The sequence below is a fragment of the Lysinibacillus antri genome (assembly GCF_003977595.1).
GTDB classification, from domain to species: Bacteria; Bacillota; Bacilli; order Bacillales_A; family Planococcaceae; genus Ureibacillus; species Ureibacillus antri.
In genome coordinates this window covers 173,015-213,906 of the sequence record NZ_RYYR01000003.1, presented here as the reverse complement: position 1 = coordinate 213,906, position 40,892 = coordinate 173,015, and the positions used below count along the sequence as shown (strand labels likewise).

At 34.5% G+C, this 40,892-nt stretch carries 40 protein-coding genes and 1 pseudogene (1 of these 41 cut by a window edge); 32 read left to right on the top strand and 9 right to left on the bottom strand.

From position 1 onward, the window contains the following. The first annotated feature begins 90 nt into the window (after positions 1 to 90). Together EK386_RS03795 and EK386_RS03790 are read left to right on the top strand one after the other, a co-directional pair. The gene (locus EK386_RS03795; protein WP_126657699.1) at positions 91 to 1,590 is read left to right on the top strand and encodes a hypothetical protein; all 1,500 of its coding nucleotides are present in this window, start codon (positions 91 to 93) and stop codon (positions 1,588 to 1,590) included. A gap of 15 nt (positions 1,591 to 1,605) precedes the next feature. Continuing rightward, positions 1,606 to 2,379, top strand: coding sequence for a zinc ribbon domain-containing protein (locus EK386_RS03790; RefSeq protein ID WP_126657698.1), 774 nt, complete (start codon positions 1,606 to 1,608; stop codon positions 2,377 to 2,379). 592 nt (positions 2,380 to 2,971) lie between these two features. Here EK386_RS03790 and EK386_RS03785 read toward each other — a convergent pair. Beyond that, entirely contained in the window at positions 2,972 to 3,220 is a 249-nt protein-coding gene (locus tag EK386_RS03785; protein ID WP_126657697.1) for a hypothetical protein, read from the bottom strand. 479 nt (positions 3,221 to 3,699) lie between these two features. Here EK386_RS03785 and EK386_RS03780 point away from each other — a divergent pair, with 479 nt between their 5' ends. The 5 genes and pseudogenes from EK386_RS03780 to EK386_RS03760 all read left to right on the top strand — a co-directional run bounded on the left by EK386_RS03780 (position 3,700) and on the right by EK386_RS03760 (position 8,687). After that, positions 3,700 to 4,872, top strand: a complete 1,173-nt coding sequence (locus EK386_RS03780) for a zinc ribbon domain-containing protein (protein WP_126657696.1) — start codon at positions 3,700 to 3,702, stop codon at positions 4,870 to 4,872. A gap of 117 nt (positions 4,873 to 4,989) precedes the next feature. After that, positions 4,990 to 5,991, top strand: a complete 1,002-nt coding sequence (locus EK386_RS03775) for a PDDEXK family nuclease (protein WP_126657695.1) — start codon at positions 4,990 to 4,992, stop codon at positions 5,989 to 5,991. Between the two features lie 682 nt (positions 5,992 to 6,673). Then, positions 6,674 to 7,135: pseudogene (locus EK386_RS03770) on the top strand (ABC transporter substrate-binding protein); the annotation flags it as partial. Continuing rightward, positions 7,136 to 7,906, top strand: coding sequence for an ABC transporter ATP-binding protein (locus EK386_RS03765; RefSeq protein WP_126657693.1), 771 nt, complete (start codon positions 7,136 to 7,138; stop codon positions 7,904 to 7,906). It begins immediately after the preceding pseudogene. Then, a complete protein-coding gene (locus EK386_RS03760) occupies positions 7,893 to 8,687 on the top strand; it encodes an ABC transporter permease (RefSeq protein WP_126657692.1) in 795 nt (264 codons plus the stop codon). Before EK386_RS03765 ends, EK386_RS03760 begins: the two co-directional genes overlap by 14 nt. A 53-nt stretch (positions 8,688 to 8,740) precedes the next feature. Here EK386_RS03760 and EK386_RS03755 read toward each other — a convergent pair whose 3' ends face one another. Together EK386_RS03755 and EK386_RS03750 are read right to left on the bottom strand one after the other, a co-directional pair. Next, the gene (locus tag EK386_RS03755) at positions 8,741 to 8,944 is read right to left on the bottom strand and encodes a YlaI family protein (protein WP_126657691.1); all 204 of its coding nucleotides are present in this window, start codon (positions 8,942 to 8,944) and stop codon (positions 8,741 to 8,743) included. Between the two features lie 16 nt (positions 8,945 to 8,960). Continuing rightward, on the bottom strand, positions 8,961 to 9,461 hold the full coding sequence (locus tag EK386_RS03750; RefSeq protein ID WP_126657690.1) for a peptidyl-prolyl cis-trans isomerase: 501 nt from the start codon (positions 9,459 to 9,461) through the stop codon (positions 8,961 to 8,963). Between the two features lie 173 nt (positions 9,462 to 9,634). Between EK386_RS03750 and EK386_RS03745 the strand changes: the two genes are divergently transcribed. Genes EK386_RS03745 through pyc form a run of 3 tightly spaced genes read left to right on the top strand, consistent with a single transcriptional unit; the run spans position 9,635 to position 14,594 of the window. Beyond that, positions 9,635 to 9,916, top strand: coding sequence for an Fpa/YlaN family protein (locus EK386_RS03745; protein WP_126657689.1), 282 nt, complete (start codon positions 9,635 to 9,637; stop codon positions 9,914 to 9,916). A 58-nt stretch (positions 9,917 to 9,974) separates the two neighbouring features. Continuing rightward, positions 9,975 to 11,147 (top strand): FtsW/RodA/SpoVE family cell cycle protein, encoded by a 1,173-nt coding sequence (locus EK386_RS03740; protein WP_126657688.1) that lies wholly within the window; start codon positions 9,975 to 9,977, stop codon positions 11,145 to 11,147. A gap of 12 nt (positions 11,148 to 11,159) precedes the next feature. Further along, the gene (gene pyc, locus EK386_RS03735; protein WP_126657687.1) at positions 11,160 to 14,594 is read left to right on the top strand and encodes a pyruvate carboxylase; all 3,435 of its coding nucleotides are present in this window, start codon (positions 11,160 to 11,162) and stop codon (positions 14,592 to 14,594) included. A 172-nt stretch (positions 14,595 to 14,766) separates the two neighbouring features. Here the strand turns inward: pyc and EK386_RS03730 are convergent, their stop codons facing one another. Beyond that, entirely contained in the window at positions 14,767 to 15,693 is a 927-nt protein-coding gene (locus EK386_RS03730) for a COX15/CtaA family protein (RefSeq protein WP_126657686.1), read from the bottom strand. A 1,147-nt stretch (positions 15,694 to 16,840) separates the two neighbouring features. Between EK386_RS03730 and coxB the strand changes: the two genes are divergently transcribed. The 5 genes from coxB to ctaG all read left to right on the top strand — a co-directional run bounded on the left by coxB (position 16,841) and on the right by ctaG (position 21,903). Next, positions 16,841 to 17,911, top strand: coding sequence for a cytochrome c oxidase subunit II (gene coxB, locus EK386_RS03725; protein WP_126657685.1), 1,071 nt, complete (start codon positions 16,841 to 16,843; stop codon positions 17,909 to 17,911). Between the two features lie 38 nt (positions 17,912 to 17,949). Next, positions 17,950 to 19,842, top strand: a complete 1,893-nt coding sequence (locus EK386_RS03720; protein WP_126657684.1) for a cytochrome c oxidase subunit I — start codon at positions 17,950 to 17,952, stop codon at positions 19,840 to 19,842. Further along, a complete protein-coding gene (locus EK386_RS03715) occupies positions 19,842 to 20,465 on the top strand; it encodes a cytochrome (ubi)quinol oxidase subunit III (RefSeq protein ID WP_126657683.1) in 624 nt (207 codons plus the stop codon). Before EK386_RS03720 ends, EK386_RS03715 begins: the two co-directional genes overlap by 1 nt. A gap of 1 nt (position 20,466) precedes the next feature. Continuing rightward, complete coding sequence (locus EK386_RS03710) at positions 20,467 to 20,808, top strand: cytochrome C oxidase subunit IV family protein (RefSeq protein ID WP_126657682.1); 342 nt, start codon at positions 20,467 to 20,469, stop codon at positions 20,806 to 20,808. A gap of 171 nt (positions 20,809 to 20,979) precedes the next feature. Next, positions 20,980 to 21,903: a cytochrome c oxidase assembly factor CtaG gene (gene ctaG / locus EK386_RS03705; protein ID WP_126657681.1), complete on the top strand. Its 924-nt coding sequence runs from the start codon at positions 20,980 to 20,982 to the stop codon at positions 21,901 to 21,903. Between the two features lie 200 nt (positions 21,904 to 22,103). Here the strand turns inward: ctaG and EK386_RS03700 are convergent, their stop codons facing one another. Next, on the bottom strand, positions 22,104 to 22,517 hold the full coding sequence (locus EK386_RS03700) for a YugN family protein (RefSeq protein WP_126657680.1): 414 nt from the start codon (positions 22,515 to 22,517) through the stop codon (positions 22,104 to 22,106). A gap of 147 nt (positions 22,518 to 22,664) precedes the next feature. Here EK386_RS03700 and EK386_RS03695 point away from each other — a divergent pair, with 147 nt between their 5' ends. The 3 genes from EK386_RS03695 (at position 22,665) to EK386_RS03685 (ending at position 25,899) form a co-directional block, all read left to right on the top strand. Continuing rightward, positions 22,665 to 23,747, top strand: a complete 1,083-nt coding sequence (locus tag EK386_RS03695; protein WP_126657679.1) for a CAP domain-containing protein — start codon at positions 22,665 to 22,667, stop codon at positions 23,745 to 23,747. Positions 23,748 to 23,870: 123 nt separating this feature from the next. Then, positions 23,871 to 25,349 (top strand): UDP-N-acetylmuramoyl-L-alanyl-D-glutamate--2,6-diaminopimelate ligase, encoded by a 1,479-nt coding sequence (locus EK386_RS03690; protein ID WP_126657678.1) that lies wholly within the window; start codon positions 23,871 to 23,873, stop codon positions 25,347 to 25,349. 103 nt (positions 25,350 to 25,452) lie between these two features. Continuing rightward, a complete protein-coding gene (locus tag EK386_RS03685) occupies positions 25,453 to 25,899 on the top strand; it encodes a YlbF/YmcA family competence regulator (protein WP_126657677.1) in 447 nt (148 codons plus the stop codon). A 52-nt stretch (positions 25,900 to 25,951) separates the two neighbouring features. Here EK386_RS03685 and EK386_RS03680 read toward each other — a convergent pair whose 3' ends face one another. Next, positions 25,952 to 26,881 carry a glycerophosphodiester phosphodiesterase family protein gene (locus tag EK386_RS03680; RefSeq protein WP_126657676.1) on the bottom strand — a complete coding sequence of 310 codons (930 nt, stop codon included), beginning with the start codon at positions 26,879 to 26,881 and terminating at the stop codon, positions 25,952 to 25,954. A 319-nt stretch (positions 26,882 to 27,200) separates the two neighbouring features. Between EK386_RS03680 and EK386_RS03675 the strand changes: the two genes are divergently transcribed. Continuing rightward, positions 27,201 to 27,479 (top strand): YlbG family protein, encoded by a 279-nt coding sequence (locus EK386_RS03675; protein ID WP_126657675.1) that lies wholly within the window; start codon positions 27,201 to 27,203, stop codon positions 27,477 to 27,479. A gap of 8 nt (positions 27,480 to 27,487) precedes the next feature. On the opposite strand, the gene EK386_RS03670 is transcribed toward EK386_RS03675, so the two are convergent. Further along, positions 27,488 to 27,877, bottom strand: a complete 390-nt coding sequence (locus EK386_RS03670) for a DUF7147 family protein (protein ID WP_126657674.1) — start codon at positions 27,875 to 27,877, stop codon at positions 27,488 to 27,490. Positions 27,878 to 28,037: 160 nt separating this feature from the next. On the opposite strand from EK386_RS03670, the gene EK386_RS03665 reads away from it, so the two are divergent. From EK386_RS03665 to coaD, 3 genes are read left to right on the top strand one after another with little or no spacing between them, the layout of a single operon-like run. Beyond that, complete coding sequence (locus EK386_RS03665) at positions 28,038 to 29,459, top strand: RNA polymerase II (RefSeq protein ID WP_126657673.1); 1,422 nt, start codon at positions 28,038 to 28,040, stop codon at positions 29,457 to 29,459. A gap of 18 nt (positions 29,460 to 29,477) precedes the next feature. Then, on the top strand, positions 29,478 to 30,026 hold the full coding sequence (rsmD, locus tag EK386_RS03660) for a 16S rRNA (guanine(966)-N(2))-methyltransferase RsmD (protein ID WP_126657672.1): 549 nt from the start codon (positions 29,478 to 29,480) through the stop codon (positions 30,024 to 30,026). A gap of 36 nt (positions 30,027 to 30,062) precedes the next feature. Then, positions 30,063 to 30,548 (top strand): pantetheine-phosphate adenylyltransferase, encoded by a 486-nt coding sequence (gene coaD, locus EK386_RS03655; protein ID WP_126657671.1) that lies wholly within the window; start codon positions 30,063 to 30,065, stop codon positions 30,546 to 30,548. 41 nt (positions 30,549 to 30,589) lie between these two features. Here the strand turns inward: coaD and EK386_RS03650 are convergent, their stop codons facing one another. Beyond that, positions 30,590 to 31,501, bottom strand: a complete 912-nt coding sequence (locus tag EK386_RS03650) for a hypothetical protein (RefSeq protein ID WP_246027565.1) — start codon at positions 31,499 to 31,501, stop codon at positions 30,590 to 30,592. A 105-nt stretch (positions 31,502 to 31,606) separates the two neighbouring features. Here EK386_RS03650 and EK386_RS03645 point away from each other — a divergent pair, with 105 nt between their 5' ends. Beyond that, positions 31,607 to 32,668 carry a SepM family pheromone-processing serine protease gene (locus EK386_RS03645; RefSeq protein WP_246027564.1) on the top strand — a complete coding sequence of 354 codons (1,062 nt, stop codon included), beginning with the start codon at positions 31,607 to 31,609 and terminating at the stop codon, positions 32,666 to 32,668. 114 nt (positions 32,669 to 32,782) lie between these two features. On the opposite strand, the gene EK386_RS03640 is transcribed toward EK386_RS03645, so the two are convergent. Beyond that, positions 32,783 to 33,991, bottom strand: a complete 1,209-nt coding sequence (locus tag EK386_RS03640) for a nucleotidyltransferase (protein ID WP_126657669.1) — start codon at positions 33,989 to 33,991, stop codon at positions 32,783 to 32,785. Between the two features lie 239 nt (positions 33,992 to 34,230). Here EK386_RS03640 and EK386_RS03635 point away from each other — a divergent pair, with 239 nt between their 5' ends. From EK386_RS03635 to bshC, 9 genes are all read left to right on the top strand, one after another. Further along, entirely contained in the window at positions 34,231 to 34,764 is a 534-nt protein-coding gene (locus EK386_RS03635) for a YceD family protein (RefSeq protein ID WP_126657668.1), read from the top strand. A 24-nt stretch (positions 34,765 to 34,788) separates the two neighbouring features. Continuing rightward, positions 34,789 to 34,962, top strand: a complete 174-nt coding sequence (rpmF, locus tag EK386_RS03630) for a 50S ribosomal protein L32 (protein ID WP_126657667.1) — start codon at positions 34,789 to 34,791, stop codon at positions 34,960 to 34,962. Between the two features lie 246 nt (positions 34,963 to 35,208). Further along, positions 35,209 to 35,979 carry an enoyl-CoA hydratase/isomerase family protein gene (locus EK386_RS03625; RefSeq protein ID WP_126657666.1) on the top strand — a complete coding sequence of 257 codons (771 nt, stop codon included), beginning with the start codon at positions 35,209 to 35,211 and terminating at the stop codon, positions 35,977 to 35,979. A gap of 215 nt (positions 35,980 to 36,194) precedes the next feature. Next, positions 36,195 to 36,578: a transcriptional regulator gene (locus EK386_RS03620; protein ID WP_126657665.1), complete on the top strand. Its 384-nt coding sequence runs from the start codon at positions 36,195 to 36,197 to the stop codon at positions 36,576 to 36,578. A gap of 39 nt (positions 36,579 to 36,617) precedes the next feature. Next, entirely contained in the window at positions 36,618 to 36,830 is a 213-nt protein-coding gene (locus EK386_RS03615; RefSeq protein WP_126657664.1) for an acetyl-CoA carboxylase biotin carboxyl carrier protein subunit, read from the top strand. 34 nt (positions 36,831 to 36,864) lie between these two features. Continuing rightward, positions 36,865 to 38,397 carry an acyl-CoA carboxylase subunit beta gene (locus tag EK386_RS03610; RefSeq protein WP_126657663.1) on the top strand — a complete coding sequence of 511 codons (1,533 nt, stop codon included), beginning with the start codon at positions 36,865 to 36,867 and terminating at the stop codon, positions 38,395 to 38,397. Between the two features lie 135 nt (positions 38,398 to 38,532). Next, positions 38,533 to 39,435 (top strand): ketopantoate reductase family protein, encoded by a 903-nt coding sequence (locus EK386_RS03605; protein WP_126657662.1) that lies wholly within the window; start codon positions 38,533 to 38,535, stop codon positions 39,433 to 39,435. Continuing rightward, positions 39,432 to 39,824, top strand: coding sequence for a DUF3397 domain-containing protein (locus EK386_RS03600; RefSeq protein ID WP_126657661.1), 393 nt, complete (start codon positions 39,432 to 39,434; stop codon positions 39,822 to 39,824). Before EK386_RS03605 ends, EK386_RS03600 begins: the two co-directional genes overlap by 4 nt. A 139-nt stretch (positions 39,825 to 39,963) precedes the next feature. After that, a protein-coding gene (gene bshC / locus EK386_RS03595) for a bacillithiol biosynthesis cysteine-adding enzyme BshC (RefSeq protein WP_126657660.1) crosses the window boundary here: on the top strand, positions 39,964 to 40,892 show its 5' portion. It continues 688 nt past the right edge of the window; the window shows 929 of its 1,617 coding nt (coding positions 1–929); the start codon lies at positions 39,964 to 39,966; its stop codon lies beyond the right edge, outside the window.

Genomic DNA, 40,892 nt, shown 5'->3' with positions numbered 1-40,892 from the left:
CCGTAATTCTAGTATTCGAAAATAAGTAAAAATAGTGTTGGCAAGTGGTCGCAAAATTAATGACCATTTATTACATTTTTTGATTGCCAAATGCAATTAGTAAAGGAAGGCCAACTATTAGAAGCATTAACATCTTTAGAAAAGTTAAAATCAGAACTTGAATCTATACCAGAAGCGAAAGTAATTTTAGCAGAAACGGAGCAACAAATTACAAGTATTCAAGAACAACTAGAAGCAATCGAAATGGAATGGAAAACTCAATATATGTCGGTTCTATCCGATTTAATTGATTCTTCGGGAGTTGTAGCACCTAATCATGAATTTAATACATGGGATACTTCGAATACTCGTGGTTTAGTTTATGCAGATTTAATTGATTTCAGCGGAGACGGACAACCTGAATTATATACGCTTTTCATGCCAGTTGAAGATGGACAATCTGAGCAATACAACCATCGTTCGGCTGAAGAATACAATCAGGAAATTTGGGGCATGCAGGATGATGGGGAATTGGTTTTATTAAATCATGAATTATTTTATCAAGGTGGATTAGTAGACGATTTAAGTGTAGCGATTACTCAAGGTTTAGATGGATTATATTATTTAAATTATTCATCTACATACATGAAAGATAACATTTCAATGACTTATGAAGAATTTCAACAACTTACAGATAATGAGTTCGAAAAGATTATTGACTTCAGTACAACAGAGGACTTGAACGAAGAAAGTAGCAAGATTGTTTATTCTATTGACGATCAGACAGTAGAACAAAATTTATATGATGATAAAGTAAAATCATTCAAAAATAGGAGTATTAGGATTATAGATAGTGGTCTTGGTTCTAAATCATTCGCATTAGATTTATCCTCGCCAACAACAAAAATAATGGAAGTAGTAAATAAATTAGCGATTGATCCGAGTAAAGTTGCATTTACAACAGAAGTTAGTGATGAAGAAAAATCAACTATTCAAAAAATACTATCTGACTTCTATTGGTTAGAGGATTTTGATAATCGCAATATAGAATCATATTCTGACTTTTTGTTAAGCCTAAGTGCCTTTGTAAAAATCCCATTTAACTATCCAGATATTGATTTTGAAAATAATAGCGATAGTTACTACTTATTTCAAGAAAAAACGGTAGTTGATTATTTCACTAAAAGATATTTCGATATGGTATTTGATGAGAAGGGATTTTCTAGTACTACTGGTGATGAAAGCGTTTATTACGAAGATGGAATATATTACGTAGCTAGTGGACTAGATGGTTGGTCAATGCAGGCACTTCTAATACACGAGATACAGGAAATCACTAAATACACTAATAATATCTATCTAGTTGAATATGGTATTAAAACATTTAATTCTATTGAGTATAGTCATGCTGGAGGTGGATCTGTTGAGCGTTATGAGTATCTAGAGGATTATTTGGATGTTCCAACAAATGAATGGCCACAAGATCTACAATCTTATTTAAGCAGCACATCTAGAACAGAATATGCAGTGATAAAGAAAAATGAATATGGTTTAGCGTTAGTGTATCAATCGGATAAAGAAATTTCAGAAACTGAATTGTTGGAATTTTAAGATATCGGAGGGGTTATGGTGCAATGTACAAATTGTCAAGAAACATTGAAAGAAGAATCAAAATTTTGTCATCAGTGTGGAACAAAAGTTATTTTAAATGAGAGATGCGAATGTGGGAATATCTTGGAAAAAACAGATCACTTTTGTTCGCAATGTGGTAAAGCTAAAAAGAAAAAAACACTTAAAAGTATCCAGAAAAAGGCTAAAGATGTAATAGTAGATGAACGTAAAGAGGTTAAGATAACTAGTTATGATGAAGTAAAAGAATTGAGGGGGTTGGTTAATGCTTTGTCAGTTGTATCTAAAAAGGAAGAAAAGTTACTTGCATACAATAGGATAGAGAAAATCCTTGAATTTTGGTTATCAGCACTTAATGACAAGTTTATATTGGTGATGCACTCTCTGGACTTTCTATTTTTTGAAGTAAATCCGAGCTTTAAACTTGTAAAAGAAGAGATTGAAAGGACTTTAAGTTGGGGGGATAATACATTAATTACCTTTAGCAAGGATTCAGACAGTTTATATATAGATTGTCGTATAAACGAAAAAAATCAAAAAGAAAAGTTAGAATATATATATACATTTTCTTTTATGGAAATAGAATATTATAAAAAATTTAAAGAACAATCTAAAGGACTAGAAAATAATTCAGAAGAACTGAGTCGAATATTATGGAATCTAACGACTCAAGCGGAGGAAGAAGGTAAACTTAGGTATATTTGTCATGTTCTCATGCCTTATAGAGAATTTATAAATTTACTACAATCTCCAAGTGACGATGATGATTAGGATAATGACGTTATAATTAACTTTGGATAGTTTTTCAATCTTATTTATTTGTTAACAAAAAATTAATATAGAAGTCTTTTTAAATATTTCACTGTAATTCTGAATTATAAAAAGTGCAACTTCACAGTGGTACCATAAAAAGCCGTATATTATTACAATACATTTAGATATACGGCTTAGTTGGTATTACCTAAATATTTTTAAGTAGATTTAGGTTTTTCAAAAATCAGGGGTTTTAAGAATGTAGATGTTATCTACACTTGTATTGTCAGTTTCTGATATGTTCAAACTATATAATTCTATTTTTTAGTGGATGTTTTTTTTAGATACATTCCACAATATATTTTGATTAAGATGGTATGGATTTCATGACGTTCAACTAAGGATTATACCATGTATCTCGATGTGAAGATACATTTAAATAATCTCACACGGGTGATGTACTAGTATGTTGGTTTGCAAGAGAACACATGGTACCCAAGCATATGTGATATTCTTTCAATAAGGATAACGAACTAATCACCCTAAAAACTAATATTACAGTGAGCGTTAACGATTGAAATCTAACATTTCATTAAATTGTATTTAGTACTTAGATATTGCTTAACCATTTATTTAAATGGTTAAGCATATGCTTTGTAACATCTTCCGGAACTTTATTTGTTAACATATACATTTCCATTTTTTTAAATATGGTACTTTTATTCGCTTTTATCCATTTAGCTTCTGAATATTGATTACCTCCAGCATGATAAAGAGCTTTAAAATATTTATCACGGTATTTATTATGCGAACCACTGGTCACATTAACATAGTAATCCCAAAATCGCCTTGCTTGCATTAAATCGCCTCCATTTTTATCAATAATATAACACAGAATATTAATATTGGAAATAAATGGTTTTAAATAGGGGTTGGGGAAGACAAAACAAGTTTACTGACTCGTTGATTGGAGCGGTGGTCGCGCCTTCAGGAAAGCGTCTAGCCAGAGCGGAAATTAATCTCAAGTTATGATAAAGAACCGGAAAATAAGTAAATTCCCTAATAGTACCTGTTTAATTAAATATGACAGTAAAGTATTTAATTCTATTGAGTATAGAAATGATGGAGAGGGATCTGTTGAGCGTTATGAGTATCTAGAGGATTATTTGGATGTTCCAACAAATGATTAGCCACAAGACATGCAACCTTATTTAACCACACTAGAAACCATATATGCAGTGATGAAGAAAAATGAATATGGTTTAGCGTTAGTGTATCAATCAGATAAAGAAATTTTAGAAGTTGAATTACCAGAATTTTAAGATATCGGAGGGGATTATGGTGCAATGTACAAATTGTCAAGAAACATTGAAAGAAGAATCAAAATTTTGTCATCAGTGTGGAACAAAAGTTATTTTAAATGAGAGATGCGAATGTGGAAATATTTTGGAAAAAGCAGATCGCTTTTGTTCGCAATGTGGCTTATCAAAAAAGCAGAAAAAATCAACAGGGGATATTAAGAAGGGAAAAGTTGAGAGATTAGTTGGAACAGATATTACTAGCATGGCGACAAGATATATTCAGAAGTTTAATGATCGTATCTATATGGTCTATGGAAAGTCGATTTGGAGTATGACCTATGGTGATAACATAGCCTATAAACTTAATTCTCAATTTAATGATATATGTGAATACTCATTAAATATTAATAAACACGGTCTATTTTTTATAAATGATAGAAGCATAGTTCACTTAGACTTTGAAGGATGTCTAATTAATGCATACACTATCCGTTTAAAAGATGAAATTGTTGGACTTTCTATATATGATAAATTTATTTATTTTTCTACACATAATCAATCTAGTAAATTTGGGCATTATTCAAAAGTATACAAATTTGAAATGGAAGATATAGAATTATCTTCATTAGTTCAATTAGTCAAAATTAAATTAGATGAATATGATAATTACTTAAGTAGAATTTACGCCTTAGAGGATAAATTAATTTATGTTCCTGGTACTGGTCCCAAATTTATAGACTTGAATAATAACAAAACATACTCATTATTTCACGGAAATGAAAATGTATCTAAAGATAGACGTGTTTTTGAATTTAACCTAGAAAAACAAGTGTATTATATTACAGAATGGAACTCCTTGATGGAATATAAAATTTGCTCCAATGATTTAAGAAAGGCTATGGATGTAAATCCTGAAACCTATTCATCGGAAAAGTTTGCAGGTTTTTATGGTGATTGCGTGTATAAAAATAATTTTGCATATGGTTTTACGTATGGACATAGAAACGGAAGTTCTGAATATATAGATTACTATTACAATTTATATCGATTAGATGCAAAAGGTGAAGCAGAATTTTTACAAACTGGTAGTAGAGGGGGAATAGAAAACCTAAATATCTTAGGAGATTATGCTTTTATTATATATGATGGTTTGAAAATGTTTCCATTAGGGTCAAATGGAGAATTTAAAAATATAACTTTTGTAAGATAGTGGATATAAGCTTGTATGCTAAAACTATTTATCTTATCGATTAATTAAATTTTTTGTACTTTATTTGATTCTTATTTACGTCTAGTTTACCATCTACTAAAATTAAGGAGTGTTGGCATGTTAATGAATATTGAACTAAATGAAACTAATTTAGTACCTTCTAAAACATCTTTTGAAGAAAAATCATTTTCAGAACTAAATATAACAGAAAATCAAATCGAGGAATTTATTCGTGTAAATATAGGTGAAATATTAGAAGATGAAACGTTACTGATGGTAGGTCAGCAGGTACGTAATTTAGAGCGTGGTAGAAATGATTTAGTAGCAATTGATGAAAATGGTTCATTAGTTTTAATAGAAATTAAACGGGATGCAGAAGATATGGCAAGAAGAAGTGAACCATTAGAATTTCAGAGCATTCGATATGCAGCTAGTTGCGCTACAATTAAAGCTCCAGAAGAATTAGTAGAGTTAATGTTTGAAAAGTATATAACTACTCATACGAAGGAAATACCAGAACACCACACACAGTCTAGCTATGCCCTTGAACAATTAATCACATTTTTAGAAAGCAACAACGCTGTAGAAACATTCAACCAAAAACAGCGTATCATGCTTTTTGCTTCAAGTTATGATAAACAAGCTCTATCTGCATTTGCATGGTTAATTAATGCAGGAGTAGATATCACTCTTTATACAATTACACCATATTTGAAAGAGGAACAGTTATTAGTTGACATCAAAAGAATCCTCCCTTTAGATAACATTGAAGATTATTATGTACAACTACAAAGATCTACGGGGACATATAAGAAATCAAGTACTCAACGTAGCCCAAAAACATTACCTAGAATGGGGAAGTTAATGGAATGGGGAATAATTAAGGAAAAAGATAAAGTGCAGATTAAAGGTAAACCTAATTCAGCAGCAATCGTTCATTCAGAAAAAGAAGTCAAATACAACAATGAAATTCTCACATTTAATCAATGGGGACAAAAAATAACAGGTTGGAATACTATTAATATCTATGATTGGGCTGAACTAGTCAAAGAAGATTCGGCAATTTTATTATCCGAATTGAGAAAGCAGAAAATGGCTGAACTTGAGGGATTGAAATAAGAAAAGAGTGCTACAGGAAGCAATTGCTCAAGGAAAGCAGTTATATTTTAAGAATTTAAATTTAAAAAAGTATTGTTACTAAATCTTTAACTAGACTTTTGTTAATGTTAACGTCACGTTAACTCAACACTATAAAAAACGGTAAATCCCCGTTAAAGATGTTACACACTTTCATCCTACGGACGGCATGATGTAATAAAACCGTCAAATCCTTATGAGTGGGCTTGTATATAAGGTAAAAGTGCTTTGCTAACATAATGAATTGTAATTAATGCTTCTCATAAGTTGAGTAAACTTTTGGGAAGCCCATTTTCCTCTTTTTAGGTTAATTGGTTTAAATATACATTAATAATACTAATCAAAACGTATCGTACCCTATTTCCAATGTTTCCCCCGTGTCAATATAGAAAGCTGAGCCGACCAAAATTGCTTTGGCTTTTGCTCTTCGGTGACAAGTACCACAATATACACTCTTTTTCAATCTACAAGTCCGCTAAAACAACTTTAAGGAATTTATTCCTCATCTGTCACCATGCACGACAAATCTACTTTATTCATCAATATTTCGTCATAAAGATTTTTAAGAATCAGTGTTCGTTGAAGATGCGTAATGAACAAGTAGGTTATACTTCATTTCGTAACATCTCCAGTCAGTATATAGTAGTGTTTTTTATACCCTTATGCCTTTGCTTCAGGGACAGGTGATTATGTTCAATTATTCGAACCGACAGCGAGTATTTTTGAAAAAGAAGGAATCGGCCATATTATTGCATCCTTTGGAACAGAATCTGGGCATTTACCATATACGGTATTTATGGCAAAAGATAGTTTCATGAGTGACAATCCAGAAGTAATTGAAAAATTTACAAGAGCGATTCATAAAGCACAAGACTTTGTATATGAAAAATCGCCAGAAGAAGTAGCAGAAGCGATTTCACCATTCTTTGAAGATACAGACCTAGAATTAATTGCAACAGTAGTAGAGCGTTATCGTTCACAAGAATCTTTTGCAAAAGATCCAATTTTAGATGAAGCAGAATGGAACAATCTACAAGACATTATGGATGAAGCAGGGGAATTACCAAAACGTATGGATTATAACGAATTAGTTGATACAACGTTTGCAGAGAAGGTTTCGAAATAAATGGACTTTTTAACTGTTAGCAACGTTCACCATACGTATTTCTCAAAAAAAGCAGTAACAGAAGCGCTCTCTAATATCCATCTTTCTATTGAGAAAGGGGAATTTGTATCCTTTATCGGGCCGAGTGGTTGTGGGAAAACAACATTACTTTCAATTATCGCTGGCTTATTTGAGCCGACTGTTGGTTCTGTAAAAATCGAAGGGCAAGAAGTGTTTGGAAACGATTCCCTTTCAATTGGTTATATGCTTCAACAAGACTATTTGTTTCCTTGGAAAACGATTGAGGAGAACATCACGCTTGGTTTGAAGCTTCAAAATAAAGAAAAAGAGGATCAATTATTAGCCTCAAAATTGTTAAATGATGTGGGTTTACCTACTATAGAAAAGAAATATCCAAGAGAGTTATCAGGTGGAATGAGGCAAAGGGTAGCCCTTGCGCGGACGTTAGCGGTGGATCCAAAAATTTTACTATTAGATGAACCATTTTCAGCGCTTGATTATCAATCGAAACTGAAATTAGAAGATTTAGTATCGAAAATGTTAAAAGAATATGGGAAAACGGCAATTCTCGTGACTCATGATATCGGAGAAGCTATTGCTATGAGCGATCGTATTTTTCTATTTTCCCCGCGCCCTGGACGGTTATATCGAACTTTCGAGGTACCAGAGGAAATTAGAAAGTTAACCCCTTTTGAAGCAAGAGGCCATTCAAGTTACTCTTCGCTTTTCCAAATTATTTGGAAGGAGCTTGAGAGTCTTGAACAACAATAAATTACATGAACAATTTATTCAATCCCTCGTAAAAGAAAAGAGGTGGGTAAAATTTTATCAATTACTCATTCTCGTAGCCTTCTTTGCAATGTGGGAGATTGCTTCAAATCTACGGTGGATTGACCCATTAATCTTTAGTTCGCCTTCCAAGGTATATACATTGTTTATTAACAATGTGGCAGATGGTACATTATTTGTCCATATTAGCTATACGCTATTTGAAACAGTATTAGGGTTTATTATAGGAACGTTACTTGGAACAATTTTAGCGGCCGTTCTGTGGTGGTCACCATTTTTATCGAAAGTACTGGATCCATATTTAGTTATATTAAATGCCATGCCAAAAGTTGCGCTCGGGCCAATATTAATTGTAGCGATGGGACCAGGAATGGGTTCTATTATAACTATGGGTGCCATCATCTCAGTTATTATATCAACAATTGTCATCTATACATCGTTTAGAAATGTAGATGCCAATTATTTAAAAGTGCTGCAAACCTTTAACGCTAGCCGTGCCCAAATGTTTAAAGAAGCTGTGTTACCTGCATCTTTTCCTACAATCATTTCAACATTAAAAGTGAATGTTGGCTTATCCTGGGTTGGGGTAATCGTCGGGGAGTTTCTCGTATCTTCCAAAGGGCTTGGATATTTAATTATTTACGGTTTCCAAGTATTTAACTTTAATTTAGTGTTGATGTCGTTAGTAATCATTGCTGTATTTGCAACGATAATGTATCAGCTTGTAGAATTGCTGGAGAAGAAATTAATTAAAAATGGATAAAGTAAAAAGCCCCTTGAACCTCGTTAAATAAGGTTCAAGGGGTTTAATTATTATTAGAAGTCTTCATCAATGGGTGAAGATGTTCTAAAAAGTCTAAAGTTTCCTGTTGCTAAACGTTTTTCTGTATTTTCTTTTACACGATCATGGCATTGTTCGCACATGTACGTATGGATTGGGCGATTTCGTAATTTTTTTGCTAATGGAGAATCGTCGTCTAAGTTGTTGATTGAATCGCAAATGACACATTTAACACGCATTCAAACACACTTCCTTCTAGTCAACACGAATGGCTGCAACGTTTTTAATGGGATTATCTACATTTGATCCATCAGCATAAAGCACGTGAACAGGTCCACCATCTGTAATGGGTTTACCATCTTGACTATATTTAAAAATTAGCGTATTTGCTTCTTCAACTGAAAATGCTTGTTCATTCCCGTCTTTCAACTCTAATACGACACGAGTAGCCTGTTCATCTAGTTCAGCATTTTTTAAGAAATGTTTAATTTCCATACCAAACGTACCTGTTTTCATTCCTTGACGATCAAATTTTCGTTCCGTCTTTAAAGTTGGTGGGAATGTAGCGCCCTCCATTATTTCTCTCGACCAATGTGAACCAGTATTTTTTAAATACGCTAGGTCTTGGTCTTCTTCTTCCTTACCATTAATAAAATATGTGTTTAAATCTAATCTTCTGTCATCAAAAATCCAGACAGTAGGATCGATTGTAATAGAATATTTAACTGCTCCTTTAATTGGTATAATATTTTCCATTGAATGGTCCCCCTCATTTCTATATCAAGTACAGTATACCGCTTCTACTTATATTTAATAAAGAAATATAATCAGTTTCGTTGTTTTCCTATGTAGACACTTGCATTTTTATCTGCTAGAAGATAAACTTTAAAGATAGAATAGAAGAAATATCAAATGATGGGGGCGTCCTCATGGATACGAAACGTCAGGCTTCCTTCCAGGAAAAGGCTTTAGAATTACTATTAAATGATGCCGAAAAAATTGGTCATTTAATAAAAGTTCAAATGAATCATTTAACAATGCCTTCATGTCCATTATATGAAGAGGTATTAGATACACAAATGTTTGGATTATCACGTGAAATAGACTTTGCTGTGAAGTTAGGCTTAATTGAGCGTGAGCGTGGAAAAGAAATTCTTGATACGTTAGAAAAAGAACTTTCTTTGTTGCACGAGGCATATACAAACAAATAATAAAAAACTCAAACGCGTCTGGCGATTTGAGTTTTTTTTCTAAGATGGAGTTTTGACAATGAGAAAATATTTGGCCTATTATGTGAGAAATTTTGATTATCCGCTTTTTTTCACGTATGTATTTTTATGTTTATTCGGTCTTGTGATGATTTATAGCTCAAGTATGATGGTCAGTATTGTCTATGAAGATGGCACACCGGATTATTTTTATCGAAAACAATTGCTTAATCTATTTGTGGCTGCGTTAGCTTTTCTTGTAGGAGCTTTTTTCCCCTATAAACATTTTAGTAGCAAAAGATTAATGCAAATTTTATTATTCACCACATTTATATTTTTTATTTGGTTAAAAATTGGTGGCTATGAAGCAGGTGGTTCGAAAAGTTGGATTAATGTATTTAATCTAACGATGTTTCAACCTTCTGAATTTGCTAAACTATTTATTATTTTATATTTTGCCGGTGCCTTTTATCGGAAAAGTTTAAATAACCCAATGGAAAATTTGGAACCAAATAATATCGTTTATCCAATTTTGGTTTGGTTAGCCATTATTTTCTTTGTCGGTACGGAAACAGATTTTGGTGCCGTGTTAATTATTTCTGGAATTGCCGTTGCCGTAATATTAGCAAGTGGAATTGAATTTAAGAAATTCTTAAAGTTTTTTGCAGTGATTACAATTTTTGGTTCAGCTTTAATTGGTTTCATCTTATTAATAAATGGGAATGAGATATTAACGAAAAACCGAATTGGTCGAATTAAGGCATTTTTAAATCCTTTTGAATACGAGGGTGGATCTAGTTATCAAATTATTAATGGTTATATCGCAATTGGTTCAGGGGGCTTAGAGGGAGTCGGATTAGGACAATCTGTTCAAAAGCTCGGCTATTTACCAGAACCACAAAATGACTTTATTATGGCCATTATTGCAGAAGAACTAGGTATTCTAGGGGTTATCATTGTACTTGGCGGACTCGGTTTTATCGTCTTTAGAGGCTTAATGATTGCTTTAACAACGAAAGATCCTCTTGCTCGAATGATTGCTGCAGGCATTGCAAGTTGGATTGCTATTCAAACTTTTATTAATCTAGGGGGCTTATCGGGACTTATCCCGTTAACCGGTGTAACGCTACCATTCATTAGCTATGGCGGAACATCTATATTATTGCTTTCTTTAGCAATGGGAATACTAATCAATGTTTCAATGTATGTAAAACTTGAAAGAAAGAAGACTTAGGAGGATTTTGAGTTGAAAAAAATTGAAAAGATTTTAGTAGCAAACCGAGGAGAAATAGCAATTCGAATTTTCCGTGCTTGTAATGAATTGAAACTAAAAACAGTTGCAATTTATTCACGAGAGGACAATGCATCATTCCACCGTTACAAAGCGGATGAAGCATACATTGTGGGCGTTGGTAAGAAACCAATTGATGCTTATTTAGATATAGAAGGGATTATTGATATTGCAAAGCATGCTGAGGTAGATGCCATTCACCCTGGTTACGGTTTTCTATCTGAAAATGTTGAGTTTGCTAGACGTTGTGAAGAAGAAGGCATCATCTTTGTCGGTCCAACTTCAGCCCATTTAGACATGTTCGGTGACAAAGTAAAAGCAAGAGAACAAGCAATCGCTGCCAATATTCCAGTTATTCCTGGTAGTGATGGTCCTGTAGCAACTGTTGAGGAGGTAGCTGCTTTTGGTGAAAAAGTAGGTTATCCATTAATGATTAAAGCTGCTCTTGGTGGTGGCGGTCGTGGAATGCGTTTAGTTCATTCACAAGAAGAATTAGCATCTGCTTTTGAGCGAGCTAAATCAGAAGCAAAAGCTGCTTTTGGTTCTGATGAGGTATATGTAGAAAAAGCAATCATTAAACCAAAACATATTGAAGTGCAAATTTTAGGAGATACAACAGGCAACATTGTTCACCTTTATGAGCGTGATTGTTCAATCCAAAGAAGACACCAAAAAGTCGTAGAAATTGCGCCATCGAATTCAATTTCACAAGATTTACGGAACCGTATTTGCGATGCAGCGGTGCAATTAATGGAAAACGTGAACTATATTAATGCTGGTACGGTTGAGTTTTTAGTAGCCGATGACGAGTTTTACTTTATCGAAGTAAATCCTCGAATTCAGGTAGAACATACAATTACAGAAATGATTACAGGTATTGATATTGTCCATGCGCAAATTAAAATTGCGGAAGGTCATCAAATTCATTCAGGAGAAGTTGGCATTCCAGAACAAAGTAAAATTCCTTTATTCGGCTATGCAATTCAATCTCGTGTGACAACGGAAGATCCTGCAAATAACTTTATGCCGGATACAGGAAAATTAATGGTTTACCGTTCAAGTGGTGGTTTTGGCGTACGTTTAGATGCTGGAAATGGCTACCAAGGTGCAATTGTTACACCTCACTATGATTCTTTACTTGTAAAAATTTCAACATGGGGTATGACATTCCGTGAAGCGGCCGATAAAATGGACCGTAACTTACGTGAATTCCGTATTCGTGGTGTTAAAACGAATATTCCATTTTTAGAAAATGTCGTATTACATGAAAAGTTTATTACAGGAGCATTTGATACGAGCTTTATTGATACAACACCGGAATTATTTGAATTCCCAGTGCGAAAAGATAGAGGGACAAAGTTATTAAACTATATTGGAAATGTTACGTTAAACGGTTTCCCAAGCATCGAGAAAAAGGAAAAACCAATATTAGTGCAACCGAATAAACCGAAAATTGATCTAAAGTCTGAAATTCCTGCAGGGACAAAGCAAATCTTAGACGCGCGTGGTGCTGATGGATTAGTAGAATGGGTGAAACAACAACAGGATGTGCTACTAACAGATACAACTTTCCGTGATGCCCACCAATCGTTACTAGCAACTCGTGTCCGTTCACAAGATATGTTCCAAATTGCCGATTACAATGCACGCATGTTAAATAACTTCTTCTCATTTGAGTTATGGGGAGGGGCAACATTCGACGTTGCGTATCGTTTCTTAAAAGAAGATCCATGGGCACGATTACAAACATTACGTAAACAAATGCCAAACGTTTTATTCCAGATGCTTTTACGTGGTGCCAATGCGGTTGGTTATACAAACTATCCGGACAATTTAATTCGAGAGTTTATTCAAGAATCGGCTCAAACTGGCATTGATGTTTTCAGAATATTCGATAGTCTTAACTGGATTAAAGGTATGGAAGTGGCCATTGACGAAGTTCGCCAAACAGGGAAAATTGCAGAAGCGGCAATCTGTTATACAGGTGATATTTTAGATGATTCACGTGCAAAATACACAGTCCAATATTACAAAGATATGGCAAAAGAATTAGAAGCAACGGGTGCTCATATTTTAGCCATTAAAGATATGGCTGGTCTATTAAAGCCTGAAGCAGCTTATCGTTTAGTTTCAGAGTTAAAGGAATCTACTAATCTACCAATTCATCTGCATACACATGATACAAGTGGCAATGGTATTTATACTTATGCAAAAGCAATTGAAGCCGGGGTAGATATTATTGATACTGCTTTAGGCTCAATGTCAGGTTTAACATCACAACCAAGTGCCAATTCCTTATACTACGCAATGAAAGGTAGTAAACGCGAACTAATTGCAGATATCGATGCATTAGAAAATCTATCTTATTACTGGGAAGATGTACGTAAATTCTACAGTGATTTTGAAAGTGGTATGAAGAGCCCTCATTCAGAAATCTATGTTCATGAAATGCCAGGGGGACAATATAGTAATTTACAACAACAAGCAAAAGCAGTGGGTCTCGGCGATCGCTGGGATGAAGTGAAGAAAATGTATTCTACAGTGAACATGTTGTTTGGCGATATTGTCAAAGTAACACCATCATCCAAAGTCGTTGGAGATATGGCGCTATTTATGGTACAAAACGACTTAAATGAGGAAAATATCTTTACGCGTGGAGAAGCGCTTGATTTCCCAGATTCTGTCGTTGAACTTTTCCAAGGCTATTTAGGTCAAATTCCAGGTGGCTTCCCGCAAGAACTGCAAAAGGTGATTTTAAAAGACCGTGAAGCTATTACTGTTCGACCTGGGGAATTATTAGAACCAGTAAACTTTGAACAGCTTGAAGCGACACTAACAGAAAAATTTGGCCGCGCGGTGTCAAAACAAGATGTACTTGCCTATGCACTATATCCGAAAGTATTTGAAGAGTATATGCAAGCGAAAGATACATTTGGCGACATTTCGGTTTTAGATACACCAACTTTCCTTTATGGATTAAAACTGGGTGAAGAAATTGAAGTGGAGATCGAAAAAGGAAAAACATTAATCATTAAACTAGTGTCTATTGGGGAACCTCAGCATGATGGAACACGTGTCATTTACTTTGATTTTAATGGACAGTCTCGTGAAGTGGTGATCCAAGATTTAACAGTAGATGTCGATGGAAGTATTGCGTTAAAAGCAGATCCATCAAATCCGGACCAAATTGGTGCTACAATGCCAGGAACTGTATTAAAAGTAGTAGTCTCAAAAGGAAGTTCGGTAAAACGTGGAGATTATTTATTAATTACAGAGGCAATGAAAATGGAAACAACAGTACAAGCGCCAAAAGATGGAATTGTAAAAGAAGTGTATGCGCAAGCGGGCGATGCAATTTCTACTGGGGATTTATTAATTGAATTAGAATAAAAAATAGGGAAGGGGACGTCCGAAGTTATTTGGACGTCCCCTTTGCGACGAGGATAGTGACAATTTATTGTTACTACCGCAGGAGTACAGATTTTAGCGATATTATACCATTAGAAGCATAACGGCCCAGAAATTGTACTACTTTCTGGACCGTCTTTTCCCTTATTTCATGTTATTTTTTCGCGTTTTGTTTACTTCTATAAATAAGCATGATCATATAGCAGAATAAACCAAACAGTAAAGTGATAAATAATGAATGGAATAATGAAACGATTAAGTTAAGCTGAGTAAAGATGCTCAGCATACCTGTAAGTGATTGTAAGATTACAATAACAAGGGAGATAATCCATCCCCAATAAATAACACGTTGATTTTTATAATGCTTAATTGCATGCATCATTATGTATATAATCCACACAACAATTAACAATACAGCAAATCGATGTCCCATTTGAACCCATTCATACATATTAGCTGGTAATGCAAAAGGTTCAGTATTGCTACATAGAGGCCAATCTGTACAAACTAAACTTGATTGTGTATGTCTTACTAATGCCCCTGTATAAACAACAATATAAGAATACAAGGTAACGCCAATTGTATGCCATGCCAATTTTTTATCAATAAATACGCGATCGGCATCAAATTTATTGTCAACTTCAAATACAATCATTGCGAGTAACAGTACTGAGGCAAATGAAATTAATGAAATCCCAAAATGTAGTGCAAGGATAAAGTCACCTTGACCCCATAAAACTTGAGCTGCACCAATTAAGGCTTGTGCCACTAAGAAAAAGATTGCTAAAAATCCTAAAAATTTCACTTCGCGCATATGCCCTAAAGTGCGCCATGTCCATATTACTAATATAAGGACAAGAATGGAAACTGACCCAGTAACAAAACGATGTGAAAATTCAATTAATACTTCAGTAGTAATTTCTTTTGGAATGAGGGAACCATTACAATCTGGCCAGTTACGACCACACCCCATACCACTATCTGTTTTAGTAACTAAAGCGCCACCTAAAAGAATAAACAACATCCCCAAGGTTGTAGCTAAAGCAACCAATTTTAATATAATACTTTGCTTTTGTTGCATTATTCTAAGCCACCTACTTTTTGTCTATCAAATAATATTTATTACGCTTTAACTTTTATAATGATAGCGAATAAAAAGTTAAAAGACAACTTCAATCGATTCATGGGTGAAAGGTGCTAGAGGCTTTTCACAAATTGTTCATAAATTCGTACGTTTACTTTCACAAAAAATCTCTGAAAATGTTTTACTATATATATGTTCTTCTATAATTAGCTAACAGTGGCAAGTTCGCCAAACTTCATCGAAATTTTACTTAATGTCTAGAAATCATAGACAAATTTCGATATAGTTATTGTTAGCGGAATATGCTTACAAAAATGAAAGGGTCGAATAACAACTGGACGAGCTATAAACATTGTATAGTAAATCAATTTTCTACTTCGTTTATGAAAGTCTTTCTTGCACTTATAAAGATTGGGATTGTAAACACGAACTAATTAATAAGGACGTTTACGACAAATACTTTTGATCAAAATAATACATTGCATAAAAACGTGTTATTCAGCGAGTTGTTATGTAGTGAATAATTGATCAAGACGTCAATCCAATTTATGTAAATAGCGAAGTGAAGCAGATTTTAGTCTTACAGGTTTATAGAACGATTCCTACTGGTAATTTCTTTTTCATTCAAATTGTAAGTGAAATTTTGTCATTAACGGCAACATGAACTGCCGGCATGTGAGGACTTTTGGATAATAGTGTTTTAATTCTATATTCAATACGGTGTAAAAGAAGAAGTGCTAGTCAGATGGTAGTTCGAATTCAAATGCAGTATTCACTGATAGGTTAGGTAGAAGGAATTTTGTTGTATTGTTCCAAAGTAGTTTATAAAAACTAGCATATTAAATTGCCTTTAGTTTTCAAGCGTTTTTTGGAATATAGTGCAGCAAAAATACCTATGCTACTTATGTTAAAGTTTAAGTTAGAAAGTTAATCACCTTCTATACGATTAATTTACCCATTGACTTAAACTTTCCTTTTGGGCCAAATCAGCACAATCTTTACTGTATTGAATGTAGGGTGGCTGCAAAATGCAGTTTGGATTATGGAATGCTTCTTTTAAAAGAGAAGAACTCCATAGAACTAAACACAAAGAGTCCTAGTTACACATGAAAATACAACAAAGAAAGAGGGGTTTAATTAAGCTATGATGAAAGGGCTAAAAAAATGGCGTCTGTTTTCGCTTTTAGCGGTAATGACAGTTTTCCTTTCTGCCTGTGGTGAAGAATACATTTCTACATTAACACCAGCGGGTAAAGTCGGGGAACATCAGTACGATTTATTGATGTTATCTATTATAATTATGTCGATAGTTGTAATTGTAGTTTCATTCCTTTATTTATATGCTTTTGCTAAGTTCCGCCGTTCAAGACTAGGCGAAAATTACATGCCAAAACAAGTAGAAGGAAGTCACACTTTAGAAGTAATTTGGGCAGTAATTCCAATCGTATTATTATTAATCCTTGCTGTTCCAACACTTATGGCTACTTATGAATTCGGTGATGTAAAAGCAATGGATGAAGTAGATGAGGACGGAAACAAAACTGCTTTAACAGTAAATGTTACTGCAAAATTATATTGGTGGGAATTTGAATATCCAGAACAAGGTATTGTAACGGCTCAAGAGCTTGTTGTTCCTACTAATGAAAAAGTTTACTTTAACCTAAAGGCTGCAGATGTGAAACACTCATTCTGGATTCCAGCTATTGGTGGTAAAATCGATAACAACGTGGACAACGTAAACAAATTCTGGTTAGAATTTGGTAAAGAATCTGAAGGGTTAAAAGACGGCGTATTCTATGGTAAATGTGCTGAGTTATGTGGTCCTTCACATGCTTTAATGGATTTCAAAGTAAAAACTGTAGATCGTGCAGAATTTGATCAATGGGTTGCTTCTATGCAAGCGACTGAAGGCAATACTGCTTCTGTAGATTCAACTGATTTAGGTGAAGCTACATTTGCTCAAAGCTGTTTAGGCTGTCACGCAGTTTCAGGTGTGGGTGTTACTGGAGCTATGGGTCCAAACTTAACAACTTTTGGTGACCGTAATCGTGTAGCTGGTTTTTTAGAACATAACAAAGAAAACTTAGAAAACTGGATTACAAATCCTGAAGAATACAAACCAGGAAACTTAATGACTGGTAAGTATGCTGAATTATCTCCTGAAGAGATTAGTGCAGTTGCAGACTATATTATGAGTTTATCTGTCGAAAAATAATTAGAACTTTATAGAAACACTTGAAGGAGGTTAAAGTTGTGAGCTCTGTCGCAGTCTCAAATAAAAAGGGCTTTGGAGCAGTTTTATGGGATTATTTAACAACTGTTGACCATAAAAAACTAGGGATAATGTATTTATTTGCAGGGGTATTATTCTTTGCTATCGCTGGTGTTGAAGCGCTATTAATGCGTATTCAATTAATGGTTCCAAACAATGATTTTATATCTGCTGGCCTTTTTAATGAATTATTAACAATGCATGGTACGACAATGCTTTTCCTAGCAGCAACACCATTGCTATTTGGATTTATGAACGCGATTGTACCATTACAAATTGGTGCACGTGACGTTGCTTTCCCATTCCTAAACTCTTTAGGATTTTGGTTGTTCTTCCTAGGTGCGATCTTTTTACACTTATCATTCTTTATGGGTGGCGCACCTGATGCTGGTTGGACTTCTTATGCATCATTATCTTTATACTCACCAGGTCATGGTATTGACTTCTATGTATTAGGTTTACAAATTTCTGGTGCTGGTACATTAATTTCAGGTATTAACTTCATTGTAACAATCATTACAATGCGTGCACCTGGTATGACGTTCATGCGTATGCCATTATTTACTTGGACTACTTTAATTTCAAGTACATTAATTTTATTCGCATTTCCTCCACTAACTGTAGGTTTATTCTTCATGTTAGTTGACCGTATGTTTGGAGCAAACTTCTTCGATCATACAATGGGTGGTAACACAATTATTTGGGAACACTTATTCTGGATCTTCGGACATCCAGAAGTTTATATCCTAGTATTACCTGCATTCGGTTTATTCTCTGAAATTATTCCGGTATTTGCTCGTAAACGCTTATTCGGATACTCTTCAATGGTATTCGCGACAATTTTAATTGGTTTCTTAGGATTCATGGTTTGGGCTCACCACATGTTTACTGTAGGTATGGGACCAACTGCTAACGCAATTTTCGCAATCGCTACAATGGCGATTGGTGTACCAACAGGTATGAAAGTATTCAACTGGATCCTTACGATCTGGGGCGGTTCAATTAAAGTTACTGTTCCAATGCTTTACGCACTTGGATTCATTCCATCGTTCGTAGCTGGTGGGGTAACAGGGGTTATGATGGCAATGGCGCCACTTGATTACCAATTACACGATTCTTACTTTATCGTAGCCCACTTCCACTACGTAATCGTTGGTGGTATCGTAACAGCTATTTTCGGTTCAATGCACTACTATTGGCCAATTATGTTCAACCGTACTTTAAGTGAGAAATTAGGAGTTTGGACTTTCTGGGTATTCTTCATTGGATTCCATTTAACATTCTTCTTACAACATTTCTTAGGTTTAATGGGTATGCCACGTCGTGTATTCACGTTCCAAGCAGACCAAGGTTGGGATTTATATAACTATATCTCATCAATCGGTGCTATCATGATGGCAGTCGGTGTAGTATTATTAGTAATTAATGTTTTATTATCTATTAAAACTCCACCAGTTAATAGACGCGACTACTGGGGCGATGGACGTTCTTTAGAATGGTCTATTCAAACACCAGTACCATTCTATAACTTTAAACAAACTCCACTTGTACGTGGATTTGACCCTTGTTGGTTAGAAAAACAAGAAGGTAACAAAGAAATGATGACATATGCAGAGCCATTAGGTGATATCCATATGCCAAACAACTCAATCTTACCTTTAATTATGTCAATTGGTTTATTTGTTGCAGCATTTGGTGCACTATATCATCCAGACGGTGTTTCATGGTCAGTACCTGTAATCGTTATTGGTTTAGGTATTACGGTTTTAGCTATGATTACACGTTCTGTAAAAGACGATCATGGTTTCCATGTTCATGTTGAAGAAGTAATCGCTGAAGAGCAACGTCTTTATGGAAAAGGGGGTAACAAATAATGGAAGAAACTAAATTCACCCCACAATCTTGGCCAAATCACCCTGAACAGGCAACTGCTGAAGGGAAAAATAAGTTCGTAGGTATTTGGATTTTCATCTGTAGTGATATTGTATTATTCGCAAGTGTATTTGCTACGTACCTTTCTTTACGAAACAAAGGTCCAGCTGGTATGGAATTCACTACACAATCGTTATTTGAATTACCACTAGCATTCGTTATGACGATGTTACTTTTAACATCATCATTAACTTCTGTTTATGCGATGTACCATATGAAAAACTATAATATAAAAGGCGTTATTACTTGGATGTCAATTACTGTATTATTAGGTCTTGGCTTCCTTGGTCTTGAAATTTATGAGTTCTATCACTATGTACACATCGGTTTTGGTTATACACAATCTGCATTCTCTTCTGCGTTCTTTACTTTAGTTGGTACGCACGGATTGCACGTTATCATTGGTTTAGTTTGGATTACAGCGTTAATCGTTCGTAACGCGAAACGTGGACTAAACTTATACAATGCTCCAAAATTCTACGCAGCGTCAATTTATTGGCATTTCATCGACGTAGTATGGGTATTCATCTTTACTGTAGTATACTTAATGGGGGTGTTAGGATAATATGGGACATCATACTGAAGTACAAGCAAAATCGAAAGCACAATATGAATATGACCGTCATCACAATGCGGTGCATATGCGTAAGCAAGTAATTAATTTTGCGATTATGATCTTCTTAACATTTCTAGCATTTGCAGTTGTAGTAGCAGGTTTTTCACCAATGTTTATTAAGCCATTTATTTTGTTACTAGCTGGAATTCAAGTAGTATTACAACTTTATTCTTTCATGCACATGGATGACAAAAATGGTCACCATATCGGCGTAATTTCAACTTACGTATGGTCAGGTGCAATGATTATCTTCCCAGTATTCTTAGCATTTGTAACTGTAGTTTGGTGGTAAGAATTACGAAACACGCTTCTGAAGAAATTCAGAAGCGTGTTTTTTTAAGCATTGGGAGTTTTTTACTTTTGTCTTTCCTCGAAAAATTGTTTTATTTGTCATAGTTCGTCCATTGATGTTACTATTTAGGCGTTCTATAATGAGACTATTGATGTAAAGGAGCGCATGACAATGTCGTTAAGTATATTTGGTTTTCAAGCATTGTGGAGCCCATATTTCCTTGGGGTAATAATTATTCTTACTGGTCTATATTTTTTCGTCACTGTAGCTAGGAGAGATCGTTTCAAAGTAAGTGAACCATTGCAGAGAAGTGAAGCGATTTACTTCATATTAGCAATGATTCTTATTTATGTGATAAAAGGTTCACCCATTGATTTAATGGCTCATATTATGTTTACATATCATATGGTGCAAATGGCGTTTCTTCTATTATTAGTGCCAATGCTATTGATTAAAGGAATACCTTGGTGGGTTTGGAAAGCCGTTTTGGAAATACCTGTTGTCCGTTCAATTTTTAAAGTTTTTGGACAACCAGTAATCGCACTTTTTGTATTTGCATTAATGTTCTCTGTTTATCATTTACCAGTCTTATTTGATACGATTAAACTCAATGAAACATACCATGGAATCTTCACATTTATTTTATTTATGTCGGCATTCTTTATGAACTGGCCTTTAATTCACGATGTAGAAGGTCAACCAAAGATGAAAAATTTATATAAAATTGGTTATATTATTGCAAATGCGGTTCTTATTACACCTGCTTGTGCATTGATCATCTTTAATCCAGAGCCACTGTATGCTACATATACAGATGGCGAAACTTGGTTAAAAGCAATGGAGCTATGTGTTCCAATATCTACTCTTGCAGGTCTTTCACTTTCAGGTCCTGAATTATTCAACAACATGACGCCAATAGCAGATCAACAAATGGGCGGAGTTCTTATGAAGATTTTGCAAGAAATTATATTTATTGTGGTGTTAGTAAGAGTATTCGTACGTTGGTGGAGAGAAGAGAAGAAGAACGAGGCTGATATTACTGAAAAGGCGTTAAGAGAATTCCAAGCAGCTAAAAAACAAAGTGAACAATATTAGGTTATTGTTATGCAAGCTGTTCTGAAGGCAATTTTAGGTGATTAAATAAATCGTTTGTTTGCTGTCTCTAGGTATTGCTTAGAGGCAGCTTTTTTATCGTTATAATTAACCTCTTATAAGTCATTAAAGTCTATGTATCAAAAAGACTTTTAAAAATAAAAAAGTATGACATGATTAATATGTCATACTCAAATAATATATTAAACTCCAACAGTTTGTTTAGCTGCTTGTTTTTTACTAGTGTTTGAAGATTCGTCAATTAGACCGAATTCAGCTAGTTGTTTTTTAACGTTTGCTAAAATTTGTTCGCACTCTTTAACTAAATGTGTTGGGAATACTTCGTTTTCATATTCAACACCATGTGGGTAATAATATTTACCAAGAGCAGGTTTGCTAATCTTTAAAACTGCACTTCTATTACCAACATCGCCAGAGATCGCTGCACAGAACACACGTAAATAGAAACGACCTTCTTTTAAATCAAAACGTTTGTCGAAAGTCATGCGGTCATAATCCCAAGTTCCATGACATTCTAAACCATTTTTCTCCATAATGCTAGCAAGTAATTGTTGTTCAACTACTACATTTTCAATTGTTTTATTTTCGAAATACATTTAAAAATCCTCCTTTAACAAAATCGTACATAAAGATACGCTCAAGATTTATAATAGAGCAAAATAACTTTTGTTGCAATGGCAACATTGTGTCAAGAAGGATATAATTGATACATAAATCCATATTAGCGAAAGGATAGAAATGACATGAAAACGCTTTTCCGAATTTTAATTGTCCTTTCATTTCTAGCAATCATCTTTTTTTATTCGTCCAATTCTAATAATAATTATGAGCCATTAGAAGGACCTAACTCATCTTCTCCTATAATACCAAAGTCAGAGAATGACCTAGAAATTTTACAAGAAGCGTTACCTCGTCCAGAACAAGGTGTATCCACACTTATTGGCAACAATAGTAAAGTATTGTTAGAACAATATGGAGAGCCGAAGCGGATTGATGCTTCTGCATATGGTTATGAGTGGTGGGTATATAATGATCACCCTGGTCAGTTTATTATGTTTGCAGTAGATGAAGAGGTTATTACGCAAGTTTATACAAGTGGGCCTTCAATTGATATATCTCCCTATAAGATTGGTCAATCATTATCTGATATTTATAGAATGACAATCATTAGTTCAGAAGTAGTTGCGAAAATTAATGATAATATTTATACATTCACCATGAGTGAGGACGATATGAACACTCGAATTTTAACGAAATTTGATGATATTTTTGCCCAATTATATATTGATAGCGAACAAGGTATTTTAAGTGGGATTCGATACACGGATAGTAAATCGCTCGTGATGCTTAGACCCTATGAAATGTCCTTTGTTGGGGAACTTTTATCACCGCCAAATCCAACTTCTTATTTAATTGAAGAAAGTAACAAAGCAAGTGCATATCAATTGCATGATTTACTGAATGAATTTCGTTTTCAAAATAATATTCCTTCAATCGAAAACGATCAGGAAGTTTCCACATTAGCGATGCAACATAGTGAAGATATGTATAGCCAGAGTTATTTGTCTCATGAATCACCTACAAAAGGATCATTAAAGGATCGATTAGATGAAGTGAATATTTTGTATAAGGATGCAGAAGAAAATATTGCAACGGCCTATAATGATTCAATCGAAGCCGTTCATGGATGGTTAAATTCAAGTGCTCACCGTGAGTATATGATGGACAATCGCTTTACACATGTAGGTTCAGGCGTTTTTATAAATTATTATACACATATCTTTATTCAAAAGCCTGAAGAAGAGGAAAAGGAACAAATTGAATGATAGATGAAAAGGCATCTTCAAATTATAAATTTTGGAGATGTCTTTATTTTTTCAAAAAATTGCGGATCCATTTTAGTGTCACAAACTGAACCTGGGCATAAAATAGGGAAAAGGAGTGACAACTTGCAACTTGCAGAACTTTTAAAAGATTGGCCATGTACTGTGAAGGGTGGATCAATCCGAGTTGAAGTGCTCGGAATAGAAGATTATGCTCAAGGTGTAAAAAAGGGCGATTTATTTGTTGTACGAAAAGGTAAAAAATCAGATGGTACAAAATATATAGATATGGCAATAAAAAACGGTGCAATAGGCGTTGTAATAGAGGATGAAAAATTACTGGACTCGTTAAAATTATCCGTACCGGTAATATGGGTGCCGAATTGCCTGAAGTTTATGTCTTTTTCTTCAGCAAAATTAAATCGTTACCCTGCCGATGCGATGCAAGTCATTGCAATTACAGGGACAAATGGTAAAACGACAGTAAGTCATTTTATCGGTCAACTACTACATGCACTACATAAAAATGTAATTGTGATCGGAACAAATGGAATTTATATTAATGGAGTAGAAGTAAAATTAGACTATGAAAATTTAACGACGTTACAACCAAAACATTTACACAGAATACTAAAAATTGCTGTGGATAGAGGAGTTCAATATGTCGTATTAGAAGCTTCGTCGATGGGGCTTGCAAAACATCGTTTGGATGATTGCTCAATTAATGTAGGAGTATTTTTAAATTTAGCAGAAGATCATATTGAAGATCATGGTTCTTATGAAAAATATAAATCTGCCAAACAAATACTCGCTACATTATCTGATCAACTTGTTTTAAATGGTGATGATTCATTTTGTCGAACAGTAGGCTTACAGGCGAAGAAGAAAAAGGCTTACTTTGGGTTAGGAAATCGGGTGGACTATCAATTACAAATGTTAGCAGAAGGTCTGACTACTTCAACGTGTTGTTTGCAAAGTAATAAAGGGCAAAAAGTATTTTCTGTGCCTTTTGTTGGAAACCACCATTTGCAAAATACAATTGCTGCAATTTCAACATTAAGTGAACTAGGTTTTGCGATTGAAGATATTTGTAATGCTGCTGAAAATCTATATTTACCTAAAGGCAGATTAGAAGAAATCGAAAATCAGTTAGGCTTATCTATTTACATTGATTATGCCCATACAGAAGCGGCATTAAGAGCAGTTCTTCAAACGTTAAAGAAAACAGTTAAAGGTGATTTAATTGTTGTATTTAGCTGCGGTGGAGATCGTGATAAACATAAGCGGATAAAAATGGGGGCCGTTGCTTCAAAATTTGCTGATAACATTTATTTAACGATGGATAATCCAAGAAGTGAAGATCCAGAAGTTATTAATACACAAATAGCGGCTGGATTTATTCCGAATCAACAATATGAAATGATTCTTGATCGAGCCCAAGCAATTGAAACGGCTATTCGTTCAGCAAAAGAAGGCGATACAATATTAATTGCAGGAAAAGGGCACGAAAAAACACAAACAATAGGGTCGAAACAATTTGAGTTCTCTGACTTTGACTGTGTGAAAGAAGTGCTAGAAAAATATACAAAGGATCGTGTCGAGTGACGAAAAAATGTTTAAAAGCAATGGACTTTTAAATTCATAAGTATTCCCAATACAAACATGGTACATTTTCTGCTATGATAATAATAGATTGGAGGAAATAATGATGATTATGACATCAGAATGGGCCTTCATTATAGATGAAGCAGATGAACTAAGTGCAATGATCCTTGCTTCTGAACAAGCTGAGAAACTGCGAAATGCTTATAAAGAAGTATATAGTGATGGGAAATTAGTGCAACAAATTCACTCATTCGCAAAAATGAAAGAACAATATGAGGATGTACAGCGTTTTGGCAAATACCATCCTGATTACAATACAATAATGAAAAAAATCCGTGAGCAAAAACGCGCATTAGATACTGATGAACGTGTAGCGAATTTAAAAATAGCTGAAAACGATTATCAAGATTTACTCGATGAACTTAGCTTAATCATCGGAAAATCGGTTTCTGAAGCCGTGAAAGTCCCTGTAAGCAATCCGTTTTTTGCAACAGGTTCTTCATGTGGAAGTGGTTGCGGTAGTGGTGGCAGCTGTTCCTGTTCAGCTTAAAAAAAGGGCGTCTTAGAGTAATTTCTAGACGTCCTTTTTATTTTTTCCTTTATTAGAAAAGATCTTCCATGTTTTGGTCTTGTAAATGTTCAATAAACGCAATTGCAATATCTGGTCGATCTGTTACTATTCCCTTTGCCCCAATTTCAATGAGATGTCTCATTGTATCTGTATCATTAATTGTCCAATAGTGCACGGGTATGTTGAGCTTGGATAAAAAATTTATAAATTTAGGTGAATCCAATGAAACAACCCCTGATTTCGGTGGAATTTGGAATACGTCAACTTTAGGATGATATAGATGACCAAATTGACTCGAAAATGCAGTAAATGCTTTTCGTACATCGTTTTCACCGGCACCTAATGCAACACGATTTTGTGCGTATAAATTAAATCGGTCCACCTGCTCGCTAAAGAAACTCGTTACGACAATTCGATTTTCTACTTCAAACTCTTCAATCAATCGCCAAAGTTTAGATGGCATTAAACTTCCTTCATATGTGTCTGGACCATCTTTTATATCTATATTAATATACGTATTTGGAAATGTTTCAAAAAGTTCTCGTAATGTTACGACTTCTATTTTCTCTTCTCTATATGGAAAATTGCCTTCTAAATCTTGAAAATGGTATCCGAAGTTTAATTGTTTTAGTTCTTCTAAAGTAAAGTCTTTTACAAATCCTACACCATCACTTGTTCGGTCTACTGAATCATCATGAAACAAAATGATCTCTTCATCTTTTGTTAATCGAATGTCTACTTCAAACCCATCTACACCAAGATTATAAGATTTTTCAAATGCAATCATCGTATGTTCAGGTGCTAAATGAGCTCCACCACGATGAGCTAAGACAATTGGTTTAGTGGCTTGTAAAACTTCTTTTTCATCTCGTTTTTGTGGTTTTGATACAGCTTTACTTCCTGCCCATGCCGCAGCACTAGCAGCAGCTATTGCAAGAGCTACTTTTGTTTTTTTTCCCATTAAGATCCTCCTTAAAAATGGAACAATTCAATTTAAAACTCCGGTATTTCTTTTTTTAATATTCATTCTGATGTTGGAGAGAAAAATGTGTTTGAACAGTGTTTAGCGTATGTTTCCTTAGCTTCTGGATCGTTTTGATTGCTACTAAGAACACAATGAGCGGCCACTAGTTGGAATCGAGAGCTTTTTACAGAGCTCGCGTAATGGTGCTTTCGCTTTTCTTAGATTATAACGGAAAATCTTACCTTCTGTCAGCTAAACTCTGTTGCTATCAAAATTAACTCTATGGTATGCTTTTATAAAGAAATGAGGGAGCCAAATGCAAGAACGACAAGGTCTAATTGTTTACGTTCATCAAATAAAACACGCAAAAAGTTTAAGAAAATACGGACATGTACATTATATTTCAAGAAAATTAAAATATGTTGTAATTTATTGTAATCGTGAAGAAATTGAGTCGACACTAAATAAAATACAACGCCTTCCATTTGTGAAAGACGTTGTAGAATCGTTTCGTCCATTTCTTAAAACTGAATTTGAAAATGCGAAACCTGACAAGGCTAAAGAGTATGATTATGACTATAAAGTAGGCTTATAGTAATCTTTCTATTGCTTTGGTGGAATAAAGTGATTCATTCGTAAAATACCGATTAAATGTTGATAATATAAAACCGTTTCGGAATAGATTGACGAATGTTTAACCTCCATTGGAATTGCTTTTCTACCAATTTCGGATAATGTTTCTTCAAATATAGCAATTCTTTGAGAAGGTTTTTCAGAATTATAAGGAATTCCTTCACGGCATATATAAATAGGCATAAATTTACCTTCGCCAGCCGCTTTAAAAGTTGCGGCAATTGAAGCTACTTTTTTATCCTCTTTTGTCGATATAAATATAAAGGCATTATGAAATCTTTTTTCGTTTGTTTTAATGAGTTCACAAAGTTCATAAACATCACCATAACCTTGTCCTAGTTCGATAAATTGTTGTATCAATTATTCACACGTCCTTTCTTAAAGATTAAGAATAGTATAAAATTCAAAGTTTGAAAAGAGTCTAGCTACGAACGGAACTTCGAAAAAGTCGACACGGAGCTGGACAACTGTTCTTCGATTTATTCTTAACAATAGTATCATGATGCAGGAGGTTAGGCACATGAAATATGCAGTAAGTTTCTTTGGCGTACTCGTACTAATCATTGGTGGCATGCTATTTTTCCAGTATCAAGTTTATTCAGATAAAATTGAAACTGGAGACGGGGGTGATTTTTCATTTTCTCAGGAAATCGAAATCACTTATCGTAGCGAAAGTTTAGATATTCGTCAGCATTTTAAAAATTTACCAAACCAGAAAATTAACATTGTTTGGCCAAAACTTGCGACAAATCCAGATTGCTTCATTGAAACAGAAAACACTTGTAAACGTTTAAGTGAAGATAAGTTAAGTTTTGAGCCAGGTGAAAATCGTACCCAATCTATTTCATACATAATTCCATTAAACGGAGGGTTACAATCTAACCAATTGTTAAAAGATATTTTCGTTACGTTAACTGGTGGAGAAGTAACCTATTCTACAGTTCATATATCAACTGATCATAATGTGTCTGGTCAATGGGTAACTGGACTGCCAATTATAGGTCAACAATCCTTATCTCTCGTGAACTATTCTATGTTTAGCGGGCTAGGTTCGGTATCGGAATTGTACTGGAGAGCAAATAATTTAAATGTTCACGAAACGTCAAATATTTTATCGTTATATTCAGAACAGCCTTTAACAGAAGAGTTTAAAAAACAATTAAAAAATTTAAAGTTCTTAAATGAAGAACATATCGCTATTGTGCAAGGCGATAATTTATCAAAACTTCAAGGGAATCGCATTTTATTTTTAAAGGATTTATCAATCGATTCTTTAAATAATAATGTCATTCTCTCGCAAGTAAAAGCACAATATAAGTTTAAAGATAGTCCATCGTGGTTGAGTGAGGTTGTCGCATCATTTTTAACTGAATCAACAATTGGTAGTAGTAAAGCAACAGAAATCGTCAATACTTTAACACATCAAATGACAGACTCACAACTTGCGAACTGGATCCAAAAGTTAGATGAATTAAAAGGAAAAGAAATCTCAACAACCGTATTAGATGAAATATTATCGGATGTATTTGGTCTTCATACCGAGTATTTAAGTTTAAACGAATCATCAAAAGAAATGTTTCCATTCTTATTTAATGATGAACGAGAAGTATACATTGGAGACTATCCAAAAGAAGATGTTCAGGTGATTTTTAAAAATGGTTTAATTTTATATTCCGCAGATACATTATTAAGTCATTTAGGGTATGAAACATCAAATGGGGAAAATGGTTATTATGTAACAAATAATGTACGTAATTTCCGCTTCCCACAAGATTACGGCTTTTATGTTTTTAACGAACGTAGATATAATACCGTATCAGAACCGATTATAGAAGTTGCTGGAAATCAGTATATTGAAGAATCATGGTTACAAAAATTATTTACAGTGGAAATAAAAAAATCAAATAAATCTATAACGATTAGAGCTACAGCACAACAATAAAAAAGGTATGGTGATCTTATGAGAGTTGTAGCGGGTGAACGAAAAGGAATGCCATTAAAAGCAGTATCCGGAACAACAACTAGACCTACGACAGATAAAGTAAAAGAATCAATATTTAATATGATCGGCCCCTTCTTTGATGGGGGAGTCGTGTTAGATTTATTTGCAGGTAGTGGAGGATTGGGCATCGAAACTTTAAGTAGAGGTGCGCATAAGGGGATTTTTGTAGAAAAAGATCCAAAAGCCTATCAAACATTGCTTGAAAATATAAAAAAATGCCGCTATGAAGACATAGTTGAAACATATAGAACCGATGCAAATCGAGCCGTTAAGGGGTTATTAAAACGGGATATTCAAATTGACTATGTATTTATGGACCCTCCATATTTAAAAAAAGAATATTACGATCTTGTGGAGACATTAGTGGATGGGGGAAAATTGGCGGCGAACGCAATTATTGTTTGTGAACATGCAAAAGAAATTGACCTACCAAACAATTATGGAATCTTTACATTAGCAAGACAGGAAACTTATGGGGGCACAATAATATCAATATACCGCAAATGAATGAGTGGATAGTGATGAAGGAAGAGGGAGAAATGGTTGTCTGAAAAAATTGCAGTAGTACCAGGAAGTTTTGATCCAATTACAAATGGTCATTTAGATATTATTAAACGAGCAGCAGATGTGTTCGATGTTGTTTATGTTGCTGTATTGAATAATTCATCAAAAAAACCACTATTTTCAATTGAAGAACGGATGGAGTTAATTGGAGAAGTAACAAAAGAACTTCCTAATATTCGAATCGAATGTTCCACGGGTCTTTTAATTGATTACGCAAGGTCAAAAAATGCACAGGCAATTGTGCGGGGGTTAAGGGCGATCTCTGATTTTGAGTATGAAATGCAAATTACGTCAATGAATAGATTTTTAGATGAATCAATTGAAACATTTTTTATCATGACAAAAAATCAGTATTCTTTCTTAAGTTCAAGCATCGTAAAAGAAGTTGCGCAATACGGTGGCAGTGTAACTGGACTTGTACCGAGTATTGTTGAACAAGCGTTAAGTGGTAAGTTTTCTAAATAAAAGGAAGAGGACAAAATCAGATAGTTGATTTTGTCCTTTTTTTATAGAAAAATAAGGAAATAAAGTGATGGTATTAGAAGGGTGTAAAATACTCGCATTAGTATATATGGTTTTAAGGATAGTTGTTCACTTTTCGCAATGACCGCAACCTGCATATGAATACTTAAACTTTGACTTGTTAAAAACAGCGCTAATATGACTAATAAGAGAGTAGGTTGTCCTGTAAACAATTCTTGTCCAATTTTTAAACCATTTGTCATCTCGAGCATTGCTGCAATTGAAAGCATAACGCCGCTATGTATGTCTGGGAAGAAACTTTTAACTGAGTGCATGACAACAGTATAGATTGTTGTAAAGAAGATGATTGTTGATCCGACAACGAGTACAGTGGGAATACTATCTTTAATACTGCTTGTAAATGGATTTTGATTTTTTGGTGGTTGAACGTCAGAAAAACTGAAACTATCTATTTTGCCTTTACCATAATAAAAATAAAAGCCAGTTAAAATAATCATGGATACGACATGATATAAAATTAAATATTGCCAACTAAACGTCGTATCGTTCAATAAGTCATTTCCAACAAATCCTAAAACAAATAGAGGGCTTGGACTATGACAAATACTCAGAAGGATATTGGCTTCCTTTAAAGAAATTTGTTTACTTTTTTTTAAATAAGTAATTGTGGCAGCGCCTGTAGGAAAGCCTCCTAATGCGCTAATACCATATGTTTTAAAATATAATTTAAATCGGGATAAGGAATTACTCTTTTGGGGTGTTAGTCGGATAAACCATTGTGTAAGAATTAAATAAGGTAATAAATATGGGAATAATGCTTCCATAAATAACTCTACACCTAAGTCCGTCCCTTCATGAGCAACACCAGGGAACAATAATAGTAAGCAAATTAATGTGATACAAATCAATAAGTATAGTAGTGGAATAAGCATCATCTCTTTTCAAATTTTTGTTTTCCATAACCTCTAATGCTAAACTAATATATGCGATGCTTTAAAATTTTAGTCTACCAATTCTAATATAAGGAGGTGCCATCCATTTTGAAAAAGACGCTACTAACAGTAATACTTCCACTAGCTTTTATTTTTTTTCTAGCCTTTTACAAACTTGATTATTATGTGATGAAGCCTGGTAGTGCCTATGCGGTGAACCAGTTTGTTACCGTTGAGAATGGGGACCAAAATGACGAAGGTTCTCTAAGTTTAATGACAGTTTCGATGGCACCTGCAACACCTCTTACATATGTTATTGCATATTTTAAAGAGTTTGAAGAAATTATCGAAGTTGAGGATGTACGACAAGAAGAAGAGGACGAAGAAGAATATAGTATTCGTCAATTGAAATTAATGAGTGACTCACAATTTAATGCTCTTTATGTAGCATTTCAAAAGGCAGATTTACCTTATACGGTGGATTACCATGGGATTATGGTTTTGAATGTACTAGAGGATGGGGCAGCAGATGAATTACTACAACCTGGTGACGAAATAGTAGAAATCGATGGGCACATATTAAATAGATCAGAAGAACTTAGTAATGTTTTAAATTCAAAAAAAGTAAATGAAGAAGTACAGTTAGTTATTAAACGAAATGATGAGTTGCTGGACAGAACGATTGCTCTAAAGGAAATTCCAGGAGACAAACAACATCGAATTGGAATTGGAATTACTTATTCGCAAAGTAAGTCAATTAAAACAGACCCAACTGTAAAAGTGGATGCTGAAAAAATTGGAGGGCCCTCTGCTGGACTAATGTTTACACTAGAAATTTTAAATCAGCTTCTAGATGAGGATATTACGAAAGGATATACGATTGCTGGTACAGGTGAGATGAATGAGGATGGTACCGTGGGACGAATCGGGGGAATTGAAAAGAAAGTCGTTGCTGCTCATGAAGATGGAATGGAGATTTTCTTTGCGCCTGACGATCCCATTACGGATGCAATGAAAAAAGCCAACCCTAACATTCGCACGAATTATGAAGCAGCTGTAGAAACAGCGAAAAAAATTAATACGGATATGAAAATTGTTCCGGTAAAAACGGTTGATGATGCAATCAACTATTTAAATCAATTACCACCAAAAGACGCCTCGAAAGATTGAGACGTCTTTTTCTATTTATGGGGTTACGAGCGACTTTTAGGGAAATACGAGCGGTTTTTCAAGGATTACGAGCGACTTTAGAAAAATTACGTGCGACTTCCCAAAGTATCGATTCTATAACCTTATCGGTGGTGTTTGATAATCCATCTCTAGTTTTTGTTTACTGATTAAGTTTACTCCTTGTGCGTACATTTCGGATGCGCGGATATCAAGTGCGAGCATGGGGTCTTTTGTTGATGCAACACGACTTATTAAAGGTAAAGTAAAGCTTTTTTTATGTTCTGATAAATATTTTTGTCCTTTACCGGTCATACCTAAAAGGCGAATGTAAGTTGGCTCATCAAATTGATGCAGTGCCTCTTTTGTAATCCCTGTAAAAATATGCGTAATCATTCGTTGTAATCTTGTCCACGTATAGCGTTTTGATTTAATATTGCTCATAAACTCGGCAAAGGAATCGCTTTTTCTAGCTGCTTTAATGAGAGCATGTTCAATACCTTCTGAAACATCTGCAAACAAAGAGAGTTGTTCAGGGGTATTTCTTAAAATCGCATAGCGTAAAAGAGACCAAAAAGAGTCCCAATTAGTAAACTGTGTATGTTTATGCTTCCATGATTCAAGTTCTTTAAAAGTTGCTTTAGGAACATAACTTTCGACTTCATGGATCGATTTTGTTTCAAATATTGATTTACGAATACCTGTTGCACTGGCAATTGTTAAATTAGTATTAATATCATCATGGTAGCCTGCTTGTACTCTTTGGATGGTTAAAGGTTGAATGGAAAGATTGAAACGATTTACTGCTTCTATATAATGATAACCTAAAATATTATTTGGCTGTGATAAGTCGATATACGTATTCGGGTGTTCGTTTTTTAGTTTTTCGTATGCCAAATATAAACTTTGGGGATAACTAATGCCAGTTGAAATAAACTGTTTAATTAAAGCGTTGTATTCTTCCTCTTCGGATCGTAATAAAGATAATGTATTTAAAAAAGGTTCAATTGTTCCTTGTTCACTACCGAAAGCGAAGGATTCACAACCTATTGCATTTAAGAGCTTTGTTGCCCCTTCAGCAAAAATTGTGGCATTACCAGTTGAAAAGACGTATGGTAGTTCGATCACGAGGTCTACACCGCCTAATAGAGCCATTTTCGCTCGGTGCCATTTGTCAACTAATGCAGGCTCTCCTCGTTGTAAAAATTGCCCACTCATGACAGCAATGACAACATCAGCTGAAGACGCGTTTCTTGTTTGTTCTACATGATAAAAATGGCCATTATGGAAAGGATTATATTCAACGATGACACCAACTGCTTTCATTGTTACACCCCTTAGGTTATAATTGGAATATCTGCTTTAGAAGGATAGGTAAATGCATATTTCAACAAATTGTAATAAGTCATAAGGATCATTGTCATCCAATCGAATCATTACTGTATTTAAATGATTCATCTATTATTAAAATTATAGTACTCTATTCGTACTGTGACAAGAAAATATCTTGACATCTAAAAATACACATTATATAATCAACATTGTTGTCTCGAGGTGATTAATGAATGAAATGGTCAATTCATCAATTATCGAAGTATCGCCAAAATGGGATGCCGATAGATGCAGAAGTACAATTGGATGAAGTAAAAAAGCGAAATAAAGATATTCGTCAAATCTCACCTGTTCATGTAAAAGGACACTGTACTTTCGGTGCATCGCAAATGACTTGTCAGTTTACGCTGACTGCAACACTGACACTTCCTTGTGCACGCACATGGGAAGACGTTGAATATCCAATTGAAGTCGATGCAGTTGAAATTTTCAGCTGGATAGATCCAGAACTTCGAAATAAAGAAGATGACGATATACATTATATCGATGGTGAAGTGATCGACTTAAAACCAGTTTTAGAGGAACTTGTACTGTTAGAAATTCCGATGCAAGTGTTTAAAGAAAACACGGAAGGACAAGTGCAAGGAGGCAAAAACTGGAGTTATTCAACTGAAGATGAGGTTGCACGTCAAAACGAAAATGACGAACCAAAAGTGGATCCAAGACTTGCTGATTTAGCTAAGTATTTTGATCAATCAGATGAATAGATAATCTGTAAGGAGGTGCCAATAATGGCTGTACCATTTAGAAGAACTTCTAAAACTGCAAAAAGAAAGCGTCGTACGCATTTTAAATTATCTGTACCTGGTATGGTAGCTTGCCCAAACTGTGGAGAAGCAACTTTATCTCACCACGTATGTAAAGCATGTGGACACTACAAAGGTAAAGAAGTAGCTAGTAAATAATTCAGTATTTACTAGTGCTCGAGGCTATTAGAGAGGCCATGGCTCTCTAATAGCCTTTTATTTTTTATTTAAAAAGGAAAAAACAATTTAACGAATTTTAGCGCAAGTACTCTAATGACTTGTGTTTTTTTATATTTTTCAAGTATTTTCCTGAATTAATTACCATTCCCTTGCCAAACACATTGAGGTCATTTACTATTTAATTTAAAGCATTACATTATGTTGAAATAGCAAACGTTAAAGGGGATGTTAAGTTTGGCTTATCAAATTAGTGAGAAGGATGGAATATTAACCTTTACCATTGACAGAGAAGAAAAAAGAAATGCCGTCAATGATGAGGTAATGGAAGGTCTAAAAAAAGTTATTACATATATTAAAGAACACGACGAGATCCGATTTTTAGTCGTGACAGGTGCTGGGGAAAAAGCTTTTTGTTCAGGTGGAGATCTTTCGGAATTTCATAGTTTACATACGGAAGAACAAGCTTTTGGCATGCTAAGTAAAATGGGGAATATTTTATATGATTTAGCAACGCTTCGTGTACCAACTATTGCGCTTATTAACGGTGCCGCAGTAGGAGGCGGGTGTGAAATTGCTACTGCCTGTGATTTTAGATTGGTTGCGTCAAATGCAAAATGTGGGTTCATCCAAGGAACTCTTGCTATCACGAGCGGATGGGGAGGGGGAACCTATCTGTTTGAAAGAGGTTTAAGACACGACCGAGCTTTAAAAATGTTAGTTGATGCACAAGTGTATGATGCGAAGCTTTTATATGAAATTGGCTGGGCAATGCGTGTTTTTGAAGGATCAAAAGAAGAGGCTTTAGAAGAATTTATTTCACAGATGCGTAAAATTCATCCATCCGTTCACCAAGCATATAAAGAAATTGAGCTCCGTAAATGGAAAGAACGGAATATGTATGAGCGAGTAATGGAAGAAATTCGAGTGTGTGCAAAGCTTTGGGAAAGTGAAGCCCATGCAGAAGCCGTACAACAGTTTTTAAATAAATCAAAATAATACTTGATAGAACGTCTCATATATAGAGGCGTTTTTATTTTTTTAAATACCCTGTTTTATGAATTTAAGTGGATTTTCAGGTATTAAGAAATAGCTTTATCCTGTTTTCTAAAGATTAAGTGTTTCTATTTATGTTACAACCTATTTTTCTAGCGTTACGATTCTATTTATTCTATTGATTTGCATATAGTAGTAAAAAATGTGAGGTGATAGATATGGATGGAAAAAGACGTAAAGATCAATGGACGGCTGATGATGATGAAAAATTAGCGGAAATCGTCATACAGGCGGTGCAAAATGGTAAAACCCAATTAGAAGCTTTTGCGGAAGCAGCAAGTATTTTAAACCGTACAAAACAAGCATGTGGTTTTCGTTGGAATAAAACGTTACGACAACAATATGGTCAAATGTTAAACAGTGTAAGAAAACGTCCTAAGCAATTAATGCGAAGCCATCTGAAGCTTGCACTTAATAGTTTTGATGAACTAACGGAAGCGTATAACGAGCTAGAAGTAAAATATAGAGAATTACAATCTGAGCATGAAAAAATTTTAAAGTGGCTACAACAAGGTTCAAGCTTTATCGAACAACAAAAATGAATGCATTGAAAAACTGGTTTAAAAAAAGGGGAATAAAAGATGGTGGAATTACGTGCACAGATGGCTGGTACTGTTTTTGAAGTCCTTGTAAAAGAGGGTCAACAAGTTAGTGCAGGGCAAACCGTCATTATCATTGAATCAATGAAGATGGAAATTCCTTTTGAGGCAGAAACAGATGGAGTTGTAGCAAAGGTAAATGTTTCTGAAGGTGACTTTGTAAATGAAGACGATGTACTAATTACATTTGGATAAATGATCATAGCCACACAAAGAGGAGATTTTGGTGATGGATATTTACAACGATAAATTATTGGAAAAGGTAGAAAACATACTTACTGGGGGATCTAAAAAATATCACGACAAATTAAAAGAATCGAATAAATTATTTGTACGTGATCGATTAATAATGCTATTTGACAATGGGACATATGAAGAAGACGGTCGATTTGCAAACTGTGTGGAAAGTGATTTACCAGCAGATGGCGTTGTTTGTGCGGTTGGGAAAATTGATGGTCAAACGGTGTGTGTCATGGCAAATGATTCGACGGTAAAGGCGGGATCATGGGGAAAGCGAACCGTAGAAAAAATTATCCGCATACAAGAAACCGCGGAAAAATTACAAGTTCCACTATTGTACTTAGTCGATTCTGCAGGTGCACGTATTACAGATCAACTAGAAATGTTTCCTGGAAGACGTGGTGCAGGTCGAATATTTCATAATCAAGTAAAATTAAGTGGCATGATTCCACAAATATGTATATTATTTGGCCCATCTGCGGCAGGGGGAGCATATATACCAGCATTTTGTGATATCGTCATTATGGTTGATAAAAATGCATCGATGTATTTAGGGTCGCCTCGAATGGCAGAAAAAGTAATTGGCGAAAAAGTATCATTAGAGGAAATGGGCGGCGCAAAAATGCATTGTACAATAAGTGGATGTGGAGACGTATTAGCGCAAACAGAACAACAAGCTATTGCGTTTGCAAAAAGTTATTTAAGTTACTTTGGTGCAAACTTTAAACAACTACCAAAAGGAAAAGAATCCAGATTACCGATTAAAGGGCGAACTTTAGAAGAAATTATTCCTAAAAACCAAAATGTCCCTTTTGATATGTATGAATTAATTGATCAATTGATTGATCAAGAAAGCTTTTTTGAAATGAAAAAATTGTTTGCACCCGAGCTGATTACCGGTTTTGCAAGAATTTCGGGGCAAACGGTGGGCATCGTTGCAAATCAACCAAAAGTAAAAGGTGGCGTGTTGTTTGTTGACTCGTCAGATAAGGCAGCAAAATTTATCCAGTTATGTGATGCGTATTCAATTCCATTATTGTTTTTAGCCGATGTACCAGGGTTTATGATTGGTACAAAAGTAGAACGGGCAGGAATAATTCGTCATGGAGCCAAATTTATCTCTGCCATGAGTAGCGCGACTGTACCAAAAATTTCCGTCATCATACGTAAAGCATATGGTGCAGGATTATATGCGATGTGTGGCCCGGCTTTTGAACCAGACATCTGTATTGCTCTCCCAACTGCTCAAATTGCCGTTATGGGACCTGAGGCAGCTGTTAATGCCGTTTATTCAAACAAAATTGCAGAAATAAAAGATGTAAAAGAACGAGCAAAATTTATTCAAGAAAAAATAGAGGAATACAAAGAAGAAATTGATATTTATCAACTAGCGTCCGAATTAGTTGTGGATGAAATCATTGCTCCGAGCGAACTGAGAGCTACTCTTTCGAACCGTTTACACTATTACACAACGAAACAAATTTCATTACCTTCTCGTAAACACCCAGTATATCCAGTATAATAAAATAAATTAGACAAGGTCTGCCTCTTTTGGTAGACCTTTACTTTGCGATTAATGTTTAATGAGAGTATTTTGGAATAAGTGCGAATAAATTTAAAGAAACCGCGATTATTCATGATCAAAGAAGGTGTACAAATGAAAATAGTAGTTGTCGGAGCAGGCTCGGTCGGAATGTTAGTTGCAAGTTTTTTATCACAAAGTTGTCAGGATGTATCGCTATACGTAAAAAGAAAAGAACAAGCACAACAACTTCAAGAGCAAGGTTTAGTTCGTATTAATTTGGACGGCTCCTTATATAAAGTACAAATCAAAATTAGGACAGATCTCTTAGCTATAGAGGAAAATACATTAGTCATTGTTGCAGTTAAATATGGGCAACTTCATGATTTGTACAAAAGGTTCGAAACATTGTCTGCTAACATTTCATTGCTTTTTCTACAAAATGGATTAGCGCATTATGAAGAGGCATTGAAACTACCCCAAAAAACAATTGTATTTGGGTCTTGTCAATTCGGAGCAGAAAGGACAAATGCGTATACAGTCGTTCATCGAGGTCAAGGAATTGTTAAGCTAGCTCTTGGTAGAGGCGATCACCTAGTGATGGATTCGATATTGCAACGTCAATTGGAAAACTTTCAATTTAGATTAGAAGAAAATGCAGAAAAAATGCTATTTGAAAAAGCGTTGTTAAATTGTTTTATTAACCCTTTAACGGCCATTTTAAATGTGAAAAATGGAGAATTAGTAAAAAACCCTCATTCAGAACAACTATTAATCAGTTTATATGATGAATTGATGGAAGCATTTCCAGAAGAAAAATCACGTTTTAAACTAGAGGACGTTAAAAATCTATGTCGTAAAACGGCTATGAATACTTCTTCCATGTTGAGTGATCGATTACAAAATCGTCCGACAGAAGTGGAAACGATTGTAGGGGCGGTAATAAGAAAGGCAGCGCGATTGGGAAAAAACGTACCGATCTTAACAACATTCTATCATTTACTATTAGCGTTAGAAGAGAGTGGTGAGAAAATGTGAAATTACTTTTACAATACATTGTTAGTACAATAATATTATTTCCTATTATTCTTTTTTTCATGACATATATTATTTTTCGAAAGAGAAAGATGAAAAATTCGAAAGCATTTGGATTTGCTGCAGATGTGACAACCCTTGTATTATTTTTTTCTGTTCCTTTGTCAATGTCGAGTTTATGGGGAAAGAATTTTAGTGTTTTTGTTTTCATCATTGCGATTTTAATTGCAATTATTTTTACATACATAGATTGGCGAACGAAAAAAGAAATTGAAGTATTGCCGTTATTTAAAAAGGTTTGGCGATTATATTTTATACTGTTAACTTTTTGCTATATGATCATTTGGATTATAGGTTTAGTTCAAAGTATAATGGCTTACATTGGCAATTAATAAGCATTTTCTTTTGAAGTGAAGGATTGAACGTTTACAATAAGTAGAGTTAAAAAAATAACACATATTTTAAATAGAACATGAGTCCGATTCTGGACGCAATTACGAAGGTGTAATTGATTAGTAGAGGAGTTTTTTTATGAAGCTGGAACAGGTTGAATTACCAGTTAGCAATCAATTGCTATTTGATTATTGGTCACATAGTGAAAAAGTAAAACCATTTTATCAATATGAATATAACGATGACGCTTTTGTTCTTAGGTATAATTATTTAAAAGAACAGTTTTACGATTCTCAACAATTAGGGAATATTATTCGTACATTTATGCAACAATTTGGACTTTCAAAAAAACAAGAAGAGCATATCCATCAGTTAGAGAACGGTGCTGTAGCCGTTGTAGGTGGGCAACAAGCAGGTGTTTTAACTGGTCCATTATATTCAGTTCATAAAGCAATCTCGGTCATATTGTTAGCAAAAGAGCAAAGTGAAAAATTAGGTGAAAAGATCGTTCCGCTTTTTTGGATCGCGGGAGAAGATCATGATATAGAAGAAATCAATCATACGTATACGATTGTGGATAGTATGCCTAAAAAAAGAGTATATGGCGAACGTTCACATAAAAAATTAATGGCATCCAAAACGCCTTTACAAAAAGAACAATTAGTACAATTTATTGACGCCGTTTTTAAAGACTATGGTGAAACGGAATATACAAACGATTTATATCATTTTGTTTTACGAATGGTGGAGCAAAGTGAAACATTTACACAATTCTTTGCACATACAATGAATGGATTATTCCAAACAGAAGGATTGTTAATGATTGATGCAGCTTATGCCCCTTTTCGTAAATACGAATCTTCATTTTTTGAAAAGATCATCAACCATAATGAACAAATTGCAATGGAAGTAGTAGCACAGGAAAAAGCTTTCGATCAAGCTGGCTATGGGACACCCATTAATGCGGTAGTGGGAAATGCAAATTTATTCTATGTGAAAGATGGCGAACGATTTTTATTGGAGAGAAAAAATGGTGATTTCCAAGATGCCTCTGGATTACATAAATT

Bases quoted from the DNA above. Each gene is read 5' to 3' on its own strand.
- EK386_RS03795 (WP_126657699.1), top strand. From the start codon at position 91: ATGCAATTAGTAAAGGAAGGCCAACTATTAGAAGCATTAACATCTTTA.
- EK386_RS03790 (WP_126657698.1), top strand. From the start codon at position 1,606: ATGGTGCAATGTACAAATTGTCAAGAAACATTGAAAGAAGAATCAAAA.
- EK386_RS03785 (WP_126657697.1), bottom strand. From the start codon at position 3,220: ATGCAAGCAAGGCGATTTTGGGATTACTATGTTAATGTGACCAGTGGT.
- EK386_RS03780 (WP_126657696.1), top strand. From the start codon at position 3,700: ATGGTGCAATGTACAAATTGTCAAGAAACATTGAAAGAAGAATCAAAA.
- EK386_RS03775 (WP_126657695.1), top strand. From the start codon at position 4,990: ATGTTAATGAATATTGAACTAAATGAAACTAATTTAGTACCTTCTAAA.
- EK386_RS03765 (WP_126657693.1), top strand. From the start codon at position 7,136: ATGGACTTTTTAACTGTTAGCAACGTTCACCATACGTATTTCTCAAAA.
- EK386_RS03755 (WP_126657691.1), bottom strand. From the start codon at position 8,944: ATGCGTGTTAAATGTGTCATTTGCGATTCAATCAACAACTTAGACGAC.
- EK386_RS03750 (WP_126657690.1), bottom strand. From the start codon at position 9,461: ATGGAAAATATTATACCAATTAAAGGAGCAGTTAAATATTCTATTACA.
- EK386_RS03745 (WP_126657689.1), top strand. From the start codon at position 9,635: ATGGATACGAAACGTCAGGCTTCCTTCCAGGAAAAGGCTTTAGAATTA.
- EK386_RS03740 (WP_126657688.1), top strand. From the start codon at position 9,975: ATGAGAAAATATTTGGCCTATTATGTGAGAAATTTTGATTATCCGCTT.
- EK386_RS03730 (WP_126657686.1), bottom strand. From the start codon at position 15,693: ATGCAACAAAAGCAAAGTATTATATTAAAATTGGTTGCTTTAGCTACA.
- coxB (WP_126657685.1), top strand. From the start codon at position 16,841: ATGATGAAAGGGCTAAAAAAATGGCGTCTGTTTTCGCTTTTAGCGGTA.
- EK386_RS03715 (WP_126657683.1), top strand. From the start codon at position 19,842: ATGGAAGAAACTAAATTCACCCCACAATCTTGGCCAAATCACCCTGAA.
- EK386_RS03710 (WP_126657682.1), top strand. From the start codon at position 20,467: ATGGGACATCATACTGAAGTACAAGCAAAATCGAAAGCACAATATGAA.
- ctaG (WP_126657681.1), top strand. From the start codon at position 20,980: ATGTCGTTAAGTATATTTGGTTTTCAAGCATTGTGGAGCCCATATTTC.
- EK386_RS03700 (WP_126657680.1), bottom strand. From the start codon at position 22,517: ATGTATTTCGAAAATAAAACAATTGAAAATGTAGTAGTTGAACAACAA.
- EK386_RS03695 (WP_126657679.1), top strand. From the start codon at position 22,665: ATGAAAACGCTTTTCCGAATTTTAATTGTCCTTTCATTTCTAGCAATC.
- EK386_RS03685 (WP_126657677.1), top strand. From the start codon at position 25,453: ATGATTATGACATCAGAATGGGCCTTCATTATAGATGAAGCAGATGAA.
- EK386_RS03680 (WP_126657676.1), bottom strand. From the start codon at position 26,881: ATGGGAAAAAAAACAAAAGTAGCTCTTGCAATAGCTGCTGCTAGTGCT.
- EK386_RS03675 (WP_126657675.1), top strand. From the start codon at position 27,201: ATGCAAGAACGACAAGGTCTAATTGTTTACGTTCATCAAATAAAACAC.
- EK386_RS03665 (WP_126657673.1), top strand. From the start codon at position 28,038: ATGAAATATGCAGTAAGTTTCTTTGGCGTACTCGTACTAATCATTGGT.
- rsmD (WP_126657672.1), top strand. From the start codon at position 29,478: ATGAGAGTTGTAGCGGGTGAACGAAAAGGAATGCCATTAAAAGCAGTA.
- EK386_RS03650 (WP_246027565.1), bottom strand. From the start codon at position 31,501: ATGATGCTTATTCCACTACTATACTTATTGATTTGTATCACATTAATT.
- EK386_RS03640 (WP_126657669.1), bottom strand. From the start codon at position 33,991: ATGAAAGCAGTTGGTGTCATCGTTGAATATAATCCTTTCCATAATGGC.
- EK386_RS03635 (WP_126657668.1), top strand. From the start codon at position 34,231: ATGAAATGGTCAATTCATCAATTATCGAAGTATCGCCAAAATGGGATG.
- rpmF (WP_126657667.1), top strand. From the start codon at position 34,789: ATGGCTGTACCATTTAGAAGAACTTCTAAAACTGCAAAAAGAAAGCGT.
- EK386_RS03625 (WP_126657666.1), top strand. From the start codon at position 35,209: ATGTTAAGTTTGGCTTATCAAATTAGTGAGAAGGATGGAATATTAACC.
- EK386_RS03620 (WP_126657665.1), top strand. From the start codon at position 36,195: ATGGATGGAAAAAGACGTAAAGATCAATGGACGGCTGATGATGATGAA.
- EK386_RS03615 (WP_126657664.1), top strand. From the start codon at position 36,618: ATGGTGGAATTACGTGCACAGATGGCTGGTACTGTTTTTGAAGTCCTT.
- EK386_RS03610 (WP_126657663.1), top strand. From the start codon at position 36,865: ATGGATATTTACAACGATAAATTATTGGAAAAGGTAGAAAACATACTT.
- EK386_RS03605 (WP_126657662.1), top strand. From the start codon at position 38,533: ATGAAAATAGTAGTTGTCGGAGCAGGCTCGGTCGGAATGTTAGTTGCA.